Annotated in this window: 38 protein-coding genes and 1 pseudogene; 20 read left to right on the top strand and 19 right to left on the bottom strand. The window is 43.2% G+C overall.

Annotated elements, in window-relative coordinates:
• Positions 1-66: 66 nt before the first annotated feature.
• The 5 genes from rppA to AABK37_RS20475 all read left to right on the top strand — a co-directional run bounded on the left by rppA (position 67) and on the right by AABK37_RS20475 (position 4,733).
• A complete protein-coding gene (rppA, locus tag AABK37_RS20495; RefSeq protein ID WP_432553378.1) occupies positions 67-750 on the top strand; it encodes a two-component system response regulator RppA in 684 nt (227 codons plus the stop codon).
• Entirely contained in the window at positions 743-1,972 is a 1,230-nt protein-coding gene (locus AABK37_RS20490) for a sensor histidine kinase (RefSeq protein WP_432553376.1), read from the top strand. The genes rppA and AABK37_RS20490 overlap by 8 nt, the downstream gene beginning before the upstream one ends.
• A gap of 97 nt (positions 1,973-2,069) precedes the next feature.
• Positions 2,070-2,237 carry a histidine kinase gene (locus AABK37_RS20485; RefSeq protein WP_432553375.1) on the top strand — a complete coding sequence of 56 codons (168 nt, stop codon included), beginning with the start codon at positions 2,070-2,072 and terminating at the stop codon, positions 2,235-2,237.
• A gap of 304 nt (positions 2,238-2,541) precedes the next feature.
• Positions 2,542-3,789 (top strand): M28 family peptidase, encoded by a 1,248-nt coding sequence (locus AABK37_RS20480; RefSeq protein WP_432553374.1) that lies wholly within the window; start codon positions 2,542-2,544, stop codon positions 3,787-3,789.
• Positions 3,790-3,860: 71 nt separating this feature from the next.
• On the top strand, positions 3,861-4,733 hold the full coding sequence (locus tag AABK37_RS20475; RefSeq protein ID WP_432553373.1) for a trypsin-like peptidase domain-containing protein: 873 nt from the start codon (positions 3,861-3,863) through the stop codon (positions 4,731-4,733).
• Between the two features lie 20 nt (positions 4,734-4,753).
• Here AABK37_RS20475 and AABK37_RS20470 read toward each other — a convergent pair whose 3' ends face one another.
• On the bottom strand, positions 4,754-5,527 hold the full coding sequence (locus AABK37_RS20470) for a nucleoside phosphorylase (protein ID WP_432553372.1): 774 nt from the start codon (positions 5,525-5,527) through the stop codon (positions 4,754-4,756).
• Between the two features lie 156 nt (positions 5,528-5,683).
• On the opposite strand from AABK37_RS20470, the gene fusA reads away from it, so the two are divergent.
• Positions 5,684-7,699: an elongation factor G gene (gene fusA, locus AABK37_RS20465; RefSeq protein WP_432553371.1), complete on the top strand. Its 2,016-nt coding sequence runs from the start codon at positions 5,684-5,686 to the stop codon at positions 7,697-7,699.
• Between the two features lie 144 nt (positions 7,700-7,843).
• Here fusA and AABK37_RS20460 read toward each other — a convergent pair whose 3' ends face one another.
• The 6 genes from AABK37_RS20460 to AABK37_RS20435 form a co-directional block, all read right to left on the bottom strand.
• Complete coding sequence (locus AABK37_RS20460) at positions 7,844-8,647, bottom strand: PEP-CTERM sorting domain-containing protein (protein ID WP_432553370.1); 804 nt, start codon at positions 8,645-8,647, stop codon at positions 7,844-7,846.
• 153 nt (positions 8,648-8,800) lie between these two features.
• Complete coding sequence (locus tag AABK37_RS20455) at positions 8,801-9,091, bottom strand: hypothetical protein (RefSeq protein ID WP_432553369.1); 291 nt, start codon at positions 9,089-9,091, stop codon at positions 8,801-8,803.
• A 251-nt stretch (positions 9,092-9,342) separates the two neighbouring features.
• Positions 9,343-10,110, bottom strand: coding sequence for an Npun_F0296 family exosortase-dependent surface protein (locus AABK37_RS20450; RefSeq protein WP_432553368.1), 768 nt, complete (start codon positions 10,108-10,110; stop codon positions 9,343-9,345).
• A gap of 323 nt (positions 10,111-10,433) precedes the next feature.
• Complete coding sequence (locus AABK37_RS20445; RefSeq protein WP_432553367.1) at positions 10,434-11,075, bottom strand: response regulator transcription factor; 642 nt, start codon at positions 11,073-11,075, stop codon at positions 10,434-10,436.
• A complete protein-coding gene (locus AABK37_RS20440; RefSeq protein WP_432553366.1) occupies positions 11,072-11,896 on the bottom strand; it encodes a S1C family serine protease in 825 nt (274 codons plus the stop codon). The genes AABK37_RS20445 and AABK37_RS20440 overlap by 4 nt, the downstream gene beginning before the upstream one ends.
• Before the next feature lie 30 nt (positions 11,897-11,926).
• Positions 11,927-12,832 (bottom strand): S1C family serine protease, encoded by a 906-nt coding sequence (locus AABK37_RS20435; RefSeq protein WP_432553365.1) that lies wholly within the window; start codon positions 12,830-12,832, stop codon positions 11,927-11,929.
• A 70-nt stretch (positions 12,833-12,902) separates the two neighbouring features.
• Between AABK37_RS20435 and AABK37_RS20430 the strand changes: the two genes are divergently transcribed.
• A complete protein-coding gene (locus AABK37_RS20430) occupies positions 12,903-13,094 on the top strand; it encodes a hypothetical protein (protein ID WP_432553364.1) in 192 nt (63 codons plus the stop codon).
• Here AABK37_RS20430 and AABK37_RS20425 read toward each other — a convergent pair.
• Positions 13,078-13,608 (bottom strand): nucleoside-diphosphate kinase, encoded by a 531-nt coding sequence (locus AABK37_RS20425; protein WP_432553363.1) that lies wholly within the window; start codon positions 13,606-13,608, stop codon positions 13,078-13,080. The genes AABK37_RS20430 and AABK37_RS20425 overlap by 17 nt on opposite strands.
• Positions 13,609-13,708: 100 nt before the next feature.
• Between AABK37_RS20425 and AABK37_RS20420 the strand changes: the two genes are divergently transcribed.
• From AABK37_RS20420 to AABK37_RS20410, 3 genes are all read left to right on the top strand, one after another.
• Positions 13,709-14,077, top strand: coding sequence for a pentapeptide repeat-containing protein (locus tag AABK37_RS20420; protein WP_432553362.1), 369 nt, complete (start codon positions 13,709-13,711; stop codon positions 14,075-14,077).
• 310 nt (positions 14,078-14,387) lie between these two features.
• Positions 14,388-14,846 (top strand): DUF2141 domain-containing protein, encoded by a 459-nt coding sequence (locus tag AABK37_RS20415; RefSeq protein WP_432553361.1) that lies wholly within the window; start codon positions 14,388-14,390, stop codon positions 14,844-14,846.
• A gap of 228 nt (positions 14,847-15,074) precedes the next feature.
• Entirely contained in the window at positions 15,075-15,683 is a 609-nt protein-coding gene (locus AABK37_RS20410) for a hypothetical protein (RefSeq protein WP_432553360.1), read from the top strand.
• A gap of 241 nt (positions 15,684-15,924) precedes the next feature.
• Here AABK37_RS20410 and AABK37_RS20405 read toward each other — a convergent pair whose 3' ends face one another.
• From AABK37_RS20405 to AABK37_RS20395, 3 genes are all read right to left on the bottom strand, one after another.
• Positions 15,925-17,343 (bottom strand): pyridoxal-dependent decarboxylase, encoded by a 1,419-nt coding sequence (locus tag AABK37_RS20405; RefSeq protein WP_432553359.1) that lies wholly within the window; start codon positions 17,341-17,343, stop codon positions 15,925-15,927.
• A gap of 41 nt (positions 17,344-17,384) precedes the next feature.
• Entirely contained in the window at positions 17,385-17,861 is a 477-nt protein-coding gene (locus AABK37_RS20400) for a siderophore biosynthesis protein (RefSeq protein WP_432553358.1), read from the bottom strand.
• 106 nt (positions 17,862-17,967) lie between these two features.
• A complete protein-coding gene (locus tag AABK37_RS20395; protein ID WP_432553377.1) occupies positions 17,968-18,300 on the bottom strand; it encodes a methyltransferase in 333 nt (110 codons plus the stop codon).
• A 341-nt stretch (positions 18,301-18,641) separates the two neighbouring features.
• Here AABK37_RS20395 and AABK37_RS20390 point away from each other — a divergent pair, with 341 nt between their 5' ends.
• Entirely contained in the window at positions 18,642-20,117 is a 1,476-nt protein-coding gene (locus tag AABK37_RS20390; protein ID WP_432553357.1) for a BamA/TamA family outer membrane protein, read from the top strand.
• Here AABK37_RS20390 and AABK37_RS20385 read toward each other — a convergent pair.
• From AABK37_RS20385 to AABK37_RS20375, 3 genes and pseudogenes are all read right to left on the bottom strand, one after another.
• Positions 20,105-20,260, bottom strand: coding sequence for a hypothetical protein (locus AABK37_RS20385; protein ID WP_432553356.1), 156 nt, complete (start codon positions 20,258-20,260; stop codon positions 20,105-20,107). The genes AABK37_RS20390 and AABK37_RS20385 overlap by 13 nt on opposite strands.
• A gap of 27 nt (positions 20,261-20,287) precedes the next feature.
• Positions 20,288-24,271, bottom strand: a complete 3,984-nt coding sequence (locus AABK37_RS20380) for a substrate-binding domain-containing protein (protein WP_432553355.1) — start codon at positions 24,269-24,271, stop codon at positions 20,288-20,290.
• A 289-nt stretch (positions 24,272-24,560) separates the two neighbouring features.
• Positions 24,561-25,694: pseudogene (locus tag AABK37_RS20375) on the bottom strand (precorrin-8X methylmutase).
• A 548-nt stretch (positions 25,695-26,242) separates the two neighbouring features.
• On the opposite strand from AABK37_RS20375, the gene AABK37_RS20370 reads away from it, so the two are divergent.
• From AABK37_RS20370 to AABK37_RS20345, 6 genes are all read left to right on the top strand, one after another.
• Positions 26,243-26,449: a hypothetical protein gene (locus tag AABK37_RS20370; protein WP_432553354.1), complete on the top strand. Its 207-nt coding sequence runs from the start codon at positions 26,243-26,245 to the stop codon at positions 26,447-26,449.
• A gap of 42 nt (positions 26,450-26,491) precedes the next feature.
• Positions 26,492-26,701, top strand: coding sequence for a hypothetical protein (locus tag AABK37_RS20365; RefSeq protein WP_432553353.1), 210 nt, complete (start codon positions 26,492-26,494; stop codon positions 26,699-26,701).
• A gap of 145 nt (positions 26,702-26,846) precedes the next feature.
• Positions 26,847-29,153 (top strand): putative bifunctional diguanylate cyclase/phosphodiesterase, encoded by a 2,307-nt coding sequence (locus AABK37_RS20360; protein WP_432553352.1) that lies wholly within the window; start codon positions 26,847-26,849, stop codon positions 29,151-29,153.
• Positions 29,154-29,367: 214 nt separating this feature from the next.
• Positions 29,368-31,425, top strand: a complete 2,058-nt coding sequence (locus AABK37_RS20355) for a heavy metal translocating P-type ATPase (RefSeq protein ID WP_432553351.1) — start codon at positions 29,368-29,370, stop codon at positions 31,423-31,425.
• A 452-nt stretch (positions 31,426-31,877) separates the two neighbouring features.
• Positions 31,878-32,435, top strand: coding sequence for an SET domain-containing protein-lysine N-methyltransferase (locus AABK37_RS20350; RefSeq protein ID WP_432553350.1), 558 nt, complete (start codon positions 31,878-31,880; stop codon positions 32,433-32,435).
• Between the two features lie 132 nt (positions 32,436-32,567).
• Complete coding sequence (locus AABK37_RS20345; RefSeq protein WP_432553349.1) at positions 32,568-33,602, top strand: DMT family transporter; 1,035 nt, start codon at positions 32,568-32,570, stop codon at positions 33,600-33,602.
• A gap of 210 nt (positions 33,603-33,812) precedes the next feature.
• On the opposite strand, the gene AABK37_RS20340 is transcribed toward AABK37_RS20345, so the two are convergent.
• Both AABK37_RS20340 and AABK37_RS20335 read right to left on the bottom strand, forming a co-directional pair.
• Positions 33,813-34,988, bottom strand: coding sequence for a phosphoserine transaminase (locus tag AABK37_RS20340; RefSeq protein ID WP_432553348.1), 1,176 nt, complete (start codon positions 34,986-34,988; stop codon positions 33,813-33,815).
• Between the two features lie 51 nt (positions 34,989-35,039).
• Positions 35,040-35,249 (bottom strand): hypothetical protein, encoded by a 210-nt coding sequence (locus AABK37_RS20335; RefSeq protein ID WP_432553347.1) that lies wholly within the window; start codon positions 35,247-35,249, stop codon positions 35,040-35,042.
• Between the two features lie 141 nt (positions 35,250-35,390).
• On the opposite strand from AABK37_RS20335, the gene AABK37_RS20330 reads away from it, so the two are divergent.
• Positions 35,391-35,921 (top strand): universal stress protein, encoded by a 531-nt coding sequence (locus AABK37_RS20330; RefSeq protein WP_432553346.1) that lies wholly within the window; start codon positions 35,391-35,393, stop codon positions 35,919-35,921.
• A gap of 490 nt (positions 35,922-36,411) precedes the next feature.
• On the opposite strand, the gene AABK37_RS20325 is transcribed toward AABK37_RS20330, so the two are convergent.
• A complete protein-coding gene (locus AABK37_RS20325; RefSeq protein WP_432553345.1) occupies positions 36,412-36,621 on the bottom strand; it encodes a hypothetical protein in 210 nt (69 codons plus the stop codon).
• Positions 36,622-37,693: 1,072 nt separating this feature from the next.
• Here AABK37_RS20325 and AABK37_RS20320 point away from each other — a divergent pair.
• On the top strand, positions 37,694-38,344 hold the full coding sequence (locus tag AABK37_RS20320; RefSeq protein ID WP_432553344.1) for a DUF924 family protein: 651 nt from the start codon (positions 37,694-37,696) through the stop codon (positions 38,342-38,344).
• 150 nt (positions 38,345-38,494) lie between these two features.
• Here AABK37_RS20320 and AABK37_RS20315 read toward each other — a convergent pair whose 3' ends face one another.
• Positions 38,495-39,118 carry a GIY-YIG nuclease family protein gene (locus tag AABK37_RS20315; RefSeq protein ID WP_432553343.1) on the bottom strand — a complete coding sequence of 208 codons (624 nt, stop codon included), beginning with the start codon at positions 39,116-39,118 and terminating at the stop codon, positions 38,495-38,497.
• Positions 39,119-39,513: 395 nt separating this feature from the next.
• A complete protein-coding gene (locus tag AABK37_RS20310) occupies positions 39,514-40,245 on the bottom strand; it encodes an alpha/beta fold hydrolase (protein WP_432553342.1) in 732 nt (243 codons plus the stop codon).
• 200 nt (positions 40,246-40,445) lie between these two features.
• Here AABK37_RS20310 and AABK37_RS20305 point away from each other — a divergent pair.
• A partial coding sequence (locus AABK37_RS20305) for a hypothetical protein (RefSeq protein ID WP_432553341.1) occupies positions 40,446-40,736 on the top strand: 291 nt, incomplete at its 3' end.

Raw genomic sequence — 40,736 nt, 5'->3', positions numbered from 1 at the left:
GGGAGTGGGGAGTGGGGAGTGGGGAGGGGGGGAGGGGGGAGGAAAAATATAATACATGTATTTAATATGTTAATTTTACTGGTAGAAGACGATCCGGCTCAATTAGAACCATTGCGTGCTGCGCTGATTAAAGCAGGACACATTGTTGATGCAATTGAAGATGGAGAAACCGCTCAGTGGTTGATATCTCAAAAAGATTATGACTTGTTAATTTTAGATTGGATGCTGCCTCAAGTAAGCGGGATTAAGCTTTGTCAAGAATATCGACGAATGGGAAAAACTGCCCCAGTGTTGATGCTGACCGCTAAAGATACTACCTCAGATAAAGTTATCGGTTTGGATGCTGGTGCAGACGATTATTTAGTCAAACCAATTGATATTATTGAACTTTTAGCAAGAGTGCGAGCATTAGGCAGGCGATCGCCACAATGGATTGGCGATACACTTAGTTTGGCAGATCTACATCTTCATTTAACCAACCTAACTATAGAACGCCATCAAGTAACAGCTCAACTTTCTGGTCGAGAATTTCAACTTATGGAATACATGATGCGTCACCCCCGTCAAGTTTTATCTCACACTCAAATTGAACAATCACTCTGGGGATGGGGAACAGAACCTGAAAGCAACGCTGTAACAACATTAGTACGCAGACTGCGACAACGTTTGCAAACAGTTGGGGCAAAAGATTGGTTAGAAACAGTTTACGGTATGGGATACCGCTTGAACGTTCCGGAAAACAATGTTTAATCGCAGTCGTCGTAACCTGGCTAATTTGTTCGCATTCTCAATGGGGAGTATCCTCATTGTTTTTGCTGGAGTAGGTTATTATCTTGCAGCGAAAGAGCAACTTCAGGCTTTTGATGATGCACTGTTTGCCAAAAGTAAAGCGATCGCACAGAATGCACAAGTTAAACAAAAGTATATTTCTGTTTTAAGCAATCAACTATCGCCGCTCAACAGCGAACTTGTATATATCCGGTGGTACAATGCCAACAAAGAATTAGTAGAATTTACTGATGCTAATGCCGACAAAATATTAACTGTTGCTCCTGGTTATCAAACTATCCAATCAACTGCAAAAAAAGAATCGCTTCGGCAATTAACGTTGCCAGTTATACAAGATAAAGCGATAATTGGCTATTTGCAAACTGCCACTTCTGTATCTGCCGTGCAAAAGAGTTTGAATCGATGGCGGTTCTTTTTGACACTGGGAGTACCAGTAACTTTAAGTGTAATTGGCATTACAGGCTGGTTTCTGGGAGGACTTGCCATGCAACCGACCCGTCGAGCTTACGAGCAATTGCAACGCTTTACGGCTGATGCTTCCCATGAATTACGCGCTCCTGTGGCAGCGGTTTTAAGTAATGCCCAAGTAGCATTAATGCCACCATTTGATGAAGCGGAGCAGCGTTTTCGCTTAGAAAATATTGTGGAAATTGCTAAATCAATGAGTGTGCTAATTGGTAATTTGCTGTTTCTCTCTCGTCATAACGGATCGTTAGACACTGCAAAGTTAAAAAATATTGATTTGGTTGAATTAGTGCGATCGCTCTTAGATAACTACCAACAACAAGCAATTGCACAAAACCTGACTTTCTCTGCTAAACTACCAGAATTACCCGTGAACGTGAAAGCTGATGCAGACTTGTTGAAACAGGCGATCGTCAATCTACTCACCAACGCTTTTAAGTATACTTTATCTGGTAGCATTCAAATACGCCTATTTACACAATCGCATCGAGCTATCATTCAGGTAGAAGACAGCGGAATCGGCATCCCGGAGGAAGATTTACCGCATATCTTTGAAAGATTTTACCGTGTAGATACCACACGAGCGCGGCAAACTGGTGGCTTTGGATTAGGATTAGCGATCGCTCAACAAATTATACAAGCGCACAAAGGGCAAATCACTGCAAAAAGTCTGTTTGGGCAAGGTTCTACATTTCAAATAGAATTACCAAATGGGTAATGGGGAATTGGGCATTGGGCATGGGGCATGGGGCATGGGGCATGGGGCATTGGGCATAGGGCATGGGGCATGGGGCATTGGGCATAGGGCATGGGGCATGGGGCATGGGACAAAAAGACAAGGAGACAAGGAGACAAGGAGACAAGGAGACAAGGAAGAATTTATCCGATTCTCAATGCCCAATGCCCAATGCCCATTGCCCATTAAACAATTGCCCATTAAACAATTGCCCATTGCCCATTACCCATTACCCATTGCCCATTAAACAATTGCCCAATTCCTTGACATTATTCTGTCATAGTTACCCATCACACTAAGAAATAACAACACCTGAGAAGTTTATGAGTTACTCAACATAGACTCGCTTAGGTTGATTGGGTGAAAACTTAGCAACTCCCTAACAGCAATGGTGAAGAATGGGTTTGTACATGCTGCGGTAACTGCGGCTACTATAGCAACTTTCCTCGCTGCCGAGGCTGACAAAAAGAATATAGAATATAGCAGCCGTCAGAACAAAAAGCGGCAAAAAAAATTTAGAAAGCGCTTTGATAACAATTGAAGTATAAAAGGTGACTGCTCAATTGAATAAAAACCAAGCAAATTCTTGGTTACAGGCTGGGTTGGTGGCTGTCTTGGTTTCTCTGCCTACAGCCTGTATGCAACCAAATCGCGTTGAGGGAGTTGTTCAACTTCCATCAACTGAAGCTGAATCTAATTCCACTTATGCAGATGTGCAAAATTTGGTCAATTTGGGACCGCGAGTTGCTGGCACACCAGTTATGGAAAAAGCTAGCAGCTACCTAATCGATCAATACCGCAAAGCGGGTTACATCACCGAAGTTCAGACTTTTACTTATCAAAAGTTTGCAGATTTAGGTTCAAATCTAACTGTCGATAATGTCACAATTGAAGGGCAAGCGCTGAATGGTTCAATTCCTGGCAAGTTAAATGCACCGTTGGTTGCAGTTCCCAATGTTGGACGAAGCGCCGATTTTGCCGCAGTCAATGTTAAAGGTGCGATCGCGATCGTCAAACGCGGTGAAATTCGCTTTTCCCAAAAAGCTGAAAATGCCGCCGCTGCCGGAGCAGTTGGTTTGATAATTGTCAACAATCAACCGGGAGATTTATATGGTGGTTCCCTCGGTGGTGAAGCAAAACTTCCTGTATTAGGGCTTTCAGCGGAAAAAGGTAATCCCTTAATTGCCCGAATACCAAATACACAAGTTAATCTAAATGTCAATGCACAACGACAAATTGTTACTGGGCGCAACGTCATCGCTCATCTTCCAGGCGTGACTCAGCCGAAAGCGATACTGGGCGGACATTACGACTCAGTAGCAGGTTCACCAGGAGCAAATGATAACGCATCCGGGACAGCAGTTGTATTGGCGATCGCTCGTAATTTATCTAACACACCTCAAGCGCGTCAAATTTGGTTCGTTGCCTTCGATGGTGAAGAAGACGGTTTACACGGTTCGCGGGCTTTTGTCAACGCAGCTCAACCACAATTTCTCTCAGGCTTAAAAGGCATGATGAACTTCGACATGGTAGGCGTTAATAACCAACTTAGTATTGGCGGTACATCATCATTAACCTCATTAGCTCAAGCCTCTCTTCCCCAGATTAAAACATTTGGCTCCACCAGAGGCAGCGATCATGCATCCTTTGCCGATAAAAATGTACCCGTCTTATTTTTCTATCGAGGTTCAGAGCGAAATTACCACACACCGAACGATAAAACAATAGATCCAAAACTGCTCGATCAAACCACTCAAGTAGGATTAGATATCCTCAAGCGATTGCTCAAAACTGGTTAATTTGTGGGTGAGGAAAACGGACGCAGGTCTTCAATGTTTGTGTTTAAATTCATCTTCAAACTAGGAATGCAATGTCTGCTAACTTCTCATTAAAAAAATCTCTCAGCAATTTGTCTCTAATTTCTCTTGGTGCAGTAGCCGCAGTCTTCGCAGCACAAATTGTACCCACAAATGCCGTACCATCTCAACAGCCGATGTCTGACGACAAGCCCTTCGGGTTCGGGGGTTCGCAATCGACGGGAACCGCCAAGACTGCGACCCCCTCACCGCTCCGCGTCTACGCTCAGTTGCCATCAACCAGCAACACAGATACTAACTTTATAGCCGCTGCTGTCGAAAAAACTGGTTCAGCAGTAGTGCGGATTGACTCAACGCGAACGATCGCAAGTCGATATTCAAATTATGGAAGGCAAATACGCGGAACAGGTTCCGGCTTTATCATTAGATCCAACGGTTTAATTCTGACAAACGCTCACGTTCTTGGTGGAGCCGACACAGTAAGAGTTACTTTAAAAGATGGTCGTAACTTTACCGGTCGAGTCTTGGGGCAAGATAGACAAACCGACGTCGCAGTAGTTAAAATCCAAGCTAACAATTTACCCGCTATCAGCATCGGTAATTCCGATCGGATAAAACCAGGAGAATGGGCGATCGCGATCGGTAATCCCTTAGGTTTAGACAACACCGTTACAGTCGGCATTATTAGCGGCACAGGTCGCTCTGGTGGTATAATTTCCGCAGCAGGTAGGCGAGTTAACTTTATTCAGACCGATGCTGCGATTAACCCAGGTAATTCTGGCGGACCACTATTAAACCAACAAGGGCAAGTCATCGGCATCAATACTGCTATAATTCAAGGCGCTCAAGGATTGGGATTTGCGATTCCGATTAACCAAGCGCAGCAGATAGCCAACCAACTGATTGCCAGAACACCAATTCAATAATTCTCTATTTTCCTGATTTCCTAAACAAAAGTTTCTGCCGCATTTACTGCCACAGCGATCGCATTCAGTACGGCAGTATCTTTCTCTGACAAAATCACATTTTCACTCTTGGTACGCTGGGCAACTACACCACAAACAGCAGCAGCTGCAAATTGATATACTCCCGCCATTTTGAAAAGCGTACCGCATTCCATTTCATAATTCAAGACATTTAAACGCCGATATTCTTCAGTGATGCCATCAAGCGATCGCATTAAATGAGGATTCGCCGAATCAGTGCGTTCCTGTCCTTCATAGAAAGTATCCACCGATGCCGTAATCCCCATGTAATGCGAAATCTTCAATTTGCGTGCCGCATTAACCAACGCTACCGTGAGAAACGGATCGGCTGCTGCGGGATACTCCACAGGTGCAATATCACTTGCTGCACCTTGCCGACATAATGCCGCACTGCTAATTACAACACTACCGACAGTTATATAAGGTTGAATTGAGCCGCAAGTGCCAACGCGAATAATTTGCCGAATTCCTACTTGCACCAACTCATTCACCACAATACTCAAAGAAGGCGCACCCATACCACTAGTAGCAGATAAAATCGGGCGATTATTTGGCAAATATCCCACATAACTATTAAGTCCGCGATTCTCCGACAACAAACGCACATCCTGCAAATAACTTTCAGCAATTAAACGAGCGCGTTCCGGATCGCCAGATAATAAAGCCATATTGGGAGGTTGCGAACCCAAATCATCTTGCCCAAAGCCAATGTGATATAAACGGTTACTTGTCATAGGTAAATTATATAGCTCGTAGTAAGCGATTTATCGCTTAATTTGGGCACTTTAGTACCCACTACAATTCCTTATAATACATTGTGTAGTACAATAAAGATAGTTACCCCTCATGCGGTGACTGATTGTCATATCACTCATCAAAAGGAAGTCTATATGATTCCCCGATCGCGTGTCCGAAATATTGGTATATCTGCTCACATTGACTCTGGTAAAACTACGTTATCAGAGCGAATTCTCTTCTACACGGGCAGAATCCACGCTATTGAGGAAGTGCGGGGAGGCGGAAAGGGCGCAACGATGGACTTCATGGACTTAGAAAAAGAACATGGTATCACCATCACCTCAGCGGCGACGACTTGCCAATGGCATGATACCCAAATCAATTTAATCGACACACCAGGACACGTAGACTTCACAATTGAAGTAGAACGCTCTCTGCGGGTGCTGGATGGTTCCGTAATGGTGCTGTGTGCGGTGGCGGGTGTGCAGTCCCAATCCATCACCGTAGATCGGCAAATGAAGCGATATCGCGTGCCGCGTTTAGCGTTCATCAACAAGATGGATCGCCTTGGTGCTGACCCATTTCGTGTAGTACAAGCTATGCGAGACAAGTTGCAATTGAATGCTGTCTTACTACAGTATCCGATTGGTAGTGAAGAGAACTTTCAAGGGGTGATTGACCTCGTGGAAATGACGGCTCACTATTATCAAGGTGAGAATGGGGAAGATTCAGTGAAAAAGTTAATTCCCGATGCGCTTGTATATGAAGCACAACAAGCACGGGAAAAGCTGCTTGACGCTTTATCGCTGTTTTCAGAAGCAATGACCGAACAGCTGTTGGAGGGTGAGGAAGTTTCCCAAGAACTGATTTGGCAAACCATCCGCAAAGCAACTTTAAGCTTGGAACTCACTCCAGTATTGCTGGGTTCGGCATTCAAAAATAAGGGTGTGCAAAACTTGTTAGATGCGATCGCTCTTTATCTACCATCACCTATAGATAGGGAATTAGTCAAAACCGCAGAATCGGTGAGTATCTATCCTAACCCTGACGATTCTTTAGTCGCTTTGGCATTCAAACTGACTGTAGAATCCTTTGGGCAATTGACCTACATCCGCATCTACTCTGGAACGCTGAAACCGGGTGACACTGTATACAACTCGCGTACCGGGAAACGAGTGCAAATCAATCGGCTGGTAAGAATGCACGCCAACAAGCGAGAAGAAATGCAAGTCGCTGTCGCAGGAGATATTATTGCTCTGTTGAGTGTAGATTGTGCATCTGGAGATACCTTATGCTCAGGGAAACTACTATCTTTAGAAAGAATGTTCGTGCCGGAACCAGTGATTACGCTATCGATTATGGCTAAAAAACAGGAATCGGGCGATCGCCTATCCAAAGCACTCAACCGCTTTCAAAAAGAAGACCCCACTTTCCGCGTTACTCACGACCCCGAATCTAGCGCTACTCTGATTTCTGGGATGGGTGAACTCCATCTAGAAATCTACATTGAGCGCATCCAGCGCGAATATAATACCGAAGTTTACGTTGGTAAACCGGCGGTAGCATATCGAGAAACCATCTTGCAAAAAGCTACCTTCGACTACCGACTCAAAAAACAGACAGGTGGTTCTGGTCAATTTGCCCACGTTACTGGGTGGATTGAACCGACAAGCGAACCGTTTGTATTTGAGAATCGTGTAGTTGGCGGTGCAATTCCTAAAGAGTACATCGGCGCTTGTGAGAAAGGTTTCCAAGAGGCGATGCGATCGGGACAGCTAGAAGGCTATCCGGTTACTGGGGTAAAAGTCGTTCTTGAAGGAGGTTCGTATCACCCAATCGATTCGAGTGAAATTGCTTTTCGGTCAGCAGCGCATCAAGCTTTGGAACAAGCTTTTATCAAAGCAAATCCTTGCATTTTAGAACCAATTATGCTTGTAGAAGTGGAAACTCCGAATGAGTTTTTTGGAAGAGTTCAGGGGGATTTATCCTCCCGTCGGGGTTTGCTTTTGGGTTCCGAAACAATGCTCTCATACACGGTGATTCGGGCTGAAGTACCATTAGCCAAGATGTTTGGGTATTCAACAGACTTGCGATCGCTTACCTCTGGTATGGCGACTTTCTCAATGGAGTTTGCTTGCTATCGGCAAGCTTTAGCAGTGAAGTCATAATCAACACATAAAAAAAGGCAGACCATATAAGTCTGCCTTTTTTGTTTCCATTTGATTATTATCTTTCTGGGCAAATACAAACTAAATAATCTGGGTAGGGAAGGGGGTGAAGACACCCCAACAAAGTGGTGACAAAGGAGGAACTTAGCCCAAATTGAGAGACTTTTGGTTTTTGCGTTTGCGGAGGAACATACCACCACCTATAGCCAGCATACCTAAAGCAAGGCTAGGCTCAGGTACTGTGCGGAAGGAGTGGTTATCGCTTTCAAATCCACCACCGTATTTTGCTTGTTGGGAAATCACGATTTTGTTGAAGTATTCATTTGAGTTCTCTGCAAAGAACTCAACGTAGCCATTGCCTTGATAGTACGTTTTGCTTCCGGGTGCTGACTGCATAGAACTATCACCTGCCTTGGGTCCCGGATGGAATTTGGAGTAGAGAGCAAACTTACCTATGTCCGCAGTTTCAAAGGTTTTGATTAAGGTATTTCCATTGAAGAAAGAGAGAGTATTACCAGGGTGAGCAGCACCCCAGTCTAAACCGAAAGATTTTGCCAAACTCTCTAGGGTAATTGTGACAGAGTTACCAGCCATAACTTGCAGATACTTGGAAGTGTTTTTCTCACCATCTGGACCAACTGGTGCCCAAGAGTTGCTTCCAACTTGCTTCTGACCAATTGTATTTCCATTACTAAATGAGTACTGAGCAAATCCAGTGGTTGGTGCTTTACCTTGGACTGTTTTGCCTTTTGCGTCTACTGTATTGTTGAAGTCAATCGTGATTGCGTTTTTGTCTTTGGTATACGCACCTTGATTGGTTTCTCCCTTAGGACCTGTAGTACCTGTGCTCATGGTAAAGGTCATAGCGTGAGCAGCATCAGCGTAGGAGAAGGAAGCGATCGCAGATAAAGATAAAGCAGCAATTGAAGCAAATTTCCTGATAAACATGATTGTAAGCTCGTGTCGTTTTCCGTGTCTTGAGCCAATTATCTGACTTATTAGTTACAAAACAACAGGATGTATTTACTGAAATAATATTTTTACTTGAACATAAACAATTTGTAACTTATTTAACCAATGTCCAGATAAAAACCAGTGATTTTACTTCCACAAACGTGAAGATAAGCAAGGTAAAGGAACTAATATTTGTGAAGAAACAGATATTAATAAAGAAGTTGTGTACTTGTCGAGTGCCATTTTTAAGAAGCGATGAAGTAGAGAGAATGTTTTCTCTGTATAAGGTGTCTCTAAAAAATGTAACGAGGGTGAATAAGGCGATCGCCCATTTACAATGACACGAGCCGTAAATAACAGTTCGATGATTTCCCGCTGATGGCATATTGTATTAACGTGAGTTCGACGAACCTCTCCCTGCCTTGAACTAAAGTTCAAGTCTGTCCCTCTCCGATTCGGAGAGGGACGGTTTTACGTAGTAAAACCAGGGAGAGGTATGTTTGATTTGTGCTAATTAGGCGAACATTATGGACATATGATCCGTCGAATTCACGTTGTATTAGTAATCAACAAATAAAAATAGGCAGACTCATATGTCTGCCTTTGATGTTATTATTTGATTATTGTTTGTATGTAAAAATACGGTTGAGGGGACAAACGCACCTCTACAAAGTTGTAATTAACCGAGTTTATCCCAAGTTGAGAGACTTCTGATTTTTGCGCTTGCGGAGGAAGACACCGCCAACAGCTAGCAATCCTAAAGCTACACCAGGCTCAGGTACTTTAGCAGAGTATTTGCCTGAACCAGTACGGAATGTGTGGTTGTCAGATTCAAAGCCACCGTTATCGGTCTGAGAAATCACAATTTTATCAAAGTTATCATTCATACCTTCGGAGAAAAACTCGAAGACACCATTCATTTGACCACCATGCTGCGAGGCTGAAACCGGTGCGAGCGCGTTCATCATATTATAAGTCAATTCTTTAACGAGGTTTGTCCCTTTGAAGAATTGTAAAGTATTACCTACGCTCAAAGCGCCTGCATCAAAAGCAAAGTAGTTGAAAACCTGATTTTTGGCGTTTTCGATGATGACGCTGTTACCCTGGAAAACTGCTAAATAATTTGATTCGTTTACTTCTGCCTTGGCGCCAGAAGGTGCCCACTTATCTGAGTAAATACCAGTTTGCCCAGACTCGCCTTTAGTAGAGTAACTACCGTTAGAAAAAGAGTATTTTACATTATTGCTGCCAGGTACTTTACCATCGTTGAAATCATATGTTGTATAATCTTTGTCGTTTACTTCCTTAGCAAAAGCACCTTCATTTGTAACTGCACTATCACGGTAAGCACCAGCACTGTAGCTAAATCCGAGAGCGTGAGCCGAGCCGGCATAAGAGATGGAAGCGATCGCAGTTAAAGATAAAGCAGCAATTGAAGCAAATTTTTTGAGAGACATGATGTTTGGCTCCTGTTGTTTTCCGTGTCTTGAGCCAATTATGTGATTTACTAGCTACAAACTAACAGGATGCATTCACTGAATTTAGATTTATCCTTGAATGGAGATAATATGTAAATGATTTAACCAGTTAAAAAAGAAAAAACAGTAGTTTTACTTGGAAATACATAAAGATAAACAGGGTAAACCAACTAATATTTGTGAAGAAACGAATTATTGATAAAGAAATTGTGTGTCTGTCCTTCGTCGTTTTTAAGAAGTGGTGAAGCTAGGGGAATTTGTTTGCGTGCAACTCCCGGCAGGAAGGGCAAATCTGCCAGAGACTAAAGCATAATCAAACCCAGTCGGACACCAACAGTTACAGCCTCAGTGCGAGACGAAACCCCTAGCTTGCCAAATATGGATGAGACATGAAACTTAACGGTGTGATCGGAGATATGCAAACGCTTGGCGATCGCTTTATTCCCTAACCCAGAACCAAGCATTTCTAAAACCTCTATCTCTCTTGGTGTCAATGTTTGCATGGGTGTAAGCGTTACTTTTTCTCGCATCGACTCTTTGGAAGAAAGTAACTCAACCGCATCGGGGTGTAAGACAATTAGACCAAAAGCGATCGCCTCGACAGCCGCGATAATCTCTGACTCGGTGCTACTATCTGGTAAAATGCCCCGTACACCAGAACGCAGCGCTACTTCTAAGTTGATGCTGTCAAGTTCGTCAGCAATAATCATAATTGGTGATGAGTATTGCTTTTCTTGCATCGAAAGCAATTTTTCCCATACTGATTGTTGAAAATTACCGCTCAAATCTAACAGCACCACCTGTGGTTGTAATTGCACTTCCCCCAAAAGTGCATCTAAGTCAGATACACTACCTACTACCGTCAGTTGAGGATTGCTTGTCAGCACTGCCGACAAACCTGCCCGCACTACGGGGGAAGCTGCAACTACCATCACCCGAATCATGTCACCTCCACAGCAGTTTTCCCATCTTGGAACACAGCATAATAAATGTATTGTTGCCCACCACGCAGAACTTGTAATGGTAGTGATTTGCTATCGCTTTGATTGAGATAGTTGCTTAAATCATTCGGTTGAGAGAGCGATCGCCCCGACACCCCAATCAGCACATCACCAACTTGCAAACCAGCAGCTTCAGCAACACTTTGAGAATGCACTGACAAAATTAATAAGCCCAAAGTGCGTTTTAGCAGTACAGGTTGTAAAGTCACCCCCAGCTTTCGCCGATTTCCATTCAGAAAACGCTTTACAGTTGAGCTTGATATTGCCACAGCCAAATTATTGGCAATCATGGTATTAATTCCGACAACGCGACCGAGACAATCGGCAAGCGGACCGCCGGAATTACCAGGATACAGTTGAATATCTGCCATAACCAAACGCTGATCGCTTGTATGGATAATGCCGGTTGTGACTGCACCACTGTCACCAAATGGATTACCCACTGCTAAGACTAATTCACCTACTCGTAGCGCATCTGCATCGCCGATGGTTGCGGCATTTAAGTCAGTGGCGGCAATTTTTAAAGCTGCTAAATCTTGCTGTGGATCGAAGTGTGTCCGTACTGCATCAAATGTGCGTCCATCTGACAATTCGACAGTTGTTTTGTTGCTGGTGGCGACATGGGCGTTAGTGATGATTAAGCCGTCTTTTTGCCAGATTACACCGGAACCGCTTCCTAAAGAACCGCTACGCACTTCGACGGTAATATTACGTAGTTTAGCAGCTAGGAGTGCTAATTCATCAGTTATTGCTGTGATAGTCATATTGGGGAAATTGTGATTTTTGGGGAATTGTTAGTCAATTGGTTTTTCGCCGATCGCGATCGCTTTTTCGAGCAAAACTCCACCGCGCACAATTTGCACTCTTACAGTTTTACCAACGCGATCGCTATTATTCAGCAATGCCAGCACATCACCGGTATCGCTGACAGAATTACCATCGAAGGCTACCAACACATCCCCAAGCAACACACCCGCTTTGTCAGCAGGTCCGTTTGTCTCAACATTGACGACAATCACCCCACCAGCAGAAGTTAAATTTAAGGCGCTTTTCAAGTTTGCGGGCAAACGTACAGGTTGCATCCCCAAACCCAAATAGCCCCGTGGAATGCGTCCTTTGGCAATTAATTGGTCAACTACACGATTTACTGTAGAAGCGGGGATAGTCAAAGCAGTACCGCGCCGCCCGGAAGTATTCATTCCTACCACCAAACCAGCAGCATCTACGAGGGGTCCACCTGCAAAGCCAGCATAAAAAGTGATGTCTGGACGGATGAACGAGTCAATATTACCACCGCTCATGCTTCGCCAAGCACCACTAACAACACTCACTGCACCCATAGCCGCTTTTAAGTCACCCTCGCTGCTTCTTGCTAACCCAAGTACTAAATGACCAACTTTGAGCGTGGTAGCGTCGCCAATTTTCGCAACTGGGATTTCTTTGTTTTGTAGCTGCAAGACAGCTACATCGGTGCTGGAGTCATGACCTAAGACTTTAGCTGCTACTGTACGATTATTTGTAGTGGTGACAGTAATTTCTTCGTAGCGTTGCAGCGACTCGTCAGAGGTAACGATGATACCATCTCGCCAGTGAATACCGCTAGGAGAAATGCGTCCGCCACCATTCACAGCAACAACAGCACTCCCAACCTGCTCTACAATATCGGCTAAATTGTTGGACAGAGCCAGTAATGAAGACATAAAATTTCTCCTTTAAACGTTCCTGATGTTCATATCTTGCCGTTTTGCTAAGGCAGGTTACATCGGAAAAATGGGGAGAATGCATCCTAGAAAAATGGCTAGGGAATGTGGGACAAGGGGACAGGGGGACAAGGGGACAAGGGGACAAGGGGACAAGGGGGAGCTGGGGGAGCTGGGGGAGAGGAATTTTACCCAATGCCCAATGCCTATTGCCCCATGTCCCATGCCCCATGCCCAATTACCCATTACCTATTACCCCTAAATAATCGTAATGCTTTGGTTTCAAATTCTGTAATTACCGCAGGTTCGTTTTCATACCAAAGACGTATTTCTTTCAATGCTTCTTCAGTGTTATCTGAAGAATGAATTAAGTTATCTACTAAAAAAGTAGCTTTTTTCAGCGCCAGTCTTCTCAAATGATGTTTTTTTGTTTTGCAAAGGTTAGCTGAACCAATTACTTGTGTTTTCAGAAATTCTCCAAAAGAACTGTAGTTGCTATTATTCGCAATCTCATATTTATCTGTATAATATTCTAGTATAAATATTTGCACTGCTTTTTGGGACAAGTAGTTGATGATAAATGGATACCAAAGTGAATATTGAGAAGATTTGTAATGTTTTGATATTTTTTCTTTATCTACAATAATAGAATATCTTATATGTTTAATATCGCCATATTTTGATAGTTTATTTTTAATGAAATTACTTAACTCTATATCATTAGCAGCGGCTGGTTTTAACATTATGAAAACAAATGCATTCAGTTTTTGTGACATAGCGTTAACCCTAAAAACAGCAAGCAAATTACTTATTTGTTCAGTTTGACATGATTTAACTTTGGATTGCTACAAATAACTGTTGATAATAATTTGTAATATGGATGCAGATGAACTGAAGCGGCGTTATGTCGCAGGGGAAAGAGATTTTTCGATAGCAGATTTAAGTAGAGTTAAGCTGATTAAAGCTTATTTGCCCGGAATCAATTTATGGGCTGCAAACTTAAGTGGAGCTAACTTAGCCAAAGCCAAATTATGGGGAGCCAACTTTGAGGGAGCTAACTTATCGAGAGCTAACTTGACTGGAGCTAACCTCAGCGGAGCGAATTTAAGTCAAGCTAATCTGCGGGGAGCCAAACTAAATAATGTCAAGCTGTATGGAGCTAATTTTACTGGTGCTTTCTATGATGAAAGTACCCGATTTGTTAGAGGTTTTGACCCTATCAGTCAAAATATGCGCTTAATTTGATTTTGTTGAGCTCGGCATATCTTGATTAGACACAAGAAGTGAAAAATAATGTAGAGACGTAGCAGTGCTACGTCTCTACAATAGTTTTCTGATAACGCATAATTAATTTCCACGTCTACGTATATTAATTCGAGGGAAATTTTGGAACTATAGCGATCGCCTTTGTCGTCTACGTATAAACTATTTCAAAGAGCGCAGCGTTATTATACCAGTTGTGTGGGTAATCTTTGCAACTAAAATCGGCAGATTAGCTGGTTTTAGCCAAATTACTGCGTAAACTTGTAATGTTTTACTATAGGAGTCAATAAAGATGCAACGTACTTTGAAAACCCTTTTACTTGTAACCGCTGTCATAAACTTGACAGTTTTACAACAAGCAAAAGCAGTGTCAAACAGTAGCCTGACTGTGACGATTAACGGGTTGAAAAGCCAGCGCGGGCAAGTTTGCTTGAGTTTGTTTTCGGGTGGACGAGGATTTCCCAGCAGTAGCGATCGCGCTGTGGCTGCACGTTGTGTCAAAGTAGAAAACACACTGCTGACAGTTAAATTTGACAACTTAAAAGCCGGAAATTATGCGATCGCCGCTTTTCATGATGCCAACGGTGACGGTACTCTCAATCGCAATCCATTGGGTATTCCCACAGAAGAGTTTGGCTTTTCTCAAAACCCGAAAATTCTCACAGGTGCGCCAAAGTTTGCCGATTCTGCGTTTCTAGTCGCAGGTCCAGAGACTAACATTCAAATTAAGTTGCTGAACTTTTTTGGCTAAAGTAAACGCTACAGCAAAAATTTGTTCTTATTCGAGGTGAATGATAAGTACGTTGGCGGAAAAATTTCTAAGTATGTAACGAAAATTTAACCACAATTAGAGTTAAATTGAAAACCTCGTGTGATTTAAGAATTTACTTTTTGCAGCACGATCTCATCATTCTTCGTATAAATAATAGTGGAGGTTATCGTATACTTAATGACATTGCTACAACTATGTCATTAGTTTATGGACGAGCTAAACCTCCACCTGCAATCGTTCATTCAAGAGGCTTGCAGTCACGTACCAGCCAGCCCACAGCATCGTAAAGCCCTAAATTGTCTGCTCCGAGCCGTTCTGAAATCGGGGTGTCTTTGGACACCAGCAGCAGGGGATATTTATGAAGAGGCTCTATATAAAACCATGTTCAATTTAACCAAAACACTTTGCGATAAATACGATCCAAGTCGAGGTTCATTCTTGGCTTGGTTTAACACCTGTCTTCGCAATCAGTACATGGATGAAATTCGTGCTACTCAACGCGATCGCTCTTCACCCCGCAGTCTGTATGGCAAAGTAATGAGATGGAGAACTTCAAAGGCAGAAATCTCTAGCATTCGCCAGGAAATTTTTAATCCTCGTCAGGCTTTCGACACTGAAGGAAATTTGACACTGAAAAAATCAAAGTTAGAAGCACCCATAAAACGTGTTCACAGACTCAATAACATCGCGGGATTTCAAGGGCTTTTGCGGATTGCTACCGATTATGACGTTTGGCGACAAAATACTAAAGCTTTTTCGATAAGTCGGTGGTTTTACGCTTTCAACTTTGTTGCCATTAAAAGTATCGGAATTTAAATAGTATTATTATTAGTCACTCATTACTTGGTGCGATCGCCCTTGGCGTTAGCGAACGCGAGTGCGTCTCGAACGCGAGTGCGTCTTTGTTCGCGTAGCGTCTCCGATAGGAGAAGGAGAAGAGAAGCCATCGCTATTTTAGTTGGTCTGGTATAAAGCTCAAGCAAAATTTTTTGAGTGTTGTGCAGCACAGGGTGACTTTAGCAGGTATATAAATTGAGCTTGTAGTGCGATATTGAAACTAATTTTCCATTGCATCTGCTGTTTGACAAATTAATTGCCAAGCTTGCTGTACGTGAATTTTCTCGGTTGTGGCTTGCCCAATTGACATTCGTAAAGTTAGTTTTTGGTCGATTTTAGTAGAAGTAAGATAGAGTTTTCCTGAAGAATTGAGACAATTGAGTATTGCCTGGTTAATTTCATCACCGCCCCTGTGACGAAAGCACACCAAGTTTAAGGGAGGATTTACAACTAGTTCAAAGCTGGGATGAGAATTTACCCATTCGGTAAATTCTTGTGCTATGGCAATATGCTTGCGAATGTAATGCTGTAATCCTTCTATACCATAGTGCCGAATCACAAACCAGAGTTTTAAGCTTCTAAATCTACGTCCTAAGGAAATTTGCCAATCTCGGTAGTCAATTACTTTACCCGATGCGCTCGCTTGATTTTTCAGGTATTCCGGCATAATAGATAGTGCCTGAATCAGTTTTGCTCGAGATCGAACATAAAAGCAAGTACAATCAAAATTAGTCATCATCCATTTATGAGGATTAAAGCAATAGCTATCTGCTAGCTCTAGTCCTTGATGAATCCAACGAAACTCAGGACATATAGCTGCTGTACCACTCATCGCTCCGTCAACATGCAACCAAATGTTGTGTTCAAGAGCGATCGCGCCTATCTCAGTTAATGGATCTACTGCATTAGATGAGGTTGTTCCTACCGTAGCAGCAATATAAAAGGGTATTAGCCCCAATTTAATATCAGCTGCAATACGCTGCAAGAGTGCTTCCGGACGCATAGCATAATTCGTATCAACCTCAATAAAGCGCAAATTTTCACGGTTTACTCCCGCGATTAAAGCGGCTTTTTCAATTGAGGAGTGTGCCTGATTGGAAGTGTATGCAACCAATTTATTTATATCTGCTTTTGCCTGTTCTCTGGCTGCCAAGAGAGCTACCAGAGCAGCACTGCTAGCTGAATCTTGGATGACTCCTCCCCCAGCTGTGGAAGATTTAAACCCAGAAGGAAGCCCTAGCATATCAACTAACCAGTCTAGAACGTGGGTTTCCAACTCAGTACAGGCAGGAGAAGTTGCCCACAACATTCCCTGCACTCCCATTCCTGCACTGAGTAATTCTCCCAAAATTGACGGTGCGGAGATACCGGTGGGAAAGAAAGCAAAGAAGTTAGGAGATTGCCAATTAGTTAGTCCTGGTACGATAATTTCATCTATATCTTTTAAAATCTTCTCAAAAGACTCTCCTTCTTGAGGAGCAGTGTCTGGTAACTTGGCTCTAATGTCTCCAGGCTCTACTTGAGAAAGAACAGGTAGTTGTTCTATTTTCTCCAAATAGTCCGCAATCCAATCAATAGTTTTATATCCCCAATGACGAAATTCTTTTGAGGACATATGGTAATCAGGGTTTTTTTCCATTTGTACTTAAATTGAGAACTTTCTCGACGGTTATCTTGGTTTTAATTATCTTCATGAAACGGACACTTAACTGCTAATTTATGATTAGGAGATATGAGTTGCAAGCGGTTTTGTTCAAATTTGTTCAAGATATTCACTGCTAGAAATTTGGAGTTTCGTAAGCTACCTGAGTCATCTCCAACAAATTTTTGGCAAATTGCTTTATGAGCAGTAAATAGCACCATTAAGGCTGATATAAATTCTTCATGCTGAGATTGTAGGGATGCTGGTAGTGTTTTGAAAACCAAAGACATTTTCTTTAAAATACTTATAAGATAAGCACGATCCCAGAGCATAATTCCGCTAAAATTATCAGATTTCAGGTGAGGTGGAATCATCATTGGACGAATCTGTTCTTCATACTGCTGCTTAGTCAAGCTGCCAGTTACCTCCATCGCCTTAGCTGATGCAATAATCAGTTCAGTTGCAGTTTTTAGTTCAATCACTGCATCATCTAAATTACCAGTTTCGATTTTCATTTCAAATTGTTTACCTTATACAGGAGACAATTCCATTACACTGACAGGAGTTCCTATTTGTAGATGACGAGCTAATTGAAAACCAGCTTTTTCAAATAGTTCTCGCTCATTCTGCTTCAGTTCTCGCTCCTCCATATCCAAAGCTTAACAACTCTAGATCCAACCACTTACCCCACTGATATTCGTTGGCTAATGTCAGCACTGTATCAATAACCAGTAATTTACCATTCTCAGCTATGGCATCGCGGATATTTTTAATGATGGTAGTAATTTTATCATCATCCCAATCAATCAAAACATACGATAAAGTGTAAATATCTGCACCTTTAGGTATCGATTTAAACATATCTCCACCTACTGTTTTGCAGCGATCGCCTACACCTTCTTTAGCCACGAATTTTTTTGCTTCAGAAAGGACGTGGGGTTGATCGAAGAGGATGCCTTTTAAAGGGGTTTAGTGTTAGCGGCGAGAGTACGGCATCATTTTCAAGGGTTTGATGCCGTACTCTCGCTGAAGAGCGCAACGGCAATATTGGGGGAGGACGGCAGTTTTGCGGGAAGAAAATCTACACCGCAAACTGCCTCGAAAATCCACACCCCAATAAGCCGGACCCTACAATACTTAAATTTTTTCATAAATCAAACCGGATTCCTATAGTTTGGTTTTTTTATGCCGACTTAGCTTTCTTTCCGGCGAAAACAATTTAAATCGAGTCGCGACCTCTTGTAATGGGACAATTTAACTGTTATCAAGATGTGGGGAATGATAAAGTTTTACATATGCGTATTCAAATTGTAATTTTGATTGTCGGGATGTTGGTCAGCTGGAGTTACCAGGTGCGTGCAGAATCCGAACTGAAGAATGATACTAACTTGCCCTCAATTGTAGAAACTGACATAGAGAATATCGATGAACCACTCCCCACATTACCAAGTGTTGAGAGGGCTGAGGTTAGCGAGAAAATTGTTAAAGATATCCAAATCCGTTTTCTCAATAATAAAGATAAGTGGGTAGATGAAAAAGGTAGGCTCATAGAAGGACGGACTCAGAAAAATTTTATCATTGACAATCTGAGATTAAAGCCAGGTCAAATATTTCGTAACGATTTATTTCAAAAAGACGTAGAAAGATTAAGGAGATTAAATTCATTTGATAAAGTCAACTTTGTTTTAGAAGATTCGGACACAAGCGTTAATATCGTCTATTACATTAAAGAGAGTAAATTTCCTTCTTGGAACTTTGGCGGTGGTGATAACGGTGATGTTGGGCTTTATGGTAAGGTAGGTTATCGAGATGCAAACATCAACGGACTTAATGAACAACTAGATACTAGCGTTCAAGTCAGCGGCAAAGATGTTCAATTTGACACTTCCTTTGTCAGCCCTTATCGTCGAGGAGAACCAAGTCGCTTAGGTTACAGCTTTCGAGCTTTTCGCGAACGAGATTTATCTCGAACCTTCAACGATGAAATCAAGTTGTCAAACGGTAGCACCGTGCGAGAAGGAAGATTTGGCGGTTCTTTTGCTGTTTTAAAATCTTTTGATGATTGGGATGCAGCTTTAGGTCTGAACTACACCAGAATTAGCTTGCGCGATCGCGATTATAATCTGGCACGAGTCGATAGATTGGGAAGCCCGCTTTCAGTAAGCGGTACTGGTATTGATGATTTAGTTACAGTGTCCTTTGCTGTTAGCAAAGATGAACGCGATCGCCGTAGCAATCCAACTAAAGGATCGCTTCTGACTCTTAGCACCGAACAAGCTATTCCTATCGGACTCGGTAAAATTGCTAGTAACAGATTGCGGGCAAACTATATTTTATACGTACCAGTTACTTTCATAGGTAATAGCTCAACAGAAAATACAGAAATGATCGCTTTGAATTTGCAAGCTGGAACAAATATCGGCGAATTTCCACCCGCAAACGCATTTGATTTGGGTGGATTGAATTCTGTTAGAGGTTACGGAGGTGGTAGAGTCGCAAGCGCACGTAGTTATGGTTTAGCTTCTGTAGAATATCGTTTCCCGATTTTGCGGAGAGTAGGAGGAGTTTTATTTGCAGACTTCGGTTCCGATTTTGGGTCTAGCAAAACCGTGTTAGGGGAACCGGGTATACTGCGAGGTAAACCCGGAAGTGGGTTTGGTTACGGGTTAGGATTGCGAGTCAAGTCACCGTTTGGGTTGATTCGCGGTGACTTGGGAATTAGCGACCAGGGAGAAGTAAAGTTTGAAGTTACCACCGGTCAGCGGTTTTGAGTAGGGAGAGGGGGGGAGGGGGAGAGGGGGGGACAAGGGGGACAAGGGGGACAAGGGGACAAGGGGACAATGAGAATAATTCTTTCTCTCGATCTCCAAGGAGTCTCCCCATCCCCCCTCTCCTTGTCTCCTTGTCTCCCCATTACCTATTACCAATTACCCATTACCAATTATTCTTGACTTTCTTGGAAAAACTTCTTGTGAATGATTTTAGTCTGTTGTCCGTCAGTAGTAACTGCGGTCATGAGATAATCAATCAAGCTGTCTGTAAAGGGGACACGCAAGTGGAATGTTCCATCGGGTTTGAGTTTGATGGAATGACCGCCGATTATCACGTTTGCACCTGGTTCTGTTGCTCCGTGGATAATTAACTCAGCATCCGCTTGGAACCAGAAATCTGGCTGGGGACGGGTATAGACGCGAACTGCGGTTGAACGAGCTAGTAAAAACCAGCGATCGCTATTAATTAAATAGCCTATTTCTGCCATATAATCGCGATCGCTTGCCGGAATCGCTACATAGCGATCGTGTGTTACCTCCTCACATTCATACTGCTGCACCAGTGTGGGAGTCTGATAACTGAAGTCAATATCAGTCACATCATACAACCGCAACGCTAATTGGCAAACTCCCTCTTGCTGCACTGATTTTTTCTGGCTGTCGTTAACGTTCCAAGATACATAAGCCCATTTTGCCGTGCGGGGTGCGATCGCAATGCTGCTTTCTACATCCTTTTGAGGACTAACTGTATCTTCAATAACTGATGTTTCCGTGTTGTCCGTAATGCCATAAATCTTAGACCAAGCTCCAGCACCCGCACCTGCACCGACAAAAGGCACACCACCTGCTAAGTCTACCGGGCTGGCTTCAGTAACATTTTGTGCCGTTTCGGGCACGTTAGATACAGTCTCGTTTATGTCTTGATCGATGGGTACGTTGGCTGGTAGTTCTAAGCTTGCATCTGTAACTTCTGCGGGTGTTTCGCTTGATTCTGGTGAGTTTGAGGAAGTTGTCTCGCCCATATCAAACAAATCTGATGATACATCATCTTCTAAAGTTGCATCATCCGCAGAGGTAATATTTTCTAGCCAGTTTGATTCAGCAGATAAATCTTCCTCAGCTGCGTCTGCAACCACATCCAAAGCAGCTTCTGGAACATTTGGTAATTCTGGCATTGCAGGTATAACTTTGACTGTCGGCAATTGTGCATCTAAAACAGCTTCTTCTACGTCTGGCTGTTGAGGTGTGAGTGTAACTTTGACTGTTGGCAATTGTGCATTCAAAACAGCTTCTGGAATATCTAGCTGTTGCGTTGCGGGTGTAATTTCCACTGTTGGCAATTGTGCATTTAAAACAGCTTCTCCAACATCTGGCTGTTTTACAGGTGTTTCGATATCCCAAAAATCTTCGTCAATATCGCTGTTTTCTGTGGTTGAATTGCTGGTCTCGGGTTGCGCTTTACCAGACAGTCGCGACCAAAGTACTGCCCCACTTTCTGCTACTGCATTACCCGCAGAGGTGATATTGTCTAGCCAGTTAGATTGTGCTGGTTGTTCTGTCTCCTCTGCTGCGAATTCCATGTCCCAATCGTCTTCATCAGCTGCGAGTTCCGGGACATCTGGCGATTCGGGTAGAGAATCGGTAATTTGCGTTGTCAATGTTTCTACTTGATTAGATGCAACTTCTGGGACATCTGGCGATTTGGTGGGGGGTGCTTCTACATTAGATGCAAGTTCGAGAACTTCTGGTGATTCAATTGGGGGTGTTTCGATATCCCAGAAATCTTCGTCAGCATCGTTGGTTTGTGCGGTTTGGTTAGTAGCTTCGGGTTGTGAACCTCTATGCGATCGCGACCAAAGTACTGCCCCACTTCCTGCTGCTACTGCACCACCGGCAGAGGTGATATTTTGTAACCAGTTAAATTGTTGTGCTGGTTGTTCCTCTGTCTCGTTTTGTGTAAATTCCATATCCCAGTCATCTTCATCAGATGCAAGTTCGGGGAATGAATCTGTTATTTCTCTTGTCGATTTTTCTACATCTTCATCATATACAACTTCAGAGACATCTGGCTGTTCGGGGAATGAAGCTGTAATTTCCGTGGGGGGTGTTTCTACTGTAGGAATTTGCGCTTCTTTTGGTGTAATTTCAATTACCGATGCTTCTGGATTCGATTCAAGGTCAAGAGAATTTCTAACTTCAGTTGTCGGTACTTCAGTATTTACTTCAGATTCTACATCCGATGGAAGCGGGAGAGAATTTCTAACTTCAGTGGGGGGTGTTTCTACTGCTGTAATTTCCGGTGTTGGTGCTTCGATATTTACATTCGATGCTAGGGGGAGAGAATCTCTAACTTCAGTTGCCGATGTATCTACTGTGGTCGAATATTGCAGTTTGGGGGTTGTGACTTCGGTTGGTGGAGTTTCAATATCCCAGACATCTTCTTCAAGGTCGTTGCTTTCTGGGGTTTGGGCAATAACTTCTCTTTGTGTGCCAGTTAATGGCGACCAAAGTATTGACCCGCCTTCTCCTACTGTACCACCCGCAGGGGTATTTAATTGTGCTGGCGGTAGTGCTTCAGCCGTGGGTATTGCTGCTGCCGGTTGGACGGTTGTTTCGCTTATAGGTGTTTCGGCATTCGATACGACTTGAGAATTTGGGGATAATGTTTCAGTATTATTCCTGATTTCTGTAGTCTCATCTTCTACTGTATCAGATGTTGGCGACCAAAAGCTTGTCCCTACCCCTACTGCTGTAACGCCTGCTAAAGCTGCGCTACCACCGGAGGTGTTTTCAGCTAGGTTATCTGCGGTGTTAGTTACTTCGATGTCGGAAGGGGTAGTATTTTCTCCTGCGCCAGATTGTGTTTGCGCGTAAGCGCGAAGCAACTGGTTATCAGACAAAGCCTCGCTAACAGGAGGGGTAACACTTGCGCCTAGAGCTGCTGTTGGTATAGACTCTTCTAAGGGCTGATTGGGTAATTCTATTACGTTATCTGTTGGTTGAGGTTTGGATCGCCTTTTTCCTAGCAACCACAATAATAAACCGCCGATTACAGGCAAAGTTAACAACCACCACCAAGGGGATATTCTCTCATTGGCAACGTTTTGAGTAGTAGCAGGTACAGGTACAGGTACTGGGGAATTATTTTGATTAGCCGTTGTGGGGTTGGTAGCTTCCCCAAGCGGTGAAGTTGCATTTTCTGCCGGCGCGGTAGTTGGCGAGGCAATTGGATTTGGGGGGATTGTTTGTAGTAGACTGGCAGCGATCGCATTAGCTTCGGTGGTTCTCGCTTGTTCTACGGCTTGAATACCTGGCTTGGCAGTTGCAAAGCCAAGAAAACCTGCGATACCTAAACTAGGATTTTTCTTGTAAACGTATACAAAAGGCTGCGAGAAGGGATATCTCGGATCGTCTGGCGAGGTATTATGCAATTTGAGCGATCGCACATCTTGCAGCTTCGATATTTGATTAACCATGACATAGCTAATGCCGTCTTTGCCCAGTTGCTTGACAACTTCTGCTGTATTATCATCAGCTAATTGGGTAGCTGTAGAGCCTGTGGCAAATTTATTAGTTTTGAAAACTGGATAATCGCGTAAAGACTCGCGAGTGTCGCTTGTTGCCGGACGGTCAATAAAGCGAATTTTAGCATCGGGTCCTCCTAACTCAGACCAATCGGTAATTTCCCCTCGGAAAATTTTCGCAAATTGCTTACTTGTCAAGCTGCCTTTAAAAGGATTAGAAGCACCAACTACGATCGCTATTTTTTCGCGACGCACCCGCACTTGCTCTAAACCTTGCGCTTTTTCTTCTGGTGTCAAGTCGCGAGCAATTGTGGCTATATCGATTTTACCATCTTGCAAAGCTTTGAGAGCAGAATCTGTACCGTTGGCAGCTAATTCAACTTTTGTGCCCGAAAACTGTTTTTCAAAGCTTTGTTTCAGGCTTTGATTGATTGCTTGTATGCTACTTGAACCATCAATCCTGACTGTAGTCCCATTTTCAACCGTTTGCGGCAGAGGAAATGAAGGATCTTCAGTTGCTTTTTGTGCTTGTACGCAGTTTGGTGCGAAGAGAGTTACTGCTGGGGAAGTTAATGCCAGCAGTAATGCCAAACTGACTATCGAATTATCTTTTTTCTCTTTTTGCCACATATGCCCCTTATCAAGGTAAAGGAATATTATTACCGACTGGTCTTAATCGTTATCTTTTTATAGAGGAGACGCGCTAATTATAGTTCCTAAGTGCATAGTCGAATACGATCAATTGTATTTTTTTGCTACAAAGATTTAAGCTACTCCAAATTTATACGTAAATTACTATAGTTTCTTTACTTAAAATGAACAGCATATCATGATATAAACTATATAATGTCGCCAAATCATGATAATTTAGTTCTGAAAATACGCAAAAAGTCAAAAATTAAATACTATTACAAGAATCTTAACTTAGATAACAGTGACAATCAGGCTTGTCTAACAACGATTCAACTAAGGCATTGAGAGCAGTAGCAGCTAACAATCCACCACCCAAAGTTCCTTCAATCGTGATAAAAGGCACAGATGTTTGCATTAATTGTCGCTTGGCAGCGGGTGCATGACTAAAACCAATCGGCATCGCAATCACTAGCGCAGGCTGAATTTTTTGATTGTTAATCGCTTTACAGACTTCTAAAAGTACTGAGGGAGCATAACCAATAACTAGCATACAACCTTTAGTTAGTTGCGGTAATTTTTCTCGCCATTCTTGATGCTGCCAAAAAGCAATTTCTGCTTCGGTGGCAGTAGTAATGTGGGGATTGTTAATTAAAGTTTCAACCTTACATCCCAAGTGAGCTAATCGAGTATTATCTAAAGCTGCTGCGACTGAAGGAGTATCGACAACAACCTGACAGCCTGATTTTAGGGCTTCACGAGTGGAGGCGATGTCTGACGACAAGCCGCTGCGCGTCTACGCTTTATTTCCCAATCTCAAAAACGACACTAAACTAACATCCCCACAAGCTAAAACCATCTGCGAAATTAAATGTTGTTCAATTTCCGAACGGTCAGATAAATCAGGTAACAACCATTGTAAAGATTCTTGAAAAACTTCCGGATGAGTATGAACTTCTGCATCCAACTTACTCCACAGATTTTCTAGTTCTCCAACTCCTGCTTGAGTTTCTACTTCTAATAACTTGAGTTGAGAAAAAACTTCCGCTTGCATGATTTGACAATCTTTATCTCGTCCCAACAATCCTTCTAAAGCTGATGCGGTTTGCCGCAGTTGGGAAATTTGCTGCATAACTGTTCGATATTGCATCTGTAGTTGCGACATCAAAGTAATGCTAGTATCTGATGAAGGTTCCACTTTGAGAATTTGGCGGATGTGGTTTAACTGAAAGCCTTGCTGCTTGAGCGCGACAATGCGTTGCAACCTTATGACATCGTTTTCATTATAAAGGCGGTAGTTGCTATGCGATCGCTCTGCTTGCGGCAGTAATCCCAGTTGATGATAATGTCTTACCATGCGCGGAGTAATCCCCCCGCCAACTGCATCAGTGAGTTCTTTAATAGTTAAGCAACCAGGGTTCATCATTATAGATGCAGCACACTCCAGCTTTAGCCTAGCAATAAATTAGGACTTACGCACTTTACTTTGAGACACTTACGCGATCGACGGCACTACACTCAGTCTTCTTGATTAAACTGACCAGAAGAGTAGCAATTTTTTTTATTTCTATTCCAAAACTGCATAAATTGATGGTGCTTACACCCATTCTAAATATAGAACGAAAGCTTATTCATACTTAACTTCTGTTGGCGCAAATCAAGTAAGGATTTAAGCATACGATCAAATTTATGTCAATGTGTAAGTGCTATTAATGTTGCATAACCGATGAATTCACAATTAGATCAAATTTTTACCTAAAATACCCCTTTCGATATATTCCTGTAGATACTTGAAAAAAGGTAAATTTTAAGCATAGCAAATTAACATTTCACAATGTCTACGGTAAGGGTTTTAGTTGCTTTTTTATACAGCCTCTCACCTGGAACAAAGCGCCAAGCGCGGCGGTTTTCGTTTCATGTCCCTTAGTACAGTTTTGCCTAAAAACGAGCGCGTTTTTAAATGCATTAACAATGCAAGCCGATGCATTAACAATGCAAGCCGATGCATTAACAATGCAGACCGATGCATTAACAATGCAAGCCGATGCATTAACAATGCAGACCGATGCATTAACAATGCAGACCGATGCATTAACAATGCAAGCCGATGCATTAACAATGCAAGCCGATGCATTAACAATGCAGACCGATGCATTAATATCATGTCCGGGTAATTAGTTATGATTCCCATAGTCAAGAAGCACCCCTCACGCCAGATGCGTGACTGTCGGGAAACCCGACGGCAGATGCTCCACTTGGGGAGCCACCCCCGTGGGCGGGTTTCCCGACAGTCGCGGGAGTGGCGTGAAACCCCAAGACCGCACTGCCTCCCCAACGCACTGGCTCCCCGATCAGCCCCTCCCCGCAAGCGGGGAGGAAAGACAAAGCGTAGCTTTGGCGGGGTGGCGTTCTTTGGGCGATCGTAAGTAATCAAACGGACATGATATAACAATGCAGACCGATGCATTAACAATGCAGGGGGTATTGCCAAATTTAATTTGCGCTCTTATTAATCAAATGCTCTACTTAGATTAGGGGATTCAAGGTCAGCGGGGCTATCGTACACTACGCTACTATGTCCACATCAAATGACAGTGACTCGCATATCTCTAGGACACTCTTCAGGTGGCAGCGTCGCATACCGCCTAAATTGCGCTACGTGGCGATCGTGACAATTTACCTGATTGTCTGGGGAATACTTGACAAAGTGTCACTTGCCTTTGAAACAACACCGGAAATTCAAATTTGGTATCCGCCGTCAGCCCTTGATTTTGTCCTTGTGTTGGTCTTCGGTCTGCGCTACACTCCAGCGCTGTTGCTCAACACGCTGGTACATCAATATGTGGTGACTTACCGCGACCTGAATTTTATCACCCTGCTGATCTTCGATTTAATTACAACCATAGGCTACGCCGGAGCCAGTGCCGTGCTGCTGTTGAAGCTGCAAATTAACCCCCGCTTGCGTCAGTTGCGCGATGTCGTCTGCTTTAACGTCGTCGCAGTCTTGATTGCACCACTCCTCGTCGCTTGGCTGCAAGTTTTGAACTTTGCATCGAGCGGGATTATCCCCTGGTCAAAGTTGGTTATGTACACGCTACATTACTGGGCTGGAGATGCTACCGGCATTGCCATGCTAGCTCCATTTCTGCTGATTTTGCTACGCAAGCTGCCGTGGGTGTGGTTGTACAAAGAACAGCAACCCCCAGCGACAGAGGGTAAACTACGCTTACCCACATGGCGAGAAGTTCCGGAGTTGGTGGGGGAGGGTGTCGCATTGGCTGTTGGGATTTTGGCTGGGTATGCGGCACCGCGAGGAACTAATCTAGACTACAGCTATTTCGTTTTTTTACCAGTGATTTGGAGCGGTTTGCGGCACGGGTTTGAGAGGGCAGCGACAACGGTTTTGTCGATGAATGTCGGGGTTGCGTTGTTGGTGGTTGCCAAGTTCGGTTCATCTAATCTTTTGGCTTTGCAATTCGGCTTGATGGCGATTTCGCTAATGGGTCTGCTTGTAGGTGCGATCGCCACCGACCGGATGCATACTGAGAAAGCCTTACGCGATTCTAACAAGCAGCTGACGCACAATGCTTTTCATGATGGACTCACAGGTTTAGCAAACCGCTCTTTGTTCATGGAACACTTAGAGCGTGCAGTCGAATATGGCAAACGCGAACGCAATTTTCAATTCGCTGTACTTTTTGTTGACTTGGATCGGTTTAAGCTAATTAATGATAGCCTGGGACATCTACTTGGAGATAAATTGCTGATTGCCATTGTTGGCAGACTCCAAGCTTGCGTGCGTCCCACAGATATAATTGCACGTTTTGGGGGAGACGAATTCACCATCTTGCTTGAGAATCTCTCGGACATCAGCGACACAATACGTGTTGCCGATCGCATACAGGCAGAACTATCATTGCCCTTCAATCTTGGCGGACAAGAAGTGTTCATTACCGCAAGTATCGGCATTGCCCTAAGTGCGACAGGTTATAATCAAGCAGAAGACTTAATGCGTGACGCTGACATCGCCATGTACCGAGCCAAGATCGGTGGCAAGGCACGCTACGAAATATTTAACCCGAGTATGCACGATCGCGCAGTGGTACGCTTGCAGCTCGAGACCGATTTGCGCCTCGCGATTGAACGTCAGGAGTTTCTGATTTACTATCAGCCAATGGTGTCGCTGTCAAGTGGTAGAATTATTGGTTTCGAGTCTCTGCTACGCTGGCAGCATCCCGAACGTGGACTTCTCTTTCCAAGTGAATTTATTTCCGTAGCCCAAGAAGTTGGACTGATGAGCCTCATCGACCAGTGGGTCATGCGTCAAGCTTGTCACCAGATACAGCAGTGGCAAGAGCAAATTAAAAGATTTCCCCCTTTATCAATCACTGTCAATGTTTGCAATCAACATTTCACTCAACCAAATCTAGTCGCGCAAATCAGCCAAATTCTTCAACAGACGAGCTTGGATGCTTCTCGCTTGAAGTTGGAGATTACCGAAAACGTGATTATGGAAAACCATCGTGCAACTTCCACGCTCTCGCAATTAAAAGCTTTGGGTATTTGCTTAGTTATCGATGACTTCGGTACAGGCTATTCATCATTCAGTCGTCTGCACCGTTTTCCGATTGATGAGTTGAAGATTGATCGGTCCTTCGTCAGCAATATAAATGTTAATGAGAAAAATTTAGAGATTACCGAGATTATCGTCATGCTTGGTAAAAAACTCGGTATGGATGTGACAGCAGAAGGAATAGAAACCCCAGAGCAACTCGCACAACTCAAAGAGATGAAATGTGCATATGGGCAGGGATGCTTTTTTTCTCAGCCATTGTCCAGTGAGGCAGCAGAAGCGTTAATTGTCGCAAATCCTCACTGGTAGGGTTGACCAAAACTAGGGTGTAGGGTGTGGGGTGTGGGGTGTGGAAGAAGGGTGTGGGGTTGCCTGGTTAGGGTGTAGGGAAAAGAGATAGCCTTTCTTTTTCTTTCCCCTTCTTCCCCCCACACCCTACACCCTAACCATGCAACCCGACATTGTTGACATTAACACTAATGTCAAGGTTTAGGGTGAGAGAATACGTGTTGGTTCAACTCTCATGTACCCAGAACGCTTAACTCAATTCACCAAAGAACATTCAGATACCGTAGCGGCGATCGCTTGTGGTCTATTATTACTTCTAGGAGCATTTGCCTTACATCTCAACTTTTTAGGATTGGCATTGCTGCTACTTCCTGCAGCTTATGTGATTGGTGGCTACGAAAGCGCCCGCGAGGGACTAACTACCCTTTTTAAAGAAAAAGAACTCGATGTAGATTTACTAATGATAGTGGCGGCTGTGGGCGCTGCTAGTTTGGGTTTATGGCAGCGGGAATACCACTTAATTATCGATGGGGCAATTTTGATTCTCATCTTTGCCATAAGTGGGGCACTCGAAGGTTACGCGATGCGACGCACTGAGCGCAGTATTCGTAGCTTGATGAGCCTGACACCAGATATCGCAATGCTTTTACGTCAGGGAAGGGAAGAGGAAGTTTCAATTTCCCAGTTAAAGGTAGGGGATGAAATTGTCGTCAAACCGGGAGAGTTAATTCCTACCGATGCGGTGATTGTATCAGGTTACAGCAGCATCAATCAAGCGGCGATTACCGGGGAATCTTTACCTATAGAAAAGACGGTGGGTGAAGAAGTGTTTGCAGGTACGCTTAACGGTTATGGTGCGTTGAAGTTGAAGGTGCATCAACCACCAGAAAGCAGTTTGATTCAACGTGTGATTAAGTTAGTAGAGCAAGCGCAGACTGAGGAACCACCTTCGCAACAGTTTATCGAAAAATTTGAAAGAAGTTATGCACGCTTGATTGTTATTGCTGGGGTGTTGCTAGCAACTTTACCCCCGTTTCTTTTGGGTTGGAATTGGGAAACAACGATTTATCGAGCGCTGACCTTTTTAGTGGTAGCATCTCCTTGTGCGTTGATGGCAGCAATTATGCCGACGCTGCTATCGGGAATTGCCAATGGTGCAAGACAAGGGATTTTGTTTAAAAATGGTAGCCAGTTAGAAACGATGGGGAAAGTGAGAGCGATCGCTTTCGATAAAACTGGTACTCTGACTACAGGAATTGTGCAAGTATTTCAAGTGATTCCTGCTGGTAATTATTCGCCAGCTGATGTATTGAAAGTTGCCGCAACCGTGGAATCAGTTTCCGAACATGCGATCGGCAAAGCTATTGTCAAGGCGGCTGCTGATTTAAATTGGGTGAGTGCAGTTGAGGTGCAAGCTATCCCCGGACAGGGAATTATAGGTATTAACAAAGACCAACAGATAATTGTCGGGAATGCGGCTTTTGTGCAGAAGCATGTCACAAATTTACCGGAAGAATTGCATAAATCGGCTTCAGTGTTAGAACAACAAGGTAAGACAGTCGTTTGGGTAGCGCAGGGGGGAGGGGGAGAAGGGGAGAGGGGGGGACAAGGGGAAAAGGAGAATTCAAAATTTAATACTCTCTCCCCCACTCCCCCACTCCCCCACTCCTACACTCCTCCACTCCTCCACTCCCCCACTCCCCCACTCCCCCACTCCCCCACTCCCCCACCGATTGAGGTGATAGGTTTGATAGCGATCGCCGACGAAGTGAGAGTAGAAACTGCTGCAACCATTACCCGCTTAAAAACTTTGGGAGTTGAACAAATCGTCATGTTAACTGGCGATAATCAGCGCACTGCTGATAGTGTGGCGCAAGCTGTGGGTATAAATCAGGTATATGCAGAACTTTTGCCGGAGGATAAATTGGATGTAATTCGCCGTTTGCAAAAGCAGTATAAAACAGTGGCAATGGTGGGTGATGGTATCAATGATGCACCAGCATTAGCTCAAGCTTCTGTAGGTATTGCGATGGGAGTGGCGGGAAGTGATGTAGCATTGGAAACAGCAGATATTGTGCTGATGGCAGATCGGCTGGAGAAACTTGCAGTGGCGATGAATTTGGGGAAAAGAGCGCACAGTATAGTTAAGCAGAATATAGCAGTTGCTCTATCTTTTATTATTCTGCTTTTGGTGGGTAATTTTCTCGGTAATATTAACTTACCCATCGGTGTAATTGGGCATGAGGGTTCTACGGTGTTAGTTACTTTGAGTGGTCTGAGGTTGTTGAAATGAGGTAGGCGATGTAATAAAAAGAACCGCAGAGGCGCAGAGAGGAGGACACTTGCACAGGAAGGGTTTCCCGACTTGAGCAATGTGTCCGTCGCAGAGGAGGAGGGGAGCGATCGCATTCCTTGAGTCATTAGTATAAAAGATGGAATTCGTTGAACGGCAAAATTTAACCAAAAATGAGGTTTCTAACTTTTCTTTATTGAGAATCGGTTCAATAACCGCCAAATTGTCATTGTATATTTTTATATCATGGTAGCCTCCATTTTTTACCGAACAAGGCTTTGAGAGCGTATATACCCCCCCAGTACAAGTACAGTAGCAACCTCGACACAACTTCAAGCTTTTGTGAACTACGCAAGAGAGCATAAGGGAGATCCAAAAAATAAAATGTCCCCAGTGGTTGGTTGGGTACCCTCGGATCTGGCTTTGGCTGTGGGACATTTTATTACTTGTAAGTGCCTAAAGCTGTTACTATTTATGATGTTTATAGTTGGTTTATTAAGACTTCTGTCATGCAAACAACAAAAAAAGCAATGATTAAATGCTCGGCAGTTTCATCCTTTGCGGAGGTTTGGGAGTGTTCGCTTACTCAAAATAAATCCCTACATACTACCGTTGAGTTTGAGGGGGGGCAAGTCATCACTAATTTTGGAGATAAAGAAGTCTTAGATCGCCCAAATTATTTAACTGTCCAAATTGGCGATTGCCAACATATTATGCTCGATCCTGAGTATTTGCAATATATCAATCATAGCTGTAATCCTAATGTTTTTTTTGATACTGAAAATCGAATCTTGATTGCCTTAAGAAAAATAGAAATTGGAGAAGAATTAACGTTCTTTTATCCCTCAACAGAATGGTCGATGAACCGAGGATTTAATTGTATTTGCCAAAACGAAAATTGTTTGGGATACATTCAAGGGGCAGCCGCTGTACCCCTCAACATTTTGACAAAATATAAACTGTCCCAGTTGATATCAGCAAAACTCGGAATGTTGACGGATATTAATTGAAAACTATGAAAAAGCTTCTCAATATGGTGTTCTAACCAGCTTGTTATCTAGTCAAAGCAGGTAGAGTGAATTGAGCCAGGGATTCTCTATAAGAATCCTATCAACCGTGAAGAAAATTATCAAAGTTTCTAAATGACTATACAATATTCAAGTAATTCCCAAAAAATTGGACAACTATCACTATCAGTACTAGAAAAATCTCCAGATATTCTAAAAAAAGAATCCAATAATATGGCGATCGCTGCCATATTATTAGCAGTAGGAACTTTGGCCTTCACACCAATACTGATTCGATCTTCCCAAACCGAAGTGGGGGCAGATGCGAGCATCTTTAACCGCTACTGGATAGCCACAACGTTTTTACTATTATGGAATAGCTTGAGGACTGTACGCCGCTTTTGGATTAAATCTCAAAATCTATCCAGTCAACTGGATGAGCAGACATCCTCCCCAATATCCTATACTAGTCAAACAGTATCCCTCTTGTTAGTATCGGGATTATTTTTAGCAGCCACGACAGTTTTATGGTCTTGGTCACTCACTCAGACTAATGTTGCTAACTCTGCATTGATTCATAATTTTTCTATCTTTTTCACAACAACAGCAGAATGGTTGTTCTTCAAGCAACGCTTTCATAAAAACTTTCTGATGGGTGGTGCTATAGCTGTAGGGGGAATAATTTTACTTGGATTGAATGACCTGCAATTTGAGCTAGATAATCTCCAAGGAGATATTGTCAGTTTCGTCTCTAGTATAGCATTTTGTGGATTCTTAATGAGTGCAGAAAGAGTGAGAGATCGAGTAAGTGCTACAACCACAATCTTCTGGTGGTACGGAATAGGAATTATCCTGACTCTACCGCTAGCTTTAATCAATCATGAGCAACTATTCCCCATATCATGGCAGGGGTGGTCTAGTGCTATTGTTTTGGGTTTTAATGCTGTTATAGTCCATTTTTTGGAAATATATAGTCTCCGGAAATTATCTGCATCTTTCGTCGCCTTAGTTTTCCTATTAGATCCAATTTTGACAAGTATCTTTGCCTGGTGGATATTTGGAGAAACATTGCCTTGGCTCAACTTATTAGCATTTTCTGTTATTTTAGTGGGGCTGTATTTGGCAATATCTAGCCCATCGGTTGCAATGAATTTTGAGGGTGATAAGTAAGTAACACAAAAGTTACCTTTTGGTAGGGTTTTAGGCAACGCATAGTTCATTTTTACCAGATGTCTAATGTAAAGGCATCTAGCATAGTAGAGATGCCTTTAATGTCATTTGATGTATATGTAAGTTAAATTTTTAACATCTTACAAACTTTTTTTGTGGATATTTGGGAATTTCTGAGTGCTAGAAATTAGCGCTCAGACTTCTCAATGTTTACGCTGCTTTTTCAAGTTCGCTTTTGACGGTAGCGTATCCCCAATCTAACCAGGGAAGCAATGCTTCAATGTCTGCGGTTTCGACTGTCGCACCACCCCAAATCCGCAATCCGGGAGGTGCGGAGCGATAGGACGCGATATCAAAGGCTACTTGTTGCTTTTCTAAAAGTTTTGCTAGTTTCTTCGCGGATTTTGCCTGTTCTTCTGGAGTTAAGCCGGTAAACCAGGAATCGACTATCTTGAGGCAAATTGAGGTACAAGAGCGATTTTCTGGCTTTTCTGCTAAGAAAGCTGCCCAAGAACTTTGTTCAACCCATTTGGCGATCGCTTGCAAATTCGCTTCACTGCGCTTGATTAAACCAGGAAGTCCACCAATACTCTCAGCCCATTTCAACCCATCTAGGGCATCTTCTACACACAGCATTGATGGTGTGTTGATGGTATCGCCTTTGAAAATGCCTTCAATTAGTTTACCTTTTTGTGTTAGGCGAAATAACTTTGGAATTGCGCGTTCAGGATTATAACTTTCTAAACGTTCAACTGCACGGGGAGAAAGGACAATTACTCCATGTTGGGCTTCTCCTCCCAATACTTTTTGCCAGGAGTAGGTTACGACATCAAGTTTTTCCCAAGGTACTTCCATTGCGAAAACCGCAGAAGTCGCATCACAAATTGTCAATCCTGGGCGATCGCTTTTAATCCAATCACCATTTGCTACCCTGACACCTGAGGTAGTACCATTCCACAAAAACACAATATCTTTTTCAAAGTCAACTTCGTTTAAGTCTGGTATTTTACCATAATCTGCGCTCATTAGACGAGTTTCGGGCAATTTCAACTCATCTAAAACGTCTTTAACCCATTCTTGCCCGAAGCTTTCCCATGCTAAAATATCTACGGGAAGTTTTCCCAACAGCGACCACAACGCCATTTCCACAGCGCCTGTATCCGAAGCGGGAACGATACCCAGGCGATAATCAGCGGGAACACCGAGGATTTTTTTAGAACGCTCAATCACTTCTGCTAATTTGGCTTTACCATCTTCAGAGCGATGAGAGCGACCTACACAGGCTTTTTCAAGTTGAGAAACAGACCAACCCGGTCGTTTCGCGCAAGGTCCAGAGGAAAAATGAGAAATGCGTGGCTTGACTGTAGGTGGAGTGAGCTCTGACATAAAGCTATTTTTGCAGACGTGTGGCATGAAAAAGTACTGATGTATATAGTACTAGGTTTCTGCTTTCAGATTGAAGTCTGATAAAAATAAGGCAAAAGAAATGAAGCTTTGGGTAATCGGTAATCGGTAATTGGGCAATAGGCAATGGGCATTGGGCATTGGGTAAAATTCCTCTCCCCCTGCTCCCCCTGCTTCCCCTGCTTCCCCTGCTCCCCCTGCCCCCCTGCCCCCATGCCCCATTACCCATTCCCCATGCCCCATGCCCCATTACCCATTACCAATTCCCCTTTCCTCACAAGATCCTCAAATTGTTTGTCTATAACATAACTGTAGGAGGAAAGCTGATATAATCGCCTGCCCCCTCTAAGAAATGATAATTATTCCCAAAAAATCGGTGTCTATATGTTTATTAACAAAATTCTAGTTGCATTAGATCGCTCTGAGTTAAGCAAGCAGGTTTTTGAACAAGCGTTGGCTTTAGCGAAGGTTACAGAAGCTAGGTTAATGCTGCTACATGTTCTTTCTGCGGAAGAAGAAGGCAGTCCCTATGTGCCTGTATACTCTGGTTTTGACTACTATTCAGGAGTGCGCGGTCAAACCTTGGAAGTTTACCAAGAGCAATGGAACGCTTTTAAACGCGAAGGTCTAGAGATGTTACAATCCTTTCGTGCCCAAGCAGACATAGCAGGTGTCACTACTCAATTTACCCAAAATCCTGGCAGTCCTGGTCGCTGCATTTGTGATGTAAGCCATAGTTGGGGTGCTGACTTAATTATTATGGGGCGTCGGGGTCACTCTGGTTTAAAAGAACTATTTCTAGGCAGCGTCAGTAACTATGTTCTTCACCATGCACTTTGTTCAGTCCATATTGTGCATCTTCCAGTCGTTGCGAAAAAAACTGAAGCAGAAAAAATACAAAGCATCTCAACTTGATAAGAAAAAGGTGTAGCTTTGACTACACCTTTTTTTAAACGACTTTAGAGGGCAGTGCGATTCGTTGGTTAGTGAATCACGGTAATCAGTTAAATAGACATAGAAAGTGAAAATTAATTATGCGTTACCCAAAACCCTTTGTAGAGACGCGTTGTAGTAATTAAAAGACTTGCAACTATAACGAACTTCTATAGCGCTCACCAAGGGGACATACCCCAACTCAAACCCGGTCATCATGACTGGGTTTTTGGGTTTGAGTGCGATTCACGCGAAAGCAAACGCATCACTACATCGTTACTCTTCATCACTACCATAGGACACGCAAGGGCTTTCAACTTCCCATGTTGGCTGAAATGAATTGCAGAAAATTATGGTTGAACAATTGACCCCTGCTTCGTCAGGATTAGTGCATTGCACAACGCTTTCTACCAAGACGTGAAAAGCACAGTCATTGCAAATAGTTTTAGGTGGCGATGACTGGCAATATTCCTCACTCAACTTCAGCATCTCCATCGCCTTGCACTGTTTTTATTGCTGCTTTCAGGCGATAAAGAGATTCTTGGATATAATACCCAACCGCCCCAAGGTCTTCAAACACATCATCAAACTGTGGATGGTTTGGTGGAAACAATTTTCCTAGTTTATCGCCAATTTGCTCTAGTTCTTGCTTTATTGCTAATAGCTTCTCACTATCGTCCATGCTGTAACTCCATTTTGGTGCGTTCGTCTACGACGGGCGCTCCCGCGCCATCGCCCCACTAAAAAAATGTGGATTCTCAAATAGTAGTGCGGCGATCGTAGCTTCAGTGCGGCGGCGGCAGCGCAATTCGCTACTAGCAACCTTAATAGTCATTATCAGCCACACAAATTCCTTTACATTTAATACCGTTCGTAGCTGTGCGCTGACAATGAGAACATAGAACTTTTTCGTTTTCTGTTTCTTGATTGAGCTTTATATTAGTGCTTGCAGTAAAAAAGTCTTTTTCGGTCTGGAGTTTTACAGTCATAAGGGTGGAGGAATATGAATGCGGTTTACATTAGACTTGTCAGTTAGAAGCGTTTTGGGGTGAGGCACGATCTAATAATTCCATTGCACACCGAACGTCCATTCGTCTATAAGTTAGATCCATATATTAAGCAATCCAATCGCTCTATAAACGAAATATAGCGAATTATCGCTCTTGATGAATTGACTCCAACGATATGGAGTATGGGGTTGACATCGCAAAGCTCAAGTTTTCCAATCACACTCCTAATCGCCAATATATCCGGAGCGCCCGCACAATGTAGCGAAAAAGCACCCGCGCTCGTTGTGCCAGTACGAGCGCAACTAGAGACGCACGCATGAAGTGCGCCTCTAGTTGATTGGAAAGACAAATGTGTATGGGGTTATGCAGCGTCAGCTACTAGCAACCCACTCACAGCAATGATTAACAACTGCGCTTGTTCTGGAGTCACAGCAGCGAGGACGCAATTCACAGCAGCACGGCTGGACTACCCACAAGCCATCAATATCAGCACGCAAGAAAGTACCCAGGAGCTTCAAGCCTTGCCAAACTCGGTATAAAGCACCAAAGTCAGCGTCATGCACTTTTCGTTAAAGGCGATCGCACTTAAGATGGGCGCGGTGTTAGTGGAGCGAAAAGCAGCGGCATAACATGACCTATAGGAGTGGTAAACAGCGTGCGCGATAACATGACCTGTAGAGGTGCGCTTACCGCATGGTGTGGCACAATAAAGACGAATGGTAGCAAAGCGAAGGAAGGTTCACCTTGAAAGCTGAAGGATTTGAAGACGTTCTTCGGTTCTGGTTTAAGAGCCGACCAAGCGGCGGTCAAGCGGCGATGGTCAGAGCGTGGGAATGGTGGTTTCGCTCTGGTGCAGATGCCGATATAATCAAACATTTTTCACCGCTGCTCGAACGGGCAAAGCAGGGTGAACTTGATACCTGGTCAAGTGAGCCACGGTCACGACTCGCGCTTATCATCGTCCTTGACCAGTTCTCGCGAACAATCCATCGAGGAACTGCCCAAGCATTCGCGCAAGACTCGAAGGCTTGCACGCTGACCAAGGAAGGTATCGAAGTTGGTCACTATGCAGCTCTTGAGACACCTTGGGAGAAGACCTTCTTCTTCCTGCCACTGGGGCATTCCGAGAATATCAATAACCTAGAACTGGCGGTCAAGCTTGCTCTGGAACTCGCTTTGGAAGCGTCTATTGAATATCGTGCGCTGCTAGAGTTCTCCTTTGAGCAAGCACGCGGACATCGGGACGCGATCACACGGTTCGGTCGTCATCCTCATCGTAACGAGGTACTAGGACGGCAATCAACCCCTGAAGAACTTGAGTACCTCGCTAGCGGTAAGCTCGTACATACCCGTCCGATGCCGCCCCACCTGTCGCAATTTCTCTCCAATACTTGAGGAAGCTCCCGCCATCTCCTCCCAAAACAAGGATTTCCGGTTTTAGCGAACCAACTCGTGCAATCACAACAAAAACTTATATGCTTAAACTTGGTTAATATAATCTAAAAGACTAGCTTCAGCTTTAAACCATTCTCCAGTCAGCCTAATTTATTGAAACTGCTGGTGCAATAATTGCTCTAATTCTTGTGCTTTCTTATCGCTTTCAACTTGTATTGACTTAATTAACCTTAACTTAGCAGGACTAGATGTTTGAAGTGATTTTATCCTTTTATAAATATCCTTGGCTTTACCTATTTTAATCGCGTTGCTGTCCTCATTTAAGATAAAGTAAACAAAATAATTTTGATGGGCTAGTTTATCACCATCAAGAGAAATCTGTCTATTTCCTGGAGTCACAATTTTAGTATCTGAACTTGCCCAAGTTTTTATCCATGCACATACCGCGTTAGTGGTTAAAGACTTCTGAGCTTTTACTATGACAAGTTCCCCCTTAAATAAAAGCGTAAATTTTTTAGCTGCTGCTTTACCTCTAGATGGAAGATTCAGCCAAGTCGTATAAGTTTCAGTAACAGTTTGAGTGTATGGAATAGAATTATTGTATTTTGTAACTGTAATTTTTTGTTGTCTGCTTCCCCACCTCCCCTTAGAATATCCCCTAGTAATTTTCAAACGTTCCAAATCTTCTAATGCAACCTCTACCCACCCAAAACCTTCATCTAGATTATTTGGATTTCTATCAATATAAATAGTGTAGCAACGACTTATAGGCATAAAAAATTAATTGTCAGTTTTAACTTGTTACAAAACTTGTTGGATTTCAGGTTCTGTTAGTAGCAGATTCAATTCATTATTCATAATTATATTTTTTTGCTGAAACTAAACTATATCTGCCAAGATATCCCGCGATTATTATATTTCATCACCGTATTGGGCGATATCAACCAGTCCGCTCTAGGTCAAAATAATTTATAACTAATAATTACGCGCTTCATAATTGTCCCACGTATTCAGGCGGGGGCAAATAATTATGAATTCATAACTCATAATTAAAAAATGAGTACAAACTCTTATCAAATCAAAAATTTAGTAATTTTTAATTAGTAAATAATACAAGCTATGAAGCGCGTAATTATTTGGTTACAGGGCATAAAACACAGATAATTTGCTTAAAGTCTCAGGCTGGAACAAAGTGCATCCAATTGGCTTTGAGATTTCCAGAAGTTGAGAAGTTGTTCTGCCACAAGCTGAAAATGAAAGAAGTGAAAAAAGTGCCGTCCTTCCGGACATAACCACAGGCGATCGCTTGGATTCAACCAAGGTCGCCATCCTCGTAAAGCATCGGGTTCAACAACGATGTCGTCTAAGCTACCACAGACCATTAACGGTACTGGCACTTCGCTAGGAGTCATACTCACCCGTTGAAACAGCGAGTGAGGTGAAAGTGAGCAATTTAAGTCTCGTTCCAACATTCTTATTAAACGCTTAACGGTGCGTTGGTCTTGATAGCCAAACAAATTGTCAACCATTGCACTAAGAGTCTTTTGGCGACATAAGAACGGCAGATGATTATAATAGTGAGCCTGCCAGTCAACGGCAGCATCAACTCCTACAGCTAATAAAGTTAAAGACTTGACTTTTTCTGGATATCGACGCGCATAAAGCAGTCCTAGCAATCCTCCGATGCTATGACCAATCAGATGCACAGGTTGATTGCACGATTTGAGATGCTTATGCAACAGTTCAACTGCCAATAACAGTGAACTCGCTTCATCCTGACTTTGGGAATACTCCCACTCTTGCACTGTCAGTTCACGCGACAAATAACCAAGCAGCGGCTTGCTAAAGTATTGCAAACTAGGACTTGTATTCAACCAAATAACATCAGGCTGTTTAGTCATTAAATTTTCCTTGCAAATAAATAATCTATTTAGCAATTAGTAGAAGCGCAAAGTTTTTCGCTACTAATCGCTAAATAACACTTTTCGGCTCAGGTTCTTGAGAATCTTCTTCAACTAATCTGAAAAATAGCTTACACTAAATCTTGATTTAATGAAAAGATTTTTCATTAACTATTTTGAAGATGAAAATCAGCGGTTTTATGGTCAATGCAGCATTGAGCGATCGTCAACCCTCCCCAAGCAGATTTCTTTCTAGTTCTTTAGATAGATATAACTTGAAAGTGGCATTATCCTACCATATAAAGGGGACAAGGGGACAAGGGGACAAGGGGACAATGAGACAAGGGGGACAAGGGGACAAGGGGACAAGGGGACAAGGGGACAAGGGGACAAGGGGACAAGGGGACAAGGGGACAAGGGGACAAGGGGACAAGGGGACAAGGGGACAAGGGGAACAAAGAAAAATTTCTCCCTGTCTCCCCATCTCCCCC

This window comes from Tolypothrix sp. VBCCA 56010, from assembly GCF_050875635.1.
Taxonomy (GTDB): Bacteria; Cyanobacteriota; Cyanobacteriia; order Cyanobacteriales; family Nostocaceae; genus Hassallia.
The sequence above is the reverse complement of the archived record's forward strand: the minus strand, read 5'-3'. Positions and strand labels throughout refer to the sequence as shown.

Coding starts and splice junctions, on each gene's coding strand:
- AABK37_RS20370 (WP_432553354.1), top strand. CDS start 26,243: ATGCAAGCCGATGCATTAACAATGCAAGCCGATGCATTAACAATGCAG.
- AABK37_RS20420 (WP_432553362.1), top strand. CDS start 13,709: ATGGATGCAGATGAACTGAAGCGGCGTTATGTCGCAGGGGAAAGAGAT.
- rppA (WP_432553378.1), top strand. CDS start 67: ATGTTAATTTTACTGGTAGAAGACGATCCGGCTCAATTAGAACCATTG.
- AABK37_RS20445 (WP_432553367.1), bottom strand. CDS start 11,075: ATGATTCGGGTGATGGTAGTTGCAGCTTCCCCCGTAGTGCGGGCAGGT.
- AABK37_RS20315 (WP_432553343.1), bottom strand. CDS start 39,118: ATGCCTATAAGTCGTTGCTACACTATTTATATTGATAGAAATCCAAAT.
- AABK37_RS20390 (WP_432553357.1), top strand. CDS start 18,642: ATGCGTATTCAAATTGTAATTTTGATTGTCGGGATGTTGGTCAGCTGG.
- AABK37_RS20415 (WP_432553361.1), top strand. CDS start 14,388: ATGCAACGTACTTTGAAAACCCTTTTACTTGTAACCGCTGTCATAAAC.
- AABK37_RS20470 (WP_432553372.1), bottom strand. CDS start 5,527: ATGACAAGTAACCGTTTATATCACATTGGCTTTGGGCAAGATGATTTG.
- AABK37_RS20340 (WP_432553348.1), bottom strand. CDS start 34,988: ATGTCAGAGCTCACTCCACCTACAGTCAAGCCACGCATTTCTCATTTT.
- AABK37_RS20325 (WP_432553345.1), bottom strand. CDS start 36,621: ATGGACGATAGTGAGAAGCTATTAGCAATAAAGCAAGAACTAGAGCAA.
- AABK37_RS20310 (WP_432553342.1), bottom strand. CDS start 40,245: ATGACTAAACAGCCTGATGTTATTTGGTTGAATACAAGTCCTAGTTTG.
- AABK37_RS20485 (WP_432553375.1), top strand. CDS start 2,070: ATGGGGCATGGGACAAAAAGACAAGGAGACAAGGAGACAAGGAGACAA.
- AABK37_RS20345 (WP_432553349.1), top strand. CDS start 32,568: ATGACTATACAATATTCAAGTAATTCCCAAAAAATTGGACAACTATCA.
- AABK37_RS20380 (WP_432553355.1), bottom strand. CDS start 24,271: ATGTGGCAAAAAGAGAAAAAAGATAATTCGATAGTCAGTTTGGCATTA.
- AABK37_RS20430 (WP_432553364.1), top strand. CDS start 12,903: ATGGGGAGAATGCATCCTAGAAAAATGGCTAGGGAATGTGGGACAAGG.
- AABK37_RS20360 (WP_432553352.1), top strand. CDS start 26,847: ATGTCCACATCAAATGACAGTGACTCGCATATCTCTAGGACACTCTTC.
- AABK37_RS20330 (WP_432553346.1), top strand. CDS start 35,391: ATGTTTATTAACAAAATTCTAGTTGCATTAGATCGCTCTGAGTTAAGC.
- AABK37_RS20385 (WP_432553356.1), bottom strand. CDS start 20,260: ATGGGGAGACAAGGAGACAAGGAGAGGGGGGATGGGGAGACTCCTTGG.
- AABK37_RS20460 (WP_432553370.1), bottom strand. CDS start 8,647: ATGTTTATCAGGAAATTTGCTTCAATTGCTGCTTTATCTTTATCTGCG.
- AABK37_RS20490 (WP_432553376.1), top strand. CDS start 743: ATGTTTAATCGCAGTCGTCGTAACCTGGCTAATTTGTTCGCATTCTCA.
- AABK37_RS20400 (WP_432553358.1), bottom strand. CDS start 17,861: ATGAAAATCGAAACTGGTAATTTAGATGATGCAGTGATTGAACTAAAA.
- AABK37_RS20410 (WP_432553360.1), top strand. CDS start 15,075: ATGGACGAGCTAAACCTCCACCTGCAATCGTTCATTCAAGAGGCTTGC.
- AABK37_RS20475 (WP_432553373.1), top strand. CDS start 3,861: ATGTCTGCTAACTTCTCATTAAAAAAATCTCTCAGCAATTTGTCTCTA.
- AABK37_RS20450 (WP_432553368.1), bottom strand. CDS start 10,110: ATGTCTCTCAAAAAATTTGCTTCAATTGCTGCTTTATCTTTAACTGCG.
- AABK37_RS20440 (WP_432553366.1), bottom strand. CDS start 11,896: ATGACTATCACAGCAATAACTGATGAATTAGCACTCCTAGCTGCTAAA.
- AABK37_RS20405 (WP_432553359.1), bottom strand. CDS start 17,343: ATGGAAAAAAACCCTGATTACCATATGTCCTCAAAAGAATTTCGTCAT.
- fusA (WP_432553371.1), top strand. CDS start 5,684: ATGATTCCCCGATCGCGTGTCCGAAATATTGGTATATCTGCTCACATT.
- AABK37_RS20425 (WP_432553363.1), bottom strand. CDS start 13,608: ATGTCACAAAAACTGAATGCATTTGTTTTCATAATGTTAAAACCAGCC.
- AABK37_RS20355 (WP_432553351.1), top strand. CDS start 29,368: ATGTACCCAGAACGCTTAACTCAATTCACCAAAGAACATTCAGATACC.
- AABK37_RS20335 (WP_432553347.1), bottom strand. CDS start 35,249: ATGGGGCATGGGGAATGGGTAATGGGGCATGGGGGCAGGGGGGCAGGG.
- AABK37_RS20435 (WP_432553365.1), bottom strand. CDS start 12,832: ATGTCTTCATTACTGGCTCTGTCCAACAATTTAGCCGATATTGTAGAG.